Consider the following 53,185-nt stretch of genomic DNA (forward strand, 5'->3'; position numbering starts at 1 on the left):
GCGGATCCTGGCGCGGTACCCGTCGCATCTGGGGCGGGCGACGCAAGGTCCGCGAGGCGCTCTACATCGCCGCGCTCAATGCCTCACGCCGCATTCCTGCCCTCACCGCCATGCGCGACAGGATGCGCGCCAAGGGCAAATCACCCAAGACCATCCTCATCGCCGTCGCAAGACAACTTCTCGTCATCCTCAACGCCATGATCCGTAAACGACAGCCTATCACGCTCGCCTGACCGTCACAGTTGCCCCATAGAGAGCCTAACCATATCGTAAAAGTTCTGTGTCGAGAACATAAAAATTCGTTGGAAATGACTGGTGTAAAGGGGGAGGCTACTATCCCCGGGTCACATCTCCGCGCCGGCTACAGGCTTCCATTCCGCAGAGACGGATGAGTCCGGCTCCACGAGCCTGCGGGTGTCGCCTTCCATCCGCCAGCGCCGCGGATCGAGTCTTTCCAGTGCCCAGGCGGCTGCGCCGCGCACCACCGCGGCCGGGTCGTCGAGCAGCGCCAGCACCGGCGCGACTAACTGCGCACTGCCGCTGTTGCCGGCGGCGATCAGGCAGTTGCGCACCATCCGGTCGCGACCGATGCGCTTGATCGGCGAACCGGCGAACACCTCGCGGAAGCTCGCATCGTCCAGCGCCAGCAGGTCGGCGAGCTTGGGCACGGTAAGCTCGGCACGGGGATGGAAGGCGAGGTTCGCTTGGGCGGCCGCCGCGAACTTGTTCCAGGGACACACCGCCAGGCAATCGTCGCAACCATAGATGCGGTTGCCGATCCCTTTGCGGAGTTCGCGGGGGATGGGCCCCTTGTTCTCGATTGTCAGGTACGAGATGCAGCGGCGCGCATCGATGCGATAGGGGCCGGGGAAGGCGCCCGTGGGGCAGGCGGTCTGGCAGGCATCGCAACTCCCGCAACCACCGCTGCTTGGGCCATCGGATGTCAGGTCCAGCGTGGTGTAGATCGCGCCGAGGAACAGCCAGCTGCCGTGGCTGCGGCTGACCAGGTTGGTGTGCTTGCCCTGCCAGCCCAGCCCCGCGGCTTCCGAGAGAGGCTTCTCCATAACCGGCGCGGTATCGACGAACACCTTCACTTCGGCGCCGGGCGCCTCGGCGACCAGCCAGCGGGCGAGCTCCTTCAGCCGCCGCTTGACCACGTCATGATAGTCGGCGCCCTGCGCATAGACCGAGATGCGGCCGACCTCGCCTTCGCTGGCAAGTGCCAGCGGATCGGCGGCCGGGGCATAGCTCATGCCCAGCGCGATCACCGAGCGTACCTCGGGCCACAGGCCCTTGGGGCTGCCACGCTGCTCGGCGCGCTCCTCCATCCACAGCATGTCGCCGTGCGCGCCTTCGTCCAGCCATTGTCGCAGCCGCTCGGCGGTGCGCGGCGCGGCGTCTGCGTGCGCGATGCCGCATGCCGCAAAGCCGATCTCTGCCGCCTTCGCCTTCAGCTGTTCTTCGAGGGACTTGTCTTGCCGCACGCGCACCCGCTACCACGTTGTGATTGCAAGGGGGAGGCATCGTGCAGCAACTCGCCGTCAGTGCCTCTGGGCTGGTCAAGCGTTTCGGTGAGCGGCGTGCCGTCGATGGCGTCGGCATTGCGGTGCCCAAGGGGCTCATCTATGGCGTGCTCGGCCCCAATGGTGCGGGCAAGACCACCACGCTGCGCATGCTGCTCGGCATCATCGAGCCGGACGAGGGGGAGCGCACCCTGCTTGGCAGCAGCCACCCACGGGATATGAGCGACCATGTCGGGTATCTGCCCGAAGAGCGCGGCCTCTATCCCAACATGAAGTGCCGGGAAGCGATCGCCTTCATGGGTGCGCTGCGCGGCCTGCCCTGGGCGATCGGTCGCAAGCGGGCGGGGGCGCTCCTTGAAAGCGCCGGCCTCGCCCATGCCGCCGATGACAAGATCCGCAAGCTTTCGAAAGGCATGGCGCAACTGGTCCAGCTGCTCGGATCGGTGGTCCACGAGCCCGAACTGCTGGTGCTCGACGAACCCTTTTCGGGGCTCGACCCGGTCAACCAGGAGCGACTGGAGCTGCTGATCCGCGGCCAGCGCGACCGGGGTGCGACGATCCTCTTCTCCACCCATGTCATGGCGCATGCCGAGCGACTGTGCGAGCGCATCTCGGTAATCGCTGGTGGCAAGGTGCGGTTCGAGGGCACGGTCGACGAGGCACGCGCGCTGCTGCCGCTGCGGGCGCGCTACACGCCGCATCATAATGCCGATGCGATTGGCGCGATGCTGCCCGCCGATGCAGTGCGCGCGGGGGGGAGCTGGCGGTTCACGGTACCGGAGGGCGGCATCGAGGCACTGCTCGTCCGTTTGATCGACGCGGGCCACGGCATCGCCGGCCTGTCCATCGAGCGGCCGGGCCTGCACGACGCCTTTGTGCGCATCGTCGGTGCCGAGGCGCTGGCGGATCAACCGGAGGTCATCGCATGATGCCGCGTTTCCTTCGCCAGGCGTTCACCATCGCCCGCCGCGACCTCACCGCGACGGTAATGACGCCCACCTTCCTGCTCTTCCTGCTGAGCCCGTTGCTGATGATCGGGTTCGGCGTGATCGGTGGCCTGAGCGGGCAGGCGGCGAGCAGTGCCGGCGAAGCGCGCCAGTGGATTGTCGCAATCGCACCCGCTGGCCAGCAGGAGGCGCTGCGCGCAGCCGATCGCGAGTTGCGCAGCGTGTTCAGTCGGGACTCGGCCCGACCTCGCCTGCGGCTCGATACACTCGGAGGCGATCCCGCAGAGCAGGCGCGTGCGCTTTTTGATTCGGAGGCGATCGAGGCCGCGGCCGTGCTCTACGGTCCGCTGGACCATCCGACGGTGCTGCGGCGTTCGGGCGACGAGGCTGAGGGGCGCTATCTCGCGGCGCTCGCTGCGCAGGCGCTGCGGGCCGAGCACGCGCCGGGCATCGGCAGTACCCCGCGCTTCGAGACCATTGCCGTGGAAGCGCCAACGGTCAGCGGGCGGGGGCAGGCGGCGTACTTCTCCACCTTCGCGATCTTTCTCGTCACGCTGATGCTCTCCGGCCAGGCAGTGGGCGCGATGGCGGAGGAGCGGTCGAACAAGGTGATCGAGATCCTTGCCGCGGCGGTGCCGCTGGAAAGCGTGTTCTTCGGCAAGCTGCTTGGTGCCTTTGGCTCGGCGTTGCTCTTCGTTGCCTTCTGGGGAACGCTGGTCGCCAATCTGCCGAAGCTGATGCCGCCGGCCATGGCGGGCGCGCTGTCCGATTTGAGCGTGGCGGTCGGGCCGATCTTCCCGTTGCTGCTGATCGGCTATTTCGTGATGGCCTATCTGCTGCAGAGCGCGGTGTTTCTCGGCGTCGGCGCACTCGCCTCCACCCAGCGCGAGATCCAGATGCTGTCGCTGCCGATCACCATCTTCCAGTTCGCGATGTTCGGCACGTCTTCCTATGCGGCCGGCAATCCTGCAAGCTGGGTCGCCACCATAGCGGAGATCGTGCCGTTCAGCTCGCCTATGGCGATGGCGGCACGCGCGGCGAACTCCCCGGAGCTGTGGCCGCACGCGTTCGCTTTTGCCTGGCAGGCGTTGTGGGTGGCGATTACGTTGACGATCGCGGCGCGGTTGTTCCGGCGCGGCGTGCTGAAGTCGGGAACGCCAAAGCGAGGCAAGAAGGCAGTAGCCTGACGATGGACGTTCCCCTCCCGCGTGGGGAGGGGCCGGAACCTAACAGCGCTTCTAGCACGTCGATCCCTCCGCTGCCCCTCGCGCAAGCGGGAGGGGCGGAATTGAATTCAATGCGCCGCGTCATCGATCGCGTTGCCGGCGCGATCGACGCCGTTCGCCAGCGCATCACCGGTATCGTCCGCGCCTTCGCGGATCGCGCGGCCGGCGGCGTCGGCGCGGTTCTCGATCCGATCGCCCAGCCGGTCGGCCGCATTGGCCAGCGAGTCGCCGGTACGATCGAGCGAATTGTCGACGCGGTCTTCGGTGCTCGGCGAGCAGGCGGCGAGGCCGAGTGCCAGCGCGGGAAGCAGAACGGACAGAGTCTTCGACATATGGTCTCCTGGGTGTCTAGCCAGCGGGCGCACACGCGCGTAGAGGGCCGCCATGCAAGACCGCATCGCCCTCGCCTCGGATCACGCCGCCTACGTAATGAAGGCAGAACTCGCCGATTGGTTGCGCGCAGCCGGTCATGACGTGCTCGATCTGGGCACCAACGGACCCGAGAGCGTCGACTATCCGGACTATGGCTACCGGCTCGGCAAGGCGATCGAGACCGGCGAGGCGACCTTCGGCATCGCGCTGTGCGGATCGGGGATCGGCATCTCGATCGCGGTCAACCGCAACCCCGCCGCCCGCTGTGCGCTCGTATCCGAGCCGCTTTCCGCCGGCCTTGCGCGCGAGCATAACGATGCCAATGTCATCGCGCTCGGCGCGCGGATGATCGGCATCGAGATGGCCAAGGCCTGCATCACCCAGTTTCTCGAAACGGCTTTCCTCGGCGATCGGCACGTCCGTCGCGTGGACAAGCTGAGCAACCCCGAAAGGAGCCCCGCATGAGCACCAATCCCGTTACGGCAGGCCTTCAGCCGGATGGCTTCTTCACCAAAAGCCTGAGCGACGTCGATCCGGCGGTCTTCGCCGGCGTCGAGCACGAGCTCGCCCGCGAGCAGCATCAGATCGAACTGATCGCCAGCGAGAACATCGTCTCCAAGGCGGTGCTCGAGGCGCAGGGCTCGGTGTTCACCAACAAGTACGCCGAGGGCTATCCCGGCAAGCGCTATTACCAGGGCTGCCACCCGTCCGACGAGGTCGAGCAGCTGGCGATCGATCGCGCCAAGCAGCTGTTCGACTGCGGCTTCGCCAACGTCCAGCCGCACTCGGGCGCGCAGGCCAATGGCGCGGTGATGCTCGCGCTGACCAAGCCGGGCGATACCATCCTCGGTCTCAGCCTCGATGCCGGCGGCCACCTGACCCACGGCGCGCGCGCGGCGATGAGCGGCAAGTGGTTCAACGCGGTCCAGTATGGCGTGCGCCCCGACGATCACCTGATCGACTATGACCAGGTCGCGGCGCTCGCCCGCGAGCACAAGCCCAAGCTGATCATCACCGGCGGATCGGCCTATCCGCGCCACATCGATTTCGCCCGCTTCCGCGCGATCGCGGATGAAGTGGGCGCGATGTTCATGGTGGATATGGCGCACTTCGCCGGTCTCGTCGCCGGCGGCGTGCACCCGACCCCGTTCGGCCACGCGCATGTGGTCACCACCACCACGCACAAGACGCTGCGCGGTCCGCGCGGCGGCATGATCCTCACCAATGACGAGGCGATCGCCAAGAAGATCAACTCGGCGGTGTTCCCGGGCCTGCAGGGCGGTCCGCTGATGCACGTCATTGCCGCCAAGGCGGTCGCGTTCGGCGAGGCGCTGCGCCCCGAGTTCAAGAGCTATGCCGCAGCGGTCGTCGAGAACGCCAAGGTGCTGGCGGCGACGCTCAAGGAGCGTGGTGCCAACCTCGTCTCGGGCGGCACCGACACGCATCTGGCGCTGGTCGACCTCACCCCGCTCGGCGTGACCGGCAAGGACGCCGACGAGGCGCTGGAACGCGCGGCGATCACCTGCAACAAGAACGGCATCCCCAACGATCCGCTGCCGCCGATGAAGACCAGCGGTATCCGCGTCGGCTCGCCGGCGGGCACCACCCGCGGCTTCGGCCCGGCCGAGTTCCGCGAGATCGGCAATATGGTCGCCGACGTGCTTGAGGGCCTGCGCGCAAAGGGCGAGGCGGGCGACGCCGCAGTCGAGGCCGATGTGAAGGCTCGCGTCCGCGCGCTGTGCGAACGTTTCCCGATCTACGGCGGCTAAGTGCGCTGCCCCTTCTGTTCCAATGAAGCCAGCCAGGTAAAGGATAGCCGCCCCACCGACGATGGGGCGGCGATCCGGCGGCGCCGGCAATGCGAGGCGTGCGGGGCGCGCTTCACCACCTTCGAGCGCATCCAGCTGCGCGACCTGACGGTCGTGAAAAGCGGGGACCGGCGCGAGCCGTTCGAGCGCGAGAAGCTGATGCGCTCGGTCTCCACCGCCTGCCGCAAGCGGCCTATCCAGCCCGCGCAGATCGAGCGGCTGGTCTCGGGCATCCAACGACAATTGGAAACGACCGGCGAGAGCGAAATCCCCTCCCAGCGCATCGGCGAGCTGGTGATGGAAGCGCTCAAGGGCCTCGATTCGGTGGCCTATATCCGCTTCGCCAGCGTGTATAAGGACTTCCGCGAGGCGAAGGATTTCGAGGAATTCGCCGGTAACGTCAGCGAGGTCGGCAAAAGTTGAATTCCCCCGTGATCGTGCTCGTCCGCCCGCAATTGGGCGAGAATATCGGCAAGGCCGCGCGCGCCATGCTCAACTTCGGGCTGACCGAGATGCGCCTGGTTTCCCCCCGCGACGGCTGGCCGAATCCCTCGGCTGGCCCCGCGGCGAGCGGTGCCGACATCGTGCTGGAAAAGGCGCAGGTGTTCAGGAGCGTCGCCGATGCGGTCGCGGATTGCGCGCAGGTCTACGCCACCACGGTGCGCAAGCGCGGGGTGACCAAGCCGGTGGTGACGCCCGAGGTCGCCGCGCGCGAGATCCATGGTGCCCCCACCCGCAGCGCGATCCTGTTCGGGCCGGAGCGCTCGGGGCTGGAAACCGACGATGTGGCGCTTGCCCGTACGATCATCACCGTGCCGATCAATCCCGAGTTCGGTTCGCTGAACCTGGCGCAGGCGGTGATCCTGGTCGCCTATGAATGGTCGAAGCATGTCGGGCTGGAGAGCCCACCGCTGGTCGACCTGGAGCCGCCGGCGCCGCAGGAGGAACTGGACGGGATGATCGGCCAGCTCGACGCAATGCTGGACGAATCGGGCTATTATTTCCCGCCGGACCGGGTGCCGTCGACCAAGCGCACGTTGCGCACGCTGCTCACCAAGCCGCGCTGGTCGAGCCAGGAACTGCGCACGCTGCGCGGGGTGCTCTCCGCGCTCGACGGCAGGAAGCGCCACCGGGCGGAGTAACGGCCTGCCGCCAGCAGTCCGCCCGCAACCTGACCATCGTCATTCCGGCGAAAGCCGGAATCCATTGGGGTCGCCGGCGGGGCTTTTGCTGTGGCGTAGTGGCGAATGGATCCCGGCTTTCGCCGGGATGACGGCTTGAAGTAGAGCGAACAGCTCCCATTCCACGCCGGGAAGGGGAGCATATCTCAAGCCTCAGCGGCGCGGCGGGCCCTTGCGGAAGCCGCCGGGTTTGCCGTTGGCATTGCTGCGGTTCGGCGGACCGCGACGCACGGGGCCATCGGCACGCGCGCCGGGCTGCGGCGCTTCGGTCGAGCGCTCGATGCGGATGCCGTCGTCGTCGTCGCCCGCGGTGCGCGCGAACTTGTCGACCGCCGCCGCGAACTTCGCCGCCAGCGGCGCCGGGATCTGGAAGTGCGTCTCGTTCGCCGCGATGCGAATCGCGCCGACTTCGTTGCGGGTGATATGCCCGCGACGGCAGATCAGCGGCAGGATCCAGCGCGGGTCGGCGTTCTGGCGACGGCCGATGTCCATGCGGAACCAGACAGTGTCGTCGAAGCCGGGGCGGTGACGCTCCTGCTGCGCGGCGCGGCGGGCTTCCGGCGTCGCCTCGATCAGCTCTTCCGGCTCGGGCAGCTGCGAGCGGTGGGCACGGACCAGCGCGGCGGCGATCTCGGCCGGGGTCTTCTCGGCGAGCAGACGCTCGGCCAGCGCCACGTCTTCCTCGTCCGTCTCGATCGGCTGGAGCAACGCGGCGATCAGACGTTCGCGATCCGCCGCGCGGATCTGCTCGGGCGTCGGTGCGTCGATCCACTCCGCCGGGATGCGCGCGCCGTGCAGCATCTGCTCGACGCGGCGGCGGCGCGGATAGGGGACGATGAGGACGGCGGTGCCCTTCTTGCCCGCGCGGCCGGTACGGCCCGAACGGTGCTGGAGCGTCTCCGCATCGCGCGGCAGCTCCACGTGCACCACCAGCGTCAGCGTCGGCAGGTCGATCCCGCGGGCGGCGACGTCGGTGGCGACGCAGACGCGCGCGCGACGATCGCGCAGTGCCTGCAGCGCATGGTTGCGCTCGGACTGCGAATGCTCTCCGGACAGCGCCACGGCGGCGAAGCCGCGCTCCATCAGGCTGGCATGGAGATGGCGGACATTGTCGCGCGTCGCGCAGAACAGGATTGCCGTCTCCGCCTCGTGCAGGCGCAGCAGGTTGATCACGACATGCTCGATGTCCGCTGGCGCAACGGTCACCGCCTGATAGCTGATGTCGCCATGCCCGCGATCGTCGCTCTTGGTGGTGATCTGGAAGGCGTTGCGCTGGTAGCGCTTGGCCAGCGCCACGATCGGGCGCGGCATCGTCGCCGAGAAGAGCAGCGTGCGGCGGCCTTCCGGCGTCGCGTCGAGGATCGCTTCCAGCTCCTCGCGGAAGCCCATGTCGAGCATCTCGTCGGCCTCGTCGAGCACCGCGACGCGCAGGCTGGACAGGTCGAGCGCGCCGCGCTCGAGATGGTCGCGCAGACGGCCCGGCGTGCCGACGACGATGTGCGCGCCGTGATTCAGCGTGCGACGCTCCTTCGAGGCGTCCATGCCGCCGACGCAGGTGGCGATGCGCGCACCCGCCGGGCTGTACAGCCAGATCAGCTCGCGGCTGACCTGCAGCGCCAGCTCGCGCGTCGGCGCGATGATCAGGGCGAGCGGCGCACCGGCGGGCGGCAGCATCTCTTCGCCGGCGAGTAGTTCGGGCGCCATGGCGAGGCCGAAGGCGACCGTCTTGCCAGACCCGGTCTGGGCGGAAACGATGAGGTCGCGGCCCGCGGCCTGGTCTTCCAGGACGGCGGATTGGACCGGGGTCAGCGTGGAATAGCCACGCTGTTCCAGCGCCTCGGCGAGGCGCGTCGGGAGATTTGAAATAGACATTGAGACCCTAAAAATGGGGCTACGCGCGGCGCACCGCAAGCCCATACGACAGTGGCAGGCGCGCCCCTCTATCCTCGCGCGCGATCGATAAGCCAGACAGCGAGCGAGAGGGCGAACCCCACCGCAAGCCCGGCCAGCAGCCCCGCCGTCGCTTGTCCGCGTAAGGCTCCGGCCACTGCGCCGACGAGAATGCTCGCCGTCAACAGGAAGCCGCCGGCCATCGGCGAACGCGAAGAGGTGGACTGCATGCGGCCCTTTGCCACGAATCCGCGCGTCGCGCCAGCCTCACCCATGGTTTCCCGATCGTTCACCAGCATCGTCCACCGGAGCGGAGGGAAATCGGCGTATCAGGCTGGCACGGGCCGGGAGCTCACCGTGTGCTGGAGTTGCAATGGACGTCTATCCCTATCTGGGCGATCGGGACGAAGTGAACGACGCCGCCGATCTGATTCGGCGCTTCGGCGAAGCTGCCTGCGGGGAGGCGGCTGCACGCGCCGATGCCAGCCGCGACCTCGGCAATGTCGTGCACTTCTGCCGCTGGCGCCAGATCGAGCGGCTGGTGCTGCTTCTGTCGGTAAAAAAGGTGCTAGGTACCGTGCATTGAGGTTGCGCTGAGGGCAGAAACCTAAAAGCGTTCCTGCCCCGCCACATGGAGGATATGGTTGGCCGCCGGAGCCAAGCCCACCATCCCCGCGTTCCATCCTCGCACCCCTATCGCGAGGTACGCTTGACCACTCCCCAGATTCTGTCGCTCGTCGTGCTCGCGGGCATGATGCTGCTCTTCGTGTGGGGAAAGCTGCGCTACGATATAGTGGCGGTGCTGGCGCTGCTCGCCGCGTTGGCAGTGGGGGTGGTGAAGCCCAAGGAGGCATTCACCGGCTTTTCGGACGATATCGTCATCATCGTTGCCTCGGCGCTGGTGCTCTCCGCCGCCGTGCAGCGCTCGGGCGTGATCGAGCGGGCGATGCTGCTCCTCCAGCGGCGGGTGACGCGGGTGCGTTCGCAACTGCTGCTGCTGAGCGCCAGCGTCGGCTTCGCCTCGGCGCTGGTCAAGAATATCGGCGCGCTGGCGATGATGATGCCGGTTGCCTTCCAGATGGCCAAGCGCTCCAAGGCCTCGCCCGCCACCTTCCTGATGCCGATGTCGTTCGCCTCGCTGCTCGGCGGGCTGATCACACTGATCGGCACCTCGCCCAACATCATCGTCAGCCGCGTGCGCGAGGAGATGATGGGCAAGCCCTTCGGCATGTTCGACTATGCGCCGGTGGGACTGGGGCTTACGCTGGTCGGCCTGGTCTTCCTGCGCTTCGCCTATCGCTTGATCCCCCGCGGCCGCCGCGCCGCGCCGACGCTGGGCGAGGCGATGGACATCGAGGATTACGTCACCGAAGCCGCCATACCCGAGGGCTCGGCGGCGGTGGGTGAGACGGTCGCCGAATTTCGCGAGCGGCACGATCATGCCGTGGCGGTCACCACCATCCTGCGCGGCGGCATCCGCAGCATGCCCTTTCCGGACAACCGGCTCTGCGCCGACGACGTGCTGATCCTCACCGGCGCGCCGGACGAGCTGGAGCGCGTGATCGCCACCGATGCGCTGGTGCTGGAAGGACAGGATCGTGCCCGGCCCGACGGCAGCACCGGCGAGGTCGGGGTGGTCGAGGCGGTGATCGGCACCGATTCCAGCCTGATCGGTCGCACCGCCGGACGGCTGGGGCTGCACGAGCGGTTCGGCGTCAATCTGATCGCCGTGTCGCGCCAGGGCGAGCGGCTGTCCGCCCGGCTCGGCGACATCGAGCTGCGCGCGGGCGACGTGATCGTGCTGCAGGGGCCGCTCGACCTGCTGTTCGAGCGGCTGGGCGAACTCGGCTGCCTGCCGCTCGCCCAGCGCGAGCTGCGGCTTGGCAGCGCGCGCAAGGGGCTGTTGCCGCTCGCGATCTTGGGCGTGGCGATGGCGGCGACGGCAACTGGCTATGTTCCGGTGGCGGTCGCGTTCTTCGCGGCGGCGGGTCTGACCATCCTGCTCGGCGCGCTGCCGGTGCGCGAGGCGTACGCGCATATCGAATGGCCGATCCTGGTGATGCTCGGCGCGCTGATCCCGGTCAGCGATTCGCTCCGCACCACCGGCGCCAGCAAGGTAATCGGCGACAATCTCGGCCATATCGCCGCGACCCTGCCGCCCTGGGGTGCGGTCGCGATGATCCTGGCGGCCGCGATGGCGGTGACGCCGTTCCTCAACAACGCCGCGACGGTGCTGGTGATGGCGCCGATCGCCGCCACCTTCGCGGGCGAGCTCGGCTATCGGCCCGAGGCATTCCTGATGGCGACCGCCGTGGGCGCGGGCTGCGACTTCCTCACGCCGATCGGCCACCAGTGCAACACGTTGGTGATGGGGCCGGGCGGCTACAGGTTCGGCGATTATGCGCGGCTGGGTGCGCCCCTGTCGCTGCTCGTCTTGATCGTCGGTACGCTACTGATCATGGCCGTCTGGCCGGTGCATTGAGGATATAAGGAATGGCGATGGAGCAGATGATTCGGTTCGAGCAGATCGGTGGCCCCGAGGTGCTGCAATGGGTCGAGGTCGACCTGCCCGAGCCCGGCCCCGGCGAGGTGCGCCTGCGGACGCAAGCCGCGGGGCTCAACTTCATCGATGTGTACCACCGCACCGGCGTCTATCCGGCGCAGATGCCCTCGGGCATCGGCGTGGAGGGCGCGGGCGTGATCGAGGCGGTGGGCGAGGGCGTTACCGGCTTCGCGGTCGACGACCGCGCGGCGACCTTCGGGCCGGCGCTCGGGTCCTACGCCACGGCGCGCAACCTGAAGGCCGAGACGCTGTTCAAACTGCCCGAGCAGATCAGCAGCGAGACCGCGGCGGCGGTGCTGCTCAAGGGCTGCACGGTGGAGTTCATGGTCGAGCGCGCCGCCAAGGTGCAGCCGGGCTGGACCGTGCTGGTCCACAGCGCGGCGGGCGGCGTCGGCCAGATCGCGGTCGGCTGGCTCAAGGGCATCGGCGCGACGGTGATCGGCACGGTCGGCCACGAGGCCAAGGTGGAGAAGGCCAAGGCGGTCGGCTGCGACCATGTGCTGCTCTCGCGCGGGCAGGAGGATGTCGCGGCGCGGGTGCGCGAGATCACCGGCGGCGCAGGCGTTCCGGTGGTTTTCGACGGAATCGGCAAGGCTACCTGGGAAGCGTCGCTCGGGTCTGCGGCACGGCGCGGGCTGATCCTCAGCTATGGCAATGCCAGCGGTTCCGTAGAGGGCGTGAAGCTTGCCACGCTCAACCAGCATGGTTCGCTGTTCGTTACCCGACCCAAGCTGTTCGATTATTACGTCACGCCGGAGGAGCGGCGGGCCGGCGCGGCGCGCCTGTTCGAGATGCTGGGGAAGGGCGCGGTGAAGCCGGAGATCGGCCAGCGCTTCGCCCTGCGGGATGCCGCGGAAGCGCACCGCGCCATCGAGGGTGGACAGACGACCGGATCGACGATCCTGCTTCCTTGAGGAGGCTTAGCGTCCGCGGCTCGCACACCCCTTCCGCTTGCGGGAGGGGTGCTTGGTGGTCGAGGCTACTTCCGCTTGCTCAGCGCCGCGACGCAGCTCGCCTGGTCGAGCGGACTGCCGTTGCGCTGACGCGCGTCCACCCAGGTGACGGTTGCCGCGCCATTCCCGTGTTCCGGCGGATACAGATAGGCGTCGAGCACGCAGATAGGCCCTACGAATTGGAGCTTGCGGCCCTTGCCTTCGGTCACGTCGAGCCGCGGCTGGCCGAAGCGGGTGAGCAATTGCGTGGCATTAAGGCCGCGGATCGGTGCGAGGTTCGCCGGCTGCTCCGGCACCGGTACCCGCCCGGGTACCGGCAGCGGCCCCGCCGGGCGTGCATCGGGAACTGTCCCGGAACAGGCGGCGAGCAATAGCGCCAGCAGCGGCCCCGATGGCTTGGCAAGACGGACAGCGTTCAAACGGGTTTCCCTTGGTTGCACTCTTTGCGGCCTCTCTCTACGGCGACGCCAATTCAATTGGAGCCCCAAACTTGACCAACCCCAGCTACGACGTGGTCGCGATCGGCAATGCCATCGTCGACATTCTCGCCCAGGCCGACGACGCCTTCATCGAATCGATCGGCGTACCGAAGGGCTCGATGCAGCTGATGTTCTCGCCCGAAGAGGCGGATGCGCTCTACGCCAAGATGGGCCCGGGCCGCGAGGTCTCCGGGGGCTCGGCGGCGAACACTGTCGCGGGCATCGCGGCGCTCGGCGGCAAAGCCGCGTTCATCGGCCAGGTGGCCGACGACCAGATCGGTGCGGTGTTCGCGCATGACATCCGCGCGGCCGGCGTGCATTTCGATACGGCGGTACGCGCCGGTCAGCCGACCTCCGCGCGCTGCCTGATCTTCGTGACGCCGGACGGCCAGCGTACGATGAACACCTTCCTCGGTGCCTCGCAGTTCCTGCCGGCAGCCGCGCTCGACGAGCAGCTGATCGCCAATGGCGCGATCCTGTACCTCGAAGGCTATCTGTGGGATCCGGAAGAGCCCCGCGCCGCGATGCGCAAGGCGATCGAGATCGCCCGTGCCGCCGGTCGCAAGGTGGCCTTCACCCTCTCCGACGTGTTCTGCATCTCGCGCCACGGCGACGATTTCCGCAAGCTGATCGAGGACGGGCTGATCGACATCCTGTTCGCCAACGAGGCAGAGCTGCTCGCTTTGTGCGCGCATGAGGATTTCGAAGCGGCGGTGCAGCACATCCATGGCAAGGTGCCGCTACTCGTCGTCACGCGTAGCGAGAAGGGGGCGATGGCCCTCCAGGGCGACGAGCGGATCGAAGTTCCCGCCGAACCGATCAGCGCGCTGGTCGACACCACGGGCGCGGGCGACATGTTCGCCGCCGGCTTCCTGCACGGCCAGGCGCAGGGCAAGGGGCTGAAGGAATCGCTCCAGCTCGGTGCGATCTGCGCGGCGGAGATCATCCAGCATTATGGTGCCCGCGCCGAGAAGGACCTGAAGGCGCTCGCCGCTGCCAAGATCGGCTGATCGCCACAGCGACCCAAAGCAGAAGGGCCGGAGGATCGCTCCTCCGGCCCTTTCTTTTTGTGCCGCTGATCCGAAGATCAGGCGTCCTTGTAGCCCGGCGTGTGGGCGTCGCCGATCGGCGGCACCGGCTGGGGCGGGGCGTCCGCATCGGCTTCCGGCACGTCGACCAGCCCGCGACCGACATGGCTGCGCGAACGGCTATAGGCGTAATAGACCACCAGGCCGACCGCCGCCCATCCGAAGAACAGCGCGATCGTCGGGCCCGAGAGACTGACGAAAAGGTAGAGACAGCCCGCGATTGCGATCGGCGCGGTCACCATGATCGCCGGGGTGCGGAACGGGCGGTGGCGGCTCGGATCGGTCCTGCGCAGCACCAGCACCGCGATCGACACCGCCGCGAAGGCGAACAGCGTGCCCGAGTTCGACACGTCGGCCAGCAGGCCCACCGGGAAGAACGCCGCAAACAGCGACACGAAGACGCCGGTCAGGATGGTGATGACGTGCGGGGTGTGGAATTTCGGGTGCACGCGCGAGAAGAACTCGGGCAGCAGGCCGTCGCGGCTCATCACGAAGAAGATGCGGGTCTGGCCGAACATCATCATCAGGATGACCGAGGGCAGGGCGATGATCGCCGCGGCACCTACCAGCCAGCCGAGGAACGGATGGCCGATCGAGCGCAGCGTCCATGCCAGCGCTTCCTTCGAGCAGACCACCGCCTGTTCGGTGAGCGCCGAGCATGCCTGCGACAGCGCGGGCGTGCCGGGCGAGAGCACTTCGCCGGCCGGACCATGCACCGGTTGCGCGCCGACGGTGCCGATCACGCCGGCAGCGACGAGCATGTAGAAAATGGTGCAGATCGCGAGGCTGCCGATCAGGCCGATCGGCATGTTGCGCTGCGGGTTTTTGGTTTCTTCGGCGGCGGTCGAGACCGCATCGAAGCCGACATAGGCGAAGAAGATCGAGGCGGCGGCGCCCGAGATGCCGGCGAAGCCGAGCGGGGCGAACGGTGTGAACTGTCCGGTCTTCAGCACCGGCAGGGTGACGACCACGAACATTGCCAGCGCGAGGATCTTGATGCCGACCAGCACCGCGTTGACCGAGGCGCTTTCCTTGGTGCCCTTGACCAGCAGCGCGGTGACGATCGCTGCGACGGCCATCGCGGGCAGGTTGATCATGCCGCCGTCGAACGGCCCGCGGATCAGCTGCAGCGGCACTTCGATGCCGAAATTATGCTGGATGAAGCCCATCATATAGCCGGACCAGCCGACCGATACGGCGCCGGCCGCAATGGCATATTCGAGGATCAGCGCCCAGCCGACCATCCAGGCGACCAGCTCGCCCATCACGGCGTAGCTGTAGGTATAGGCAGAGCCCGAGACCGGCACCATCGCTGCCATCTCGGCATAACAGAGCGCCGCAACCGCGCAGACGAAGCCGGCGATAACGAACGAGATCATCATGCCCGGTCCAGCCTTCTGCGCCGCCTCCGCGGTAAGCACGAAGATGCCGGTGCCGATCACCGCGCCGATGCCGAGCATGGTCAGCTGGAAGGCGCCCAGCGAGCGGTGGAGCGATTTCTTTTCGGCTGTAGCTAGAATGGCATCGAGAGGCTTTACGCGCCCGAATATCATTGCTTGATCCCCATATGCGGCGAGCGTTGCGCCGCCCCCAAATTGGTAAAGGCGCGAGCCTAGTCGCAAACGCGCCTCGCGCAATCCCTTACGGCGTGCCGACGTGAAACAATGTTGCGTCCCGGCGCAATTACCGCGCGAGCATGGGCCCGAGCGGGCGGCCTGCGAAGATATGGACGTGCAGGTGCGGCACTTCCTGGCCGGCATGGACTCCGGTGTTGGCGAGCAGCCGGTAGCCGGGCTCGACGAACCCGGCGTCGCGCGCGACCTTGCCCACGGCGCGGATGAAGCCGGCGATCTCGGCGTCGGACGCGCGCGCCGAGAAATCGTCCCAGCTGACATAGGCGCCCTTGGGGATCACCAGGATATGGTGCGGCGCCTGGGGCGCGATGTCGTGGAAGGCGAGGGCGTGGTCGTCCTCATAGACCGTCTTCGCCGGAATCTCGCCGCGCAGGATCTTCGCGAAGATGTTCTGGTCGTCATAGGGCTTGGTCGGGTCGATCGGCATTGGTGGCTCCTTCAGCGCCATCCCTTATCGCAGGGTTCGGCAGCCACCAATCCTCCCCCGCCAGGGGGAGGGGGCGCCGAAGGCGACGAAGGGGGAGGGCAGCGATCAACCAGCGTTATGCGTCCTCCCCCTCCGTCAGGCTGCGCCTGACACCTCCCCCTGCGGGGGAGGATTGCGATTTCACGCCCCCCGCGCCGCCTTTTCGGCAATCCCGGACACGCCCTCGCGCCGCGCCAACTCCGTGCGGACGTCGTTGAGGCTCAGCCCCATGTCGGCGAGCAGCACGAGCAGGTGGAAGAGCAGGTCTGCCGATTCCTTCACCAGCTCCTGGCGATCGTCCTGGATGGCGGCGATCACCGCTTCGGTAGCTTCCTCGCCCAGTTTCTGCGCGATCTTGGCGCGGCCGCGGGCGGTGAGCTTGGCGACGTAACTGGTCGCAGGGTCGCCCAGGCGGCGGTCGCGGATCGTCTGTTCGAGCGTGTCGAGAAGGTCGGCCATGGCCTCCGGCTGCGGGAGGCGTGCGGCGCTGTCAATCCTGGGGCGCGGGATTGCGGTGCTTCCCCTATAGTAGTTGCGAGCGATTCGCGGCAGCAGGACGGGATGACGATGGTGCAGGAACGCGAATCGAAGACGGTGCCGGGCGGCTCGCGCCTGTCGCGACCCTTGTGGCTAGTGCTGGGCTTCGTGTTCGTCGGCCTCGGCTTCATCGGCGCGCTGCTGCCGCTGATGCCGACGACGATCTTCCTGATCCTCGCTGCCGGCTGCTTCGCCCGCTCCTCGCCGCGGCTCGAGGCATGGCTGCTCGGCCATCCGCGATTCGGGCCGACGCTGCTGGCGTGGCGCGAACAGGGCGCGATCCCGCGCAAGGGCAAGGCAATGGCGTGTGCGGGCATGGCGCTTGGCTACGGCCTGTTCACCTGGGGCGCACGGCCGGGGCCGTGGCTGGCGGTCGGCGTGGCGGCGGCGATGCTGGGGTGCGCATGGTATGTGCTGAGCAGACCGACGGCGGTGTAGCGCGACGCGACGCTTGGCGCCGGCGCTGCCGATATCAGGCCGGCCTGCCTTCGGTAAGCTCGACGATTTCGAACGCGTAGGACGCCCAGCCGCGTTGCCTGGCGGCCTCGGCCAGCGCCGTGCTCTTGCCGGCGGCTTCCTTCGGCGACTTGCTGTGCCCCCAGAAGACCTCGGTCTTGCCGTTCTCCAGCACGGCCACGATCCGCCAGAAATGCGTGAACGGCGCGGCGGTGGGGCCGATCGTCTTCACCCATCCGTCGGCCATGGTAGCGGTCAGGTAGCGCTTCTTCCTCGCCATGCAGAGCCGATACCGGTCAATCTTGCAGCGGTCACGGCTTTATGCAGTGGCCGCTTGGCACGTCTGGGCATGGCGCTGTAGCGGATAAGCCTTGCTTACCCCCGAACCGGAATCCCCGGCGCCAGCGTCGCCGAGGCATGGCCGTCGCGGATGCCCGCCACCCGATCGTCGAGCCCGCCGACGCCGACCGACGGCTACCGGATTCTGGCACCCGTGCCGCAAATCGGCGAGCCGCAGGGGGAGGAACAGGTCAAGCCGTGATCGCCGGGGCAATAGCGCAGTGTTCAATTCCCACAGCGTGCGCGTTCAGGAGGCGTATCCAGAAAACATCCGAATGGGATGTAAGTATAACCGAAATAATGATAAAATGTTTAATTGCTGTTGCCGGGTAATTGTAAAATGTTAAAATAATTCGCCGACATTTAGATATTGGGAGAAAATAAATGAACATCATCAGGAGAGTATGTCTGTCAGTGGCTGTCATATTGCCGATCTCGGTGATCGGCGCGCCTGCTGCGGAAGCTCAGACATTGAACGGGAGTGCGGGTCGCGTATGTGGCGTGACCGTTAGCGGCGCAGCTGTTGGCTATAAAGGCGTCGCATTCACCAACGTAACCATCGATCTGGTTACGACGTCCGGACAATCGATACGCTTGGCGACCAATGTCGTGGTCGAGAACGGGAAGTATAGCTGGGCTGGTATCGTGCCCGGGCTCGCGGCGGTTCCTGCGGGATCTAAGATAAAGCTGACCACCAACCGCCAATATAGCACGACGATCGACGCGCCCACATGCCAGTCCTGACGGGCTGACTCGCGTCGATGGCCTCGGAGCATGGGCCGCGCCCGGGCGCGGCTGCGGCTATGCCTTGTCCCTCGGTGTCCGTGTGGGAATCCCCGCCGCTGCCAGCGTGGCATGCGCCTCGGCGATGGTGGCCTGGCCGAAGTGGAAGATCGACGCTGCCAGCACGGCCGAGGCATGGCCGTCGCGGATACCCGCGACGAGATCGTCCAGCCCGCCGACGCCGCCCGATGCGACCACCGGCACTGTCACCTGGTCGGCGATGGTGCGGATCAGCTCCAGGTCATAGCCGTCGCGGGTGCCGTCGCGGTCCATCGAAGTGACGAGCAGCTCGCCCGCGCCCAATTCGGCTAGGCGCAGCGCGTGTTCGACCGCATCGATGCCGGTTTCGCGGCGACCGCCATGGGTGAATACTTCCCATCGCCCGTCGCTCGTCCGCCGCGCGTCAACCGAGGCGACGACGCACTGGCTGCCCATGCGGTCGGCGATTTCGGCGACCACTTCCGGCCGCGAGACCGCCGCGCTGTTCACCGCGACCTTGTCCGCGCCGGCCAGCAGCAGCGCGCGGGCGTCCTCGACGTTGCGCACGCCGCCGCCGACGGTGAGCGGCATGAAGCACACCTCGGCGGTGCGGCGCACCACGTCGAGGATCGTGCCGCGCGCCTCGTGGCTGGCGGTGATGTCGAGGAAGCAGAGTTCGTCGGCACCCGCCGCGTCATAGGCGCGGGCCTGCTCGACAGGATCGCCCGCGTCGCGCAGCTCGACGAAGTTGACGCCCTTGACGACGCGGCCGTTCGCGACGTCGAGGCAGGGGATTACGCGGGCGCGGACGGTCATCGCCCGGCCTCGATCGCCTCGGCGAGGTCGAGCCGGCCGTCATAGAGCGCGCGGCCCGAGATCACGCCCTCGATGCCGTCTTCGACATGCTTACGCAGTGCATGGATGTCGTGGATGTCGGTGACGCCGCCGCTGGCGATCACCGGGATCGAGACGGCGCGGGCGAGTGCCACGGTCGCCTCGACATTGCACCCCTTGAGCAGCCCGTCGCGGCCGACATCGGTGAAGAGCAGCGCGGCGACGCCAGCATCCTCGAAGCGACGGGCGAGATCGACCACGCGTACGTTCGACACATCGGCCCAGCCATGCGTGGCGACCATGCCGTCGCGCGCATCGACCGCGACGACGATCTGGCCGGGGTGCGCGCGGGCTGCTTCGCGGACGAGGTCCGGATTCTCCAGCGCGGCGGTCCCGATCACGACGCGGGTGACGCCGATGTCGAGCCAGCGCGAAATCGATTCGCGATTCCGGATGCCACCGCCGAGCTGCACCTTGGCAGGCGTCTTGGCGAGGATGTTGGCGACCGCGAGGCCGTTGACCGATTCGCCCGCGAAGGCGCCGTCTAGGTCGACGACGTGCAGCCACTCGGCGCCCGCCTCGGCGAACAGCGCGGCCTGCGCGGCGGGGTCGTCGCCATAGACGGTGGCGCGGGTCATGTCGCCTTCGGCGAGACGGACGACCTGGCCGGCCTTGAGATCGATGGCGGGGAAAATGTGCAGGGTCATTGGTTCGTCCATGTCGGCGTGCCGTACGCGTTCCCCTCCCGCTTGCGGGAGGGGCTAGGGGAGGGGATGGAACCTCGCGGCGCTTCTACCACGTCAGTCCCTCCCCCGACCCCTCCCGCAAAAGGGAGGGGAGCGAAAGTCGGAAGCGTGCGCTCACGGCCTCCACGCCAGGAACCGCTCCAGCAGCGCGATCCCGTAGCGCTGGCTCTTTTCCGGGTGGAACTGCAGGCCGACGATATTGTCGCGGCCGATCGCCGCGGTCACCGGGCCGCCATGGTCGGTGGTGGCGAGTACCGCGTCGCCGTCAAAGGCGAAGCTGTGTAGAAAATAGGCCTCGCCGCGTTCGATCAGCGGGTGGTCGGCCACGGGCACCACATCATTCCAGCCCATGTGCGGCACGCGCAGCTCCGGCGAAGCGGGTAGCTGGCGGACGGTACCCGGAATCCAGCCGAGCCCGGCATGGCTGCCGAGCTCTTCCCCGGTGGTCGCCAGCAACTGCATGCCCACGCACACGCCGAGGAACGGCACCGCGTCGCGGAGCACGCGCGTCTCCAGCGCCTCGATCATGCCGGGCAATGCGCGCAGGCCCGAGGCGCAGGCACCGAACGCGCCGACGCCGGGCAGCACCACCCGGTCCGCGCCAAGCACCACGGCCGGGTCCGCCGTAACCGCGATGTCGGCAGCACCCGCAGCCTTCAGCGCGTTGTGCACCGAGTGGAGGTTGCCCGCGCCGTAATCGATCAGCGCGACGGTCACTGGCCTAGCGCCTCCAGCCCCGGCGCGAGGATACCCGGCGAGACTTCGATGAATTCATAGTCAGCAGCACCGGCCGTCGCGAAGGGATCGCCCGCCGCCCAGGCCCGCACCTCGTCGAGCGACCCGCGCGCCATGAAGAAGCCGCCGGTCACCGGCACCTTGCGGCCGGCGACCATCAGGCGGCCATCGGCGACAGCCTGCTTCAGCCAGTCGACATGCGCGGGGCGCAGTTCGTCGATCTGGGCAATGTCCACCTTGTAGGTCAGCAGCACGAGGATCATCACAGCACTCCCTTGGTCGACGGGACGGTGTCCGCCTTGCGCGGATCAATCTCCACCGCCTCGCGCAACGCGCGGGCCAGGCCCTTGAACGCGGCTTCGGCGATATGGTGGTTGTTGCTGCCGTACAGCGTCTCGACGTGCAGCGTCAGCCCTGCGGTCTGGGCGAAGCTGTGGAACCAGTGCTCGAACATCTCGGTGTCCATCTCGCCGAGCTTCTTCTGCGAGAATTCGGTCTTCCACACGAGATAGGGTCGGCCGGAAATGTCCACCGCGACGCGGGTCAGTGTCTCGTCCATCGGCGAGAGCGCATCGGCGTAGCGGCGGATGCCCTTCTTGTCGCCCAGCGCCTTGGCGATGGCTTCGCCGATCGCGAGGCCGGTATCCTCCACCGTGTGGTGCTGATCGATATGGAGGTCGCCCACCGTCTTCACATCCATGTCGATCAGCGAGTGCCGGCTCAGCTGTTCGAGCATGTGATCGAAGAATCCGATGCCCGTATGGATGCTATAGACGCCGGAGCCGTCGAGGTTGACGGTGACGTCGATCGAGGTTTCGCTGGTCTTCCGGCTGATCGTCGCGGTGCGCATGAAGGTGCACATAACGCGACAAGCGCTGCATGCAATCTTGACCCCAACATTTCAGCCGCTACCCAAGGGAGCATGAACGGCACCGTGCCCGATAGTTTGATTCCGTATGACGAGATCGTGCAGGAAGCCCTGCGCGCCGTGGTGGGCCGTGTGCTCGGATCGGTGGCGCAGTCGGGCAGCCTGCCGGGCGCGCATCATTTCTACATCACCTTCAAGACGCAGGCGCCCGGGGTCGACATCCCGCAGCGGCTGATGGAGCGGTTCCCGGACGAGATGACCATCGTCCTCCAGCACCGCTACTGGGACCTGACGGTGGACGACCGGAAATTCTCGGTGGGGCTCAGCTTCAACCAGATCCCGTCGATCCTGACGATCCCGTTCGCGGCGATCACCGGCTTCCACGATCCGGCGGTGAATTTCGAGTTGCGCTTCCAGGCGACCGAAGGTCCCGACGGCCCCGAGCCGCACGAGCATGACGATGCCGAAAATGACGGCGACGGCCCGGTGGCCAAGCCCGCCGAGGATGGCTCGAACGTCGTGTCGGTGGACTTCAAGCGGAAGAAGTAAGCCCGAAAGGCGGAATCAAAGAGCGTATCCTCCCCCGCCAGGGGGAGGTGGCGCGCGCAGCGCGACGGAGGGGGAGGATGCCAGAACCTCTCGGACCGTCGTGCTTCCTCCCCCTCCGAGCCGCTACGCGGCCCACCTCCCCCTGGCGGGGGAGGATACGCTATCTACTGCGCTCCCCTAAAGCAGCCCCTTCGCCCTTAGGCTGGCATGGCCTTCGCTGCCGATGATGATGTGGTCGTGCACCTGGATGCCGAGCGGCTTGCCGGCGTCGACGATCTTGCGCGTCACGTCGATATCGGCGCGGCTGGGGCTCGGGTCGCCCGAGGGATGATTGTGGACCATGCCTCGCTCTATTTTAAGGCATTGATTCTTATGCAATAAATTGAAATCCGACAAAGAGAGGTGCCGGGGATTGGGAGCGGTTGATTATGCTCAAACGTGACGATCACGCCTGATCACCGCCGTGCTCGCCGACTCCCCTGGATGCACGGCACTGTACCTTATTCTTTTCATCCCACGCATCAAGCTCGTCGAGAGGATAGAGCACGGCCTTGCCAATTTTGACGAAGGACGGGCCGAGACGCATCGCGCGCCAATTTCGAAGTGTCCCAACGGAAATGCCGCCCCTATAGCGTTCAGCCACCTCGTCAGGCGTAAGGAATTTGCTATCTAGCACTACCGCCTCCTTCGGCAGCACAACCAAGGCTGTGTCGCCGTGTCTTGAGTTGATCATTGCGGTAGTCTGTCGAGGATGGCTTCGAGTTTATGTTTATGCGCCCGGGACCGATGCCTCACGCTTCCGCACGGACATACATGCTGCGCCATTCACCGCCGCGAAAGACGTTCCACGCGGGTGTCGGAGAAACGGATACCATAGAGGCCACATAGGCGGGGTTGGCCGCGCTAGCTTTCGCCGCCGGCGCTAGGTGCCGGGCAGGTGCTGCGCCACGGATATGTGGGTGATCTCGGTTGCGAAGTTGTGCGTGTTTTGCGGACGAGGAGAGACACGACTCCCTCAAAAAGTGGTTTGTCTACCATATCCACAGGTTTAGAGCTGGCTCGGGAAAACTGGACAGGTTGGATAAGTGGAGTTTCTGCCTGATGGCGGCATGATGGCCGCGACAGGAGAGACCATGGCGAAACGACCGCGGCGGAACCACACACCGGCCTTCAAGGCGAAAGTGGCCCTTGCAGCTGTCAAGGGCGAGAAGACGATCGTCGAGCTGGCACAGCAGTTCGACGTGCATCCGAACCAGATCACGCAATGGCGTAATCAGCTTCTCGAGGGGGCTGCGGGCGTGTTCGACGGCGAGGCGAAGGTCGCAGCGCCGGCTCCGGCGGTCGACGTGAAGACGCTGCATGCGAAGATCGGGGAGCTGACGCTGGAGAATGATTTTTTGTCCGGCGCGCTCGGGAAGGCCGGCCTTCTGAGCGTAAAGCGATGATCGACCGTCATCACAACCTGCCGCTCAGCCGGCAGGCGAAGGCTCTGGGGATCAGCCGGGGCAGCGTCTACTATCTGCCCCGCGCGGTTCCGGCTGCCGATCTGGCCTTGATGCGCCGGATTGACGCCCTGCACCTAGAGTATCCATTCGCCGGCAGCCGCATGTTGCAGGGCCTTCTCAATGCCGAGGGTCATGTCGCCGGGCGCCTGCACGTCGCCACGCTGATGAAGCGCATGGGGATCGAGGCGCTCTATCGCAGGCCGAGGACCTCGAAACGGGCGCCGGGGCACGCGATCTTCCCCTACCTGCTGCGCAAGCTGCCGGTGACGCGTCCCAATCAGGTATGGGCGATGGATATCACCTACATCCCGATGGCGCGGGGCTTCGTCTATCTCGCCGCCGTCGTCGACTGGTTCAGCCGCAAGGTTCTGGCCTGGCGGCTCTCGATCACGATGGACACCGCCTTCTGCATCGAGGCCGTCGAGGACGCCATGGCCCGCTTCGGCAAGCCGGAGATCTTCAATACCGACCAGGGCTCGCAGTTCACCAGCTGCGAGTTTACCGGCCTGCTGATCGCAGCCGACATCAGGATCAGCATGGACGGCAAGGGCGCCTGGCGCGACAACGTCTTCGTCGAGCGCCTCTGGAAGTCGGTCAAATACGAGGAGGTCTACCTGCGTGCCTATGCCAGCGTGTCGGAGGCACGCGCCTCGATCGGCCGGTATCTCGACTTCTATAACAGCCGGAGGCCTCATCAAGGGCTGGCCCGGCAGAGGCCCGACCAGGCTTACTTCAACGCGCTGCCGCCAATCCCGGCGGCGGCATAACCGAGGCGGAAACTCACTTAGCGACAGCACCGAAACTGTTCAGATCAACCGAGCCAGCTCTCCCTAGTCCTCGAGCTGCTCCTGTTACAAACCACGTCTTGGTCATAACCGTTCCTTTTAACCTGTTGCGTGTCAAACGCCGGTGTTGCGTATGCTCCTCTTTCGCGGACTTGCGCTCGTCCGCGTTTGCGACCCGTTGGGCAGCGTTTCCCGCGGCGACTCTGCCACTGCTCAAATGAGATCACGCAGTTCCTTAAAGAACGCCGCGATATTCTCTTCGTGACGTTTGTAGTACGTCCACGGGCCAATGCGTTGTGAGGTAACCAGCTTGGCCCGCTGCAAGGCGGTGAGGTAAAGCGATATCGTCGACTGCGACAAACCCGCTTGCTCCTGAATGATGCTTACACAGACCCCAACCTCTTCCGGATCGACCTCCTGCTCAGGATAATTCTTATGGGGGTCCTTGAGCTTCGCCAGGATTGCCAACCGGGCGGGATTGTCGAGGGCCTTGAGTGCTTCACTTATATCGATGCTCATGATCTACCACATAGCGACTTTTCTCAATATTACAATATCTCGCTACGAAGTGCAATGCACCATCAATGCTTTCACGCATCGCCCCCGCGGAAAGTGGTGGTTCCGAAGACAGAGGCGACGCCATCGACGCCGACCTTATCTACGATCCAATATCCACCTCCGCAGGGACAGCGACGATGATGACCCCGGAGAGCGCGCGATCAGTACCAGGATGGCTTAGGGCCATCTGTGCCGGGCTTGTCGACGCCCAGAGAACCGCGCACGTCGCGAGACGAATCCTTCGCGAGTTTCACGACGAGATCGGCGACGCTCTTCCGCGAAACTTCCGTGCCCTTGAACGGCTCACCCTTCTGCGTGAGTTCGTAGTTCACCTCGTCGCGGTCGGTCAGCCACGCCGGCCGAATGATCGTGTAGTCGAGCTTCGATCCCTCGATGACACGGGCCGCCGCGCTGTACGGCTCCAGGTACCCCCCGTCGAGCATCTGGTGATTCCATTTGCCGAAGGCGCCGGGCACCTCGTCGTAGATGCCGAGTGTCGAGATCCAGATGAGGCGCCGGACACCGGCAGCCTCAAGCGCCGCCGCGACGGATTTCGCTTGGTCCTCGATGTCGTCGCCCCCCAGATTTGCGTAGACGACGTCCTGCCCTTGAGCGACTTCCTGCAAATGCCGCGTATCCGTGACATCGCCTTCGATGACCGTGACGCGATCGCTCTCCTGCTGCTTCAGCCGGCTTGACCGCCTCAGGTAAAGAGTCAGTTCGACTCCTTCTTCCTCAAGGAACTGATGGATCGCGTGCCGCGCGATCTTGCCCGCCGCGCCTAGAATGAGAACTTTAGTCATAATAAGTCTCCTTTCCTAAACATCTCCACCATCGGAGAATTTCGTTGAAATGCTATCGGCCGCGGCGATGCCACATGACATGAGGCTTGCCGCGACCGATGATTGCTTGTGCCTCACGACGTATGCGCGCCGAAGCGCGGGACGACGTGGGACCCAAGCTCCTCGACCACTTCGGCAGCCGGGCGGCGGCCATATTTCAGGTTGAGGATCACGTGATCGACGCCGATCGCCTCAAGGGCCTCCAAGAGTTTCATGAGATAGTCTCTCCCTAGCTTGAACCCTAAATGGATCGGCGTCGGAGGCATGGACGGCTGTGCGTCGAGATCGATGTACAGAGATTGGAGGAATGGCTTGTAGACATCTCCAACTTCGGCAGAGACCGCCTTCCGCCAGCTCTCCACGATTCCTTGCTGCGCCTGGGGCGGCCGTGGATAGTTCATCCAGCCGGAGCTCTCCCGCGCGATCCAATCGACGGATTGCCGACTGTTTCCCGTTACGAAGAACGGAACCTCGGTCGTGGTGGGCTTCGGGATCAGGTCAGCATTCGCCAGCAGACCGCGCGTCCATTGCAGCGGCTCGAAGCTTGTGCGCTGCGCTCGGCGTATGATGTCCAGGTTCTCGCGGAAGATCTCGCCCCGTTCATCGGGGTCGACGCCGAATGCGGGAAACTCGACGGGGCGGTCGCCGGTCGCGACACCGAGGAGCAGGCGGCCGCCACTCAGTTGATCAACGCTCGCAGCTGCCTTGGCCGTATGAAGTGGATGGCGCAGGGGAATTGCGATCGACGCCGTGCCAAGCGCCACCTTCGACGTCTGACCGGCAATGAAGCCGAGATACACCCAGGGATCGAAGATCTGTCCAACGTCGCCGAACGTAGGATCGCGCAATGGCACGTCACGAAACCAAAGCGTCGAGAACCCAAGGTCTTCGGCGCGCTGCGCCAAGGAAACCTGGTTCAGCATCGTCGGCATATCGCCCTGAAACGCCTCGATCGGGAAGAACAGCCCTAGGCTCAAACGGCCAGCCTTGAAGGTGTACTGAAACCCTCGATGCCGTAAATAAGGAATTGTGCTTGGCTTATACATCGTCAGGTTCTTTCTTTAGCGTTTCGCAGGCCGCTATCCGTCAAATCAGGGATTCAAGGCTCGCGAGATACGATGAGATGTTTTCCTCGTTGCGTTTGTAGTAGGTCCAAGATCCGATGCGTTTTGACGTGATCAATTGAGCGCGCTCCAGCGCCGCCAAATAATGGGACACCGTCGACTGCGAGAGCCCCGTCCGTTCCTGAATTGCACTGACAGGCACGCCAACCTCCTCGGGATCGACCTCCTGCTCTGGAAAATTTCTACGCGGGTCCTTTAGCCATCCGAGGATGGCGAGACGGGTTGGATTATCGAGCGCCTTCAGTGCGTCGCGGATATTCGTGCTCATCGGTTCCGCGCGATCTCTTCTCAGCGTCGAAGGCTCAGGTTCGAGCCGCGTCCGCTCGTCTGGACGCAGCTCCGACCACCTACTGCTGATAGTTGCGGTAGTCGGTGTATCCCTTGGCCGAGCCCCCATACATGGTCGCCGGGTCCACCGGATTGAGCGGCCAGTTGTTCGCGATACGGCGCGGCAAATCCGGGTTCGCGATGAACGGCCTGCCGAAGGCGATCAGGTCCCCCCAGCCGGCTTCTATGGCACGCGTGCCGCGCTCTGCCGTGTACCTGCCCGCATAGAGGATGCTGCCGCTGAAGGTCTTCCGCACATCGGTGCGGAAGGCCTCGGGAAATTCCGGCGCGTGGTCCCAGTCGGCCTCTGCCAGCGAGACGTAGGCGATCCCGATATCTTCGAGTATCTTTATCGCCTCGATATACGTTCCATGGGGATCGTCCTCGACCAGGCCGATGTAGACGCGATCTTCCTCGGTGCTCTCGAACAGCGGCGCAAACCGCACGCCGAGCCGATCTTTGCCGACGACGTCCGCAACCGCCTGCGTCACTTCACGCAGGAACCGCAGCCGGTTTTCCAGCGAGCCACCATATTCATCGTCGCGCTGATTGGTGTGGGCGGAAATGAACTGGTTGACGAGGTAGCCGTTCGCAGAGTGGATCTCTGCGCCATCGAAGCCGGCATCGAGCGCGTTTCGCGCGGCTTGAGCGTAGAGCTGCACCAGCTCCCTAACCTCCGCCGTGGTCAGCGCACGTGGCGCCGACGGTAGTGCGAGCGCTCCTTTGCCCGGTCCCGTTTCGATGAAGACCTTGACGTTGTCCGCCGGGATCGCCGAGGGCGCGACCGGAGCGGCTCCTCCCGGCTGCAGCGACGTGTGTGAAACCCGCCCGACATGCCACAGCTGCGCGAAGATGATTCCCCCTTCGGCGTGTACGGCTTCCGTCACCTTCCGCCATCCCTCGACCTGCTCCCGGCTATGGATGCCGGGGGTCCAGGCATAACCCTGGCCTCTAGGCTCGATTTGCGTGCCTTCCGACACCATAAAGCCGGCGCCCGCTCGCTGGCGGTAGTAGGCGGCCATGAGATCGTTCGGCACGTTCCCCGGCTGCGAGCTGCGGGAACGCGTGAGCGGCGGCAGGACTATGCGGTTTTTCAGCGTGTAAGGCCCAAGGTGCGCGGCCTGAAACAGAACAGCGTTTTCCACTTTCGTACTCCTAAATATCTAGAAATTTCGAATAGATGAGGCAAAGCCTCACCCCGCGCTGGCCTGCCTCAGAAGACCCCGAACGGAGCCTCATTCAGGCTGACGTAGATGTTCTTCTTCTGGGTGTAGGCATCGAGCATCGACTTATGCGTCTCACGACCGATGCCCGACTTCTTGTACCCGCCGAAGGGCGCGTGAGCCGGAATGTCGTGATAGGTGTTGACCCACATCCGTCCGGTCTCGACTGCGCGCGCTACGCGGATGGCGCGATTGATGTCTTGCGTCCAGACGCCGCCGGCAAGGCCATAGTCCGACGCGTTAGCCAGCGAGATGACCTCATCTTCGTCCTTGAATGGCAGCACGCAAACGACTGGCCCGAAGATCTCTTCCTGAGCGACGCGCATGTCATTGCGCACATCGACGATGATCGTCGGCTCGATAAAGAAGCCCGCGTCGTACTCGCCGCCCGTCAGACGATGTCCGCCCGTCAGGATGCGCGCTCCTTCTTCTGTCGCGAGCTTGATATAGCCCATGATGCGGTCGGTCTGCGTCTGACTGACCTGCGCGCCCATCTGGGTATTTTCGTCGAGGGGGTTGCCGACCCGGACCTTCTCGAACCGTTCCTTGAGTTCGCCGACGAAGCGATCATAGATCGATTCATGCACGAAGAGCCGCGAGCCGGACTCGCAGACTTCCCCCTGGTTCCACAGGATGGCCAGCGCCGCTGCCTCGACCGCTCTTTCCCAGTTGGCATCGGGAAAGACGATGTTGGCGGACTTGCCGCCCAGTTCAAGGGTTGCGGGGATAATCTTCTTGGCAGCGGCGGTCGCGACGACTTCGCCGACGCGGGTCGAACCGGTGAAGGCCAGCTTTCCAATCCGCGGATGATCGAGAATAGCCTGCCCGACCTCGCCGCCGGTACCAGTGACGACATTGACCACGCCCGCAGGAAGGACCTGCGCAAAGATTTTAGCGAGTTCCAGGATCGTGACCGGCGTCATCTCGGACGGCTTGATCACCACAGTATTGCCGGCCGCGATCGCCGGAGCGATCTTCCACGCCGCCATAAGCAGCGGGAAATTCCAGGGAATGACCTGCCCGACGACACCGATCGGCTCGCTGAGCGTCAGGCTCATCGTCTTGTCGTCCAACATCGCCGCTTCGTCAGAATGGCTGCGGATCACACCTGCGAAGTAGCGAAAATGGTCGATCGCCAGAGGCACATCGACGTTGGCTTCGCGGATCGGCTTGCCGACATCCATGCTCTCGAGAACGGCGAAGCGCTCGGCGTCAGCCTCCAACAGCTCTGCGATCTTCAGCAACGCGTTCGAGCGCTCGATCGCAGATGTTTTGCGCCAGGTCTGAAAGGCCCGGTGAGCGGCCTGCACGGCGCGGTCTACATCCGCAGCGGTGCCGTGAGGCGTCCGCGTCAGAACGGCACCGGTGGCCGGATTGATACTGTCGTTGGTTCGGCCGCTTTCACTGTCAACCCACTGGTTGTCGATGAAATGGCCATAGCTGCTGTCCGGAGCGTAGCTCGGGGTCGTCTCATTGCGCATCAGCATTGTCAGTCTCCTTCTTTCTGGGTGACAAACTCACCCTAACCTAATATCGAGATATGTCAATATCGCTATTTCGAGATTTCGCTATTTCTCGTTCGGGTTACTGCGGCGCCGAGTTCAGATTGGAGATCCGGTCGAAACACCACGACGAGGTGCCGCATGAATTCCAGAGGCCGAGCGGCGCAGAATGCGGCCCTGACAGGCTAATCATCGTGCTCGACTTCAACGACCAACCGCCCGCGCACTCTCCCGGCGAGAATATCTTCGCCGGCATCGATCACCTCGCTGAGAGGGATGGTGGTTGTGATTTCGGCGAGCGTCGCGTGGTCAAGATCCCTGGAAAGCCGACCCCATGCCTCAAGCCGGCGTGGCTTCGGACACATCACCGAGTCGATCCCGAGAAGCGCGACGCCACGCAGAATGAAGGGAGCTACGGAAGCAGGTAGATCCATCCCCTGCGCCAAGCCACAGGCCGTTACGGCGCCACCATATTTCGTCATAGAGAGGACGTTGGCGAGCGTGTGTGAACCGACCGCGTCGACCCCCGCTATCCAGCGTTCCTTTCCCAGCGGCCGGCCTGAACCGGACAATTCGCTACGGTCGATGATTTCAGTCGCGCCGAGGCCTCTGAGGTAGTTGGCCTCGTCCGCGCGTCCCGTCGAGGCGATGACGCGCCAGCCGGCTTTGGCAAGCAACGCGATTGCCACGGAGCCTACGCCGCCCGCTGCGCCCGTGACGATGACGGGACCGTCGTCCGGCTTCAGCCCGTACCTCTCCAGCGCCAGGACGCTCAGCATGGCTGTGAAGCCTGCGGTGCCGATCGCCATGGCGTCGGCAGGCGTCATGCCTGCGGGCAGAGGTACCAGCCATTCGCCTTTGACCCTGCTCTTTTGGGAAAAGGCACCAAAATGGGTTTCGCCGATACCCCAGCCGGTGAGGATCACCTGATCTCCAGGGCGAAAATCAGGGTTGCTTGAGGCTTCGACGACACCAGCGAGGTCAACCCCGGGGATCATCGGGAAGCGTCGTACCAAAGGTCCCTTTCCTGTCAGCGCGAGACCATCCTTGTAGTTGAGGGTCGAATGCGTCACCCGAACTGTGACGTCGCCTTCCATCAAGTCCGCGTCACTGATGTCCTTCAGAGAGACGGTTTGCTTACCGTCGTTTTTCTCAATCACGATCGCCTTGAACGTGCTCATGTCGCTTCTCCGTTTAATTAGACCGATCGTCTATAAATGCACAAAAAAATAGTCCTAGGCTCGGGTCATTGCGAAAAAGCCGTTCGCAAAGGTCCTGAGCGCATCAGCGTTGCGTTCAAGCTTCGCGCGCAACACCGCGCCTTCCCAGCCTATCCAAAAGAATGCCGCCAGTTCATTGACGTCGTGGTTTGTACCAATTTCGCCTTCCGCCTGCGCGGCGCGCAAACAAGCTGCCGTCCGATGCTGCCAATCAACGAACACGTCGCTCAGTTGCTGTCGGTAGGATTCGGGCAATGCGCCCATCTCCTGACCTAAATTCCCAACGAGACAGCCCCGGGAAAATGCGAAGCGGGCCATGGCGTCTTCAGCATCGCGCGTGAACGCCTCAAGGCGTTGCAAGTGCGGTCGCTCACTATCGGCGAAGAATCGTTCAAGCCTACGCGCAAAGTACTTCCCATAGCGGTCGATCAACTCAGCGCCGAACGCCTCCTTGCTATCGAAATAGTGATAAAATGATCCCTTGGGCACTCCCACTGCCTTCAGGATCTCGTCGATCCCCGTTGCCGAGAAGCCTTTTTCTGTCAGAGCAACTAACCCCGCACGCACCAATGACTCACGGGTTTCACTGAAACCCATAGTAGCTTTTGGAGGACGCCCACGGCGTCGGGGTGTGATGGCAACGTTCATGTGATTTAATTAGACCGATCGGCTACTAAATGCAAGCTGATTCTGAAGCGATGGTTCGCGGGACGCTTTCGCTGGGGTGCACCAGTTGGTCTGGAAGCCCGACGGTCAGCCCGAGTGCTATTTCAGTTGCCACGCTGCCCTGAGCATTTTGTCATGCTCCTCGGCCCAGATGCACAACTCCACGAGCGGCTCCGCAATGCTTTTGCCCAACGGGGTGAATGAATACTCTACCATCGGCGGAACGACGGGATACACCTTCCGACACACTAGTTGGTCATTTTCAAGATTACGCAGAACTTGCGTCAGCATTTTCGGAGAGATCCCTTTGATCTGCCTTTGAAGTTCTGTGTATCGCTTGGTCCCCTGGACCAGTGAGTACATGACAAGCAGGGTCCATTTATTGCTGATGCGCCCCGCATTCGACATTGAACACGTCGATGCTCTGAATCGCCGAGACCGCGCGCGCCCAACTAGGCTCTCTCAAAGGGGCGGAGGCCGGACTGGCGTCCAAGGGCGAGGCGGATGAAGGGTTTTGCTCTCTCTCAGTCGTTCTTTCGGTCATCTCAATTCCTACCATTCGGTGCCTATTGCACCAAACAGTGCATACTTCCATTTGGGTAGTCTAGTGCGTATCGGTAGTGTCGCATGCGCCGTTCGCCGCGACCGTTCTCGATGCAGGCGGACTCGGTAAACGCGGGACGCTGGCCAAACGTAGCCTGTCGTTCTCGGCGGTCCGTCGCGTGCGCTTGAACAAGATTGTGAAGATGAGACGGTCCCAGCTTCGGATGATGAGCATCAAAACAAGATGCTTAGTTTCAAGGGTCCGGATAATCGAAAAGACGAGCAGCACTTCCGGAATGACTGATCTCTCCCTTGATCTCCGATTCATGAAATATGCGACCCTCGCGGCGGAACATGGCAGTTTTCGACGTGTAGCGAAAACTCTCGAGGTTTCGCAGTCGACGGTCAGCCGCCGCGTGCTTCTCCTGGAAAGGAGGCTAGGTGTGCAATTGTTCGAACGCCGCAGGACAGGGGTAGTGTTGACGCCTGCCGGCCGTCGCTTCATCGAACAAGCTTCCGATGGAGTCGAGCGACTCCACAAGGCAATCGAAGGATTGAAGCGCGATCGCCAGGGCGAGTCCGGCGAGCTCCGTGTCGGGATCATGGCGTCCCTCGCCTTCGGATTTCTCGGAGATCTCCTCGCCGAATTTCATCGAAGATATCCGCTGATTGACCTCAAGCTCGAAGAGGGTAGTTCGCAAGGTATTGGCGCGGCAGTCGCGAGAGGGCGCCTGGACGTCGGTTTCATCCTTGGCGAACCGTCAATGCCTGACTGTGAGACCATGCCGCTTTGGGATGAAACGCTGTACGTTGCGATGCCCGAACATCACCCACGCTCGACAGGCGCGGCGTTTGACCTATGGGCGTTGCGCGAGGAGGCCTTCCTAGTTGCAGCCGGCGTAGCGGGGCCGGATCTTCAAAATTACTTAGTCCGCCATCTATCCAGCCCAGGATTCTTTCCGACGGTTTCGGTCCAGGGCGTCGGCCGCGAAAATCTCCTGAACATGGTGGCGAAAGGCTTTGGCATCACATTGACGACGGTATCGACGCTAGGAACCACCTACCCGGGTGTCCAATTCCGTCCACTGATTGGGCCGGACACCATTGCGACATGGAGCGTCGTAAAGCGGAAAAAGGATACCAATCCCGCGCTCTCAACTTTGCTGAGGCTCGCGCGGGAAATGCGATCCCGCGACCCGAAGGCCGGACGTTGCTCTGTCCCACATCAGCCAACGACGTGATATTTAACCCGGCTTTGCTGACGCTATGAACGCACATCGTCGCGCTTTGACTGACCCGCAGAAGCGGTGACTCGCCGCTGGCGAGCGAACTCGCGATCCGTCGCGATAAATCGCGACAGCATGGGGACTATCAACCGGGCGGGATCACGAACCTCTTCGCCTTGCTGCCGGCTTAGGATCGCCGCGTAGGTGGTGAGGTCTCGGTGCAATGACGCAGGAAGCTCCACCGTAACTTTCACTGGCTTCTCATCGACGAGTGCTTCCAGTTTCAGCTTGGTCATTACGTGCCTCCGTACGGTTCGAGTACCAAGTCGCGCGTGACGATGACGCGCACAGGAAACCCCGGCCTAATCGTCAGCGTCGGAGCGATGTTAAGCTGACGGCGTACGATCTGCTGGCCGGCGTCATTGATCGTGTCCTGCCCGCCGTTGCGGATCGCGCTGATAAGTCGGTCGTCGTCGTTTGTGGCCAGCTCCGCGCCGACGCTGAGCAAGGTCGAGAGCCCTGCTGCTTTCGCCAGATCCCACCAGTGATAGTCGACGCCGTCCTGGAGGCCGGCGAATCCTTCAGCGTCAGCGCCTGGCTGGCGCTCGAGCACGATAGAGCGTCCATTCGGGAAGATAAGCCGGTTCCAGACCAGAAGTACGCGGCTCTGGCCGAACTGCACATTGTTGTCGTACTGGCCGATGACACGCGTGCCCTGCGGCACGAGCAGGATGCGGCCGGTCGGACTGTTATAGATGTTTTCGGTGACCTGCGCGGTGATCTGGCCCGGCAAATCTGAGCGAATACCGGTAATCAGCGCGGCCGAAATAACGGCTCCTGCCTGAAGGATGTTCGGTGAAGCTGGCGCGGCGACCCTATCCGGCGCAACGGTTCTGCGATCGGCTGCCGCGTTGAGAAAGGCGTTCTGGCGATCTTGCGCCGAAGGTGTTGATGGCGGCGGCGCAAGTCCGAGGCCGGCCAGGTCCGGCGCTGGCGGCGGTGTGATGGCGGGGGCCGTAGCGGTCGCACCGCCGCGCGTCTCAGTTCCAGAGAACAGTCGGCTGGTTCGTGCTGTCTCGATCTCCTGAAGGCGGCGCTGTTCCTCCGGACTGATGCCGGGGTTCGGGGTGACGACATTTGGGGTCGGTACAGGTTGGCCGCGCTCCTGGGCCCCGACGATTGGCCGACCCAGATCGCCCGGCAGGGGCGGACCCAAGCGCGGCACGCCGCTGTAGTCACGTGGCAAGCCAGCCAGACCGTCCGCGGTGGAGCGGTTTTCGGTCGAGTAAAGCTCTTCGTTAGACCGGCCTCCATCGCGGGTCTGAAGGGCGTAGATCAGAGCGCCGCCGAGCCCAACGCTGGCCACCAGACCCACGCTCGCGAGCACCTTGCGCGACAGCCGGGTCACGCGCGGCGGATCGGCGCGCAAGCGCATCGTCGGGGCGCTGACCGGCTCCCCGGTCAAGGGTTGCGCGTCGTCTTCGGGCACTTCGTCATTCCGGGGCGGGTTCTCGCTCACGAGGTTGGCCTCCCGTCAGTACGGGTGATGCGGACACGCCGCTGACGATCACCCGCGCCGAAGCGCAACTCGGCGGCGGCGAAAAGCCGGTCAACGATCATGTGGTGGCCGCGAACCCGGTAGTTCACCAGTTCGGAGGTGTTACCCTCGGGGCCGACGACGAAGAGCGGCGGCATCTCGCCCTGACCGATGCCGCGCGGAAATTCGATGAAGACTTGGCGGCCGTCATCAAAGGCGCGCAGCGGCCGCCATGGGGCACGGTCGCCCTCGATGGCGTAGCGGAAGTTGACGTTAGCGAGGTCGACCCCGCTTGCCACCGGCTGGGCGGCTTGCGCCTCGGCATTCTGCCGGCGCAGAGCGATAAGCTGGTCCTGCGGATACTGCCAGGAGACTGAGGCCATGTAGGTCCGCTCGGTCGAGCGAAGCTCCATGTGGTAGGTGCGCAGGTTGGTGTTGATGACGAGGTTCGTCATCAGTTCGGCGCGCGTGGGTTTCACGAGGATATGGATCTGGCGGGTTGCGCCCGATCCGCTCTCGGTGTCGCCGATAATCCAGCGAACGGTGTCGCCCGCGGCAACGGGACCGGAGCCGACGAGCTGCTCGCCCGGCTGCAGCGCGATGTCGGTGATCTGGCCGACGGCAGTATAGACTTGGTAGAGCGCTCCTTGCGTGAACGGATAGACCTGCATCGAGTTGATGAAGCCGTCGCGCACCGGCTGGATGCGAGCGGCGGCGTTGGCTTGGTTCACTCTTGCCGTGGGATCGGCAGGCTCCGGCGTGCGCCGGGACGGCTCGACGCGTTGCAACTGGCCTGGCAGCGGAAGTGGCCGCGGCAGCTCGACCACGGTGACGGGCGCGGGTGGATCGACGGTCTGCACCGCTGGCGCTGCGTTATCGTAGGAGATTTCCGGCGGCGGATTGGTGGTAGCGCAGCCGGCGAGCGCGGACGTCGCCAGCAGCATAAACGGCAATACGCATCTGCGCAGAGCCGGGGATACGATGATGCGCGGAGCCGGGTTTCCGGCTTTACGGAAAGACGGTTTCATTGCCCAAGCTCCCGTGACCAGTTGATGGCGTTGACATAGATGCCGAGCGGGTTCGCCCTCAGTCGGTCGGCATTGCGCGGAATCTGCACCACGATCGTCAGGATCGCGGTCCAGCGCGTTGTCTCGGCGAGCTGGCCATTCTCATAGCGGCGCTCGACCCAGGCGACGCGGAAGCTGTCGGGCGAAGCTCGGATGACACTGGAGACGTCGACAGCGATCTGCTGGCGGCCGACCTTCGCGAACGGGTCGTTCGACCGGGCATAGTCGTTGAGAGCCATGGCCCCGCGATCGGTTGTGAAGTCGTAGGCGCGCAGCCAATTCTGGCGGACGATGATCGCGTCGGCCGGAATCGAGCGGACCTGCTCGATGAACCGCGCGAGGTGGAAGGCAATTTGCGGATCGGTCGGCCGATAGTCGGCGACGGCAGGCGCCACGGCCTGGGCTTGGCCAAGTCGATCGACCTGCACCACCCAGGGCACGATCGTCCCCCGCGCCGACTGCACGACGAGCGCGGTGGCGAAGCCGGCGGACAGGATCAGCGAACCGAACGCCATCGTTCGCCAGTTCTTGGCCTGCACGCGCGAGGCGCCGATGCGTTCATCCCAGACCTGGGCGGCGCGCTGATAGGGCGTCTCCGGCTCGGAAACTTTGCCGTAGTGGGTGGTTGGTCGTTTGAACATCAGCGATCGCCTTCGGAAAGATTGACGGAAGAGCCGCCGCCATGGGCGTCGCCTGAGCGGACGGCATGGGCCGTGGCCTGGACGGCATGGGTCATGTGCTGCGAGCGGCGCATCCGCTGCGCCCAGGCCGGCGGGCCGCCGGCGTTCGCGGAACCGGCGGCAGCGGCGCCGTCACCGGCCGCGTCGCCGCCGATCGAGCCCGCAGTGGAAGTGCCGCCCGTCGCCTCGAACGCGGCCTTGCCGCCAGCGTTAAAGCTGGAGCGCATGCTTTCGGCGGCGCGCGATGCGGCACGGCGCAGTGGCGAGACGGCCGCACTGCCGCCGGCGCGGGCAACGCCGCCGAGCCCGGATGCGACGCCAGCCGCGCCGGACTGGCCGGCTGCGCCGAGGCTGTAGGCGGTGGATGCGCCGCCAGCGATCGCAGCGCCGCCGCGAGCGGCGGCGGCGGCTCCACCGGCCAACGCAGCACCACCCGATGCGGCGGCGCCGACAGCACCGGCGCCTAGCGCGACCATGCCTCCTGCGGCGATGCCGGTCCCGACCGCAGCGCCGGCGCTGAGCTGCGGGCCGCCGGACACGAGACCACTGGCGATGCCGGGACCGAAGATGCCGAGGCCAAGCAGCGACAGCGCTGCGAGCACAATCGCCATCGCTTCGTCGATGGTGGGGGTTGCCCCGCCGAAACCGGAGGTGAACTCGGAGAAGAGGGTCGAGCCGATGCCGATGATGACGGCGAGGACCAAAACCTTGATGCCGGAAGAGATGACGTTGCCGAGTACGCGTTCGGCCATGAAGGCCGATTTGCCGAACAGGCCGAAGGGGATCAGCACGAAGCCAGCCAGCGTCGTCAGCTTGAATTCGACGAGCGTGACGAAGAGTTGGATGGCGAGGATGAAGAAGGCGAGCAACACCAGCGCCCAGGCGAGGAACATGCAGGCGATCTGGATGAAGTTCTCGAAGAACGACCAATAGCCCATGAGGCCGGAGATGGATTCAAGGAGCGGACGTCCGGCATCGAGGCCGGTCTGGGCCACCTTGCCGGGCCGCAGCAGGTCGGCGGTCGTGAAGCTGGTCCCGCTGGCTTTCAGGCCGAGCCCGGCGAAACTTTCGAAGATGATCCGGGCGAGGTTGTTCCAGTTGCCGATGATGTAGGCAAAGACGCCGACGAACAGCGTCTTCTTCACCAGGCGGGCCATGATGTCGTCGTCGGCGCCCCAGCTCCAGAAGAGTGCGGCCAGCGTCACGTCGATGACGATCAAGGTGGTGGCGATGAAGGCGACTTCGCCGCTGAGCAACCCGAATCCGCTGTCGATGTAGCGGGTGAAGACCTCGAGGAAATGGTCGATGACGCCAGTGCCGCCCATGATGCTATCTCGCCTCGTCGAGCTGCGGCGGCGCGATCGGCGCGGCGGGCTCCAAGCCCGGCTGATCGGTGCGGCCCGGTTGGGGCGTGGCGTCGTTTCGCGGCGCTGGCGGCATGTCCGGCAGTCGCTCGGCAGGACGCGCGCCGGGGGCGAGGAAGCGGTTGCGGTTCTCCGCCCAGGCCCGCAGGCAGGCCGGATCGCGGGGCCCCGCTTCGCCGAGGGCCCGGCAGCGGATCAACTCGTCGCGCAGCGGATCAGCCTGCGCCTGAGTGGTCCGGCCGGACGGCCAGACCTCGGACGCTTCCTCTTTCCGGCTCATCTCGATCGCGGTCGCGGTGATCGCGACCGCGACGAACACGACGGCGCCAAGCCGGGCGAGCATCTTGCCGTCCATGGCCGCGCCCTCAGTTGCCGTTCGGGAACATGCGGGCGTTGCCCGGCTGGTAGCCGCTGCCCGGCGTCAGGAACCGGCGACGCTGCTCGCGACCTTGCTCGGCCGCAGCCGCGCGCTCGGCCTCGGTCAGGCTCTGTGCGCGACCGTTTGCGGCGACCACAGCCGTCAGGTCCGCGAGCTGCTGCGCTTGCAGGGCGAGAAGCTGGTTGCCCGCCTGTGTCGCCTGCAGCGCGCCGGTGGCGCCCTGGCTCTGGCCGACCAGCGCCGACATCTGGGTCCGGTTCGTGTCGATGTTGCCGACGACGCCGGCCTGAACGCGCATGGCGTCCTGCAAGCCTCCGACCGTATTCTGCCAGCGCTCGCGCGCGCCCGCCACGAGCGCCTGATCGGAGGCCGACATCGACGCGTTGCCATAGGTTGTCTGAAACGCGCGGTCGATCTGCTGGACGTTGAGGGCGATGCCTTGCGCCTGTTGCAGAAGCTGCTGCGTGCGCTGGACGGACTGCTGAAGCTGCTGGAGGGAGGAGTAAGGCAGGCTCGCCAGATTACGGGCCTGATTGATCAGCATCGTGGCTTCGTTCTGAAGCTGGGTGATCTGCTGATTGACCTGCTGCAGCGTGCGCGCCGCCGTCAGGACATTCTGCGCATAGTTGGTCGGATCATAGACGATCCACTGTGCGGCAGCGGGGGCGCTAAGGATCGGGGACAGCGCGATCGGCGCGCCAAGCATCGCGGCTGCCATGCGCAGCGCGCGCGAGCGTGATTGAACGGAACGGGTCATGGGCGTGCCTCCGGTTCAGTTTGGGGTGACATTGGTGAGGTCGGCGATGAGGTCTGCTGCCCAGCCGAGCCGGTTTTCGGCGAGCCACTCGGCAAGGAAGCCGTCGGTGCCGCTACGGGCGTGAACCTCGGCGATGAGCGCCTGGTGCTGCTTCGACGATGCGGCGCAGAGCGCCAGCGCGACGTCCGACAGGCCTAGCTCGAACAGCCGGTTGCCGCGCCGGGACTGGCAGTAGTAATCGCGTTTGGGCATCGCCCGCGCGAGGATCTCGATCTGGCGATCGTTGAGGCCGAACCGCCGATAGATGGCGGTGATCTGCGGCTCGATTGCGCGTTCGTTCGGGAGGAGGATGCGGGTTTGGCAGCTCTCGATGATGGCCGGCGCGATCGCAGAGCCGTCGATGTCGGAGAGCGATTGGGTTGCGAAGATGACGCTGGCGTTCTTCTTGCGCAGCGTCTTCAGCCATTCGCGGAGCTGGCCGGCGAAGCCCTCGTCGTCGAGCGCGAGCCAGCCTTCGTCGACGATCAGCAGCGTCGGGCGCCCGTCGAGCCGGTCCTCGATGCGATGGAAAAGATAGGCGAGCACGGCGGCCGCAGCACCGGTGCCGATCAGTCCTTCGGTTTCGAAGACCTGAATATTGGCTTCGCCCAGATGCTCGGCCTCGGCATCGAGCAGCCGGCCATAGGGACCGCCAACGCAATAAGGTCGCAGCGCCTGTTTCAGGTCGTTGGACTGGAGGAGGACGGACAGACCCGTCAGCGTGCGCTCGGCGACCGGCGCCGAGGCCAGCGAAGTCAGCGACGACCAGAGATGTTCCTTCACCTCGGGCGTAACGGGGACACTCTCCCGCATGAGGATGGCGACCAGCCAGTCGGCGGCCCAGGCGCGTTCGGCGACATCGTCGATGCGCGCGAGCGGCTGAAGCGACACGCTGTCGTCTGAGCCCTCGGTGAGGCCGCCGCCGAGATCGTGCCAGTCGCCACGCATTGCGAGAGCCGCCGCGCGGATCGATCCGCCGAAGTCGAAGGCGAAGACTTGGCTTTGCGGATAGCGCCGGAACTGCAGCGCCATCAACGCCAGCAGCACGGATTTGCCGGCGCCGGTGGGGCCGACGATCAGCGTATGGCCGACATCGCCGACATGGATGGAAAGCCGGAACGGGGTCGAGCCTTCGGTTCTGCCGTAAAGCAGTGGGGGTGCATCGAAGTGCTCGTCCCGTTCCGGTCCCGCCCACACCGCCGAAAGCGGGATCATGTGGGCGAGATTCAATGTGTTGATCGGCGGTTGCCGGACATTGGCGTAGACATGGCCGGGCAGCGAGCCGAGCCATGCATCCACAGCGTTGATCGTTTCGGGCATGGCGGTGAAGTCGCGGCCCTGGATGACCTTCTCGACCATCCGCAGCTTCTCGGCCGCGATGCGCGGATCGTCGTCCCAGACAGTGATCGTCGCGGTCACATAGGCTTGGCCGGCATAATCGGCGCCCAGCTCCTGCAGCGCCATGTCGGCATCGGCGGCCTTGTTGGCCGCATCGGTGTCGACCAGCGCCGACGCCTCGTTGGTCATCACCTCCTTGAGGATGGCAGCGATCGACTTGCGCTTGGCGAACCATTGCCGCCTGATCTTGGTCAGCAGCTTGGTCGCATCGGTCTTGTCGAGCAGCACGGCACGCGTCGACCAGCGATAGGGAAAGGCCAGCCGGTTCAGCTCGTCGAGGATGCCGGGCGTGGTCGCGGTCGGGAAGCCGACAATAGTGAGGATGCGGACATGCGCATCGCCCAGGCGCGGCTCCAGCCCGCCGGTGAGCGGCTGATCGGCGAGCAGCGCGTCGAGATACATCGGCGTCTCGGGGACGCGGACGCGGTGACGCTTGGTCGAGACGGTCGAGTGCAGATAGGTCAGCGTCTCGCCGTCATCGAGCCAGCCGCATTCCGGCATGAAGGCGTCGACGAGTTGAAGAATGCGATCGGTGCGGTCGGCGAAGCCGCGCAGGATCTCGTGCGCATCGACGCCGGCGTGATCACGGCCCTCGTAGAGCCAGGTCTCGGCCCGTGCGGCGTCCTCGGCCGGCGGCAGATAAAGGAAGGTGAGGAAGTAGCTGGACTCGAAATGCGCGCCGGCCTCTTCGAAATCTGCCTTGCGTTCCGCGTCGACCAGGCCGGATGCGCTGTCGGCGAACATGCTGGCCGGATAGGTCGCGGCGCCATGGCGCTGCGCTTCGACGAAGATGGCCCAGCCGGAGCCGAGGCGACGGAAGGCGTTGTTGAGCCGGCCGGCGACGGCGACCAGCTCGGCCGGCACGGCGCTGTCGAGGTCGGGACCGCGGAAGCGCGCGGTGCGCTGCAGGCTGCCGTCCTTGTTCAGCACGATGCCTTCGCCGACCAGCGCCACCCAGGGCAGGAAGTCGGCGAGCCGCGTATTGCGGTTGCGATATTCGGCGAGGTTCATCATCGGCGTCGCTCCTCAGACCGACAGGTGGCCGGGGATGCGCAGATGCTTGCGCACAACGTCGACGAACTGCGGATCGCGCTTGGCAGCCCAGACGGCCGCGAAATGCCCGACAGCCCAGAGGCCGAGGCCGACCAGCCAGAGGCGCAGGCCCAGGCCGAGCGCGGCCGCCAGCGTGCCGTTGAGGATGGCGAGCGAGCGCGGAGCGCCGCCGAGCAGGATATGCTCGGTCAGCGCCCGATGGACCGGGACCGAGAAGCCCGGCAGCTCGCCGCCATGGTCCGCGCCGTCGGCCATCAGACGAGCGCTCCGCCGCCGAACGAGAAGAACGACAGGAAGAAGCTCGACGCGGCGAAGGCGATCGACAGGCCGAAGACGATCTGGATCAGACGACGCGCGCCGCCCGAGGTGTCGCCGAAGGCGAGCGTCAGGCCGGTGATGATGATGATCATCACCGCGATGATCTTGGCGACCGGCCCCTCGATCGATTCGAGGATCGATTGCAGCGGTGCCTCCCAGGGCATCGACGAGCCGGAGGCGTGGGCGGCCGGCGCGAGCGCCAGCGTGAGAAAAATGACGGACACCGCCGTGGCGATATGGCGGCGGATGCGCAAAGCATGCTGGATCATGACGGGTCTCCTGTGAGGGGCTGGCTTGCGGGGGTGACGCGGTAGTCGCCGTCGGGGCCGAGACCCTCGATGCGGGCGAGTTCGGCGAGCCGGCGCGAGGCGCCGCGGCCGGAGAGCACGGCGACGAGATCGATCGTTTCGGCGATCAGCGCGCGCGGGACGGTGACGACGGCTTCCTGGATGAGCTGCTCCATGCGACGCAGCGCGCCGATGGCGGTGCCGGCGTGGATGGTGCCGACGCCTCCCGGGTGGCCGGTGCCCCAGGCCTTCAACAGATCGAGCGCCTCGGCGCCGCGCACCTCTCCAATCGGGATGCGGTCGGGGCGCAGGCGAAGCGAAGAGCGAACCAGATCGGAGAGCGAGGCGACGCCGTCCTTGGTCCGCATCGCGACGAGGTTCGGCGCGGCGCATTGCAGCTCGCGCGTATCCTCGATCAGCACGACGCGGTCGGAGGTCTTCGAGACCTCGGCTAGCAGCGCGTTGGTAAGCGTGGTCTTGCCTGTCGACGTCCCGCCGGCGACCAGGATGTTGCGACGGTCGGCGACGGCCTGGCGCAGAGTCTCGGCCTGACCGGCCGCCATGATCCCGGCGGCGACATAATCGTCGAGCGTGAAGACGGCGACGGCGGGCTTGCGGATCGCGAAGGCCGGCGCGGACACCACGGGAGGCAACAGCCCCTCGAACCGCTCTCCCGTCTCGGGCAGCTCGGCCGAGACACGCGGGGCGCCGGGATGAACCTCGGCGCCGACATGATGGGCGACCAGACGGATGATCCGCTCGCCGTCCGACGGCGACAGCAGCTCACCCGTGTCGGAAAGCCCTTCGGAAAGCCGGTCGACCCAGAGCCGCCCATCGGGGTTGAGCATCACCTCGACGATCGCGGGGTCTTCCAGAAACCGGGCGATCGCCGGCCCGAGGGCCGTGCGCAGCATGCGCGCGCCGCGAAGGATCGCCTCCGATTTCTGGTGAGTGGCCGCCACGTCGTCCCCGTTCTCTTGCGGGACCGCGACATGCGGCCCTGGATCGGGGATGAGTAGAAGAGGCAGAAATCATGGCCTGACAACAACCATAATGTGGTCGTCGTACTGTGGCGTACAAATACAGGGAAACGGCGGAACGCCGGAATACTTGAAGTGGACGTGGCCGTGATTAATCCGCATCGTGCGCGGGCGCGATGTCCTCCGATATCTCTTGCCTGAGCTTCGGTCCGTGAGCGAGTCGCCGGCCGAGCGCGGTGACGAACGCCTCGTAGCGCTCGCCGGCTTTGGCGCGCGCCGCAGCCTGGGCCGGCTCGGGCAGCGGCGGGTTCGTCGTCAGCCAGAAGCGGATGAACACGGCCAGCGTTTCGACGGCGATCCCAAGGTCGCGCTCCATCCGCGCCATTCGCCGGTCGATCTGGTCGAGCCGCTTCGTTGTCGCAGCCTCCTGCCGCTCGGCGGCGTCAGGCGACAGGAAGGAGGCGATGCCGGCTTCCGCGATCAGCGAGAGGGATTGATCGCGCCGGGCGGCGTGTGCGGCGAGCGCCTTCATGACGTCCGGTTCGAGATAGACAGATAGGCGCTGCTTCTTGGGAGGCTTTACCATGGTTCCTCCTAAAGCTCGATGCCGTCGCCGGGATCGAGCGACGCCTGGCGCGCCACTTGGCGCATGGTCTGATTCATGCGCGAGAGACGTGCGGCATCCTCATCGGCGTCGTCGCGGGGATCGATCTCGAACTCGTTTTCGATGGGTAGCTTAGGCTCGACGGGTTTCGAGCGGCTCAGTTCTGGCTGGTGCCGGCGTTCGGAGTCGGTCGTATCCTCATCCTCCGAGCCGCTGCCGCCGGTAGCTGTCGCCACCGCCGGCGTCACCGGAAGGGGCAGCGTGCTCCAGTCGTCCGGTCGGGCCGTTGTCGGCTTGACGAGGTCCGGCGGTGTTACGATGCGTTCCTGAAACCGGCGATCCTCGTAATATCGTGCCTTCTTCGCGCGGATCGGCGGGGTGCCCGCCACCATGACGATTTCGTCGGATGGCGGAAGCTGCATGATTTCGCCGGGCGTCATCAGTTGCCGGGCTGTTTCCGAGCGCGAGACCATCATGTGGCCGAGCCAGGGCGACAGGCGGTGACCCGCATAGTTCTTCATCGCGCGCATCTCGGTCGCGGTGCCAAGCGCGTCCGAGACGCGCTTGGCGGTCCGTTCGTCATTGGTCGCGAAGCTGACGCGCACATGGCAATTATCGAGGATCGAATTATTTGGCCCATAGGCCTTCTCGATCTGGTTCAGCGACTGGGCGATGAGGAAGGCTTTGAGGCCGTAACCCGCCATGAAGGCGAGTGCGCTCTCGAAGAAGTCGAGACGACCGAGGGCCGGAAATTCGTCGAGCATGAGGAGCAGCCGGTGGCGGTTGCCCTTCGCCTGCAGGTCCTCGGTCAGCCGGCGGCCGACCTGATTGAGGATGAGACGGATCAGTGGTTTGGTGCGGTTGATGTCCGAGGGCGGCACGACGAGGTAGAGCGTGGTCGGATGCTTACCGCCGACGATATCCACGATGCGCCAGTCGCAGCGGCGTGTGACTTCGGCGACGACGGGATCACGATAGAGGCCGAGGAATGACATCGCGGTCGACAACACGCCCGACCGCTCGTTGTCGGATTTGTTCAGCAGCTCGCGCGCGGCGCTGGCGATCACCGGATGCGGTCCAGCCTCGCCGAGATGGGCTGTCTTCATCATGGCGGCGAGAGTCGACTCGATCGGCCGCTTCGGATCGGAGAGGAAGGCGGCGACGCCGGCGAGCGTCTTATCGGCCTCGGCATAGAGGACGTGCAGGATCGCGCCGACCAGCAATGCGTGGCTGGTTTTTTCCCAGTGGTTCCGTTTCTCCAGCGAGCCCTCCGGATCGACCAGGATGTCGGCGATGTTCTGGACGTCGCGGACCTCCCATTCGCCGCGGCGCACCTCGAGCAGCGGATTGTAGGCCGCGGATTTCGTATTGGTGGGATCGAACAGCAACACGCGACCATGACGCGCGCGGAAGCCGGCGGTGAGCGTCCAGTTCTCCCCTTTGATGTCGTGGACGATCGCAGACCCCGGCCAGGTCAGCAGCGACGGCACGACCAGGCCGACGCCCTTGCCGGACCGCGTGGGCGCAAAGCAAAGCACATGCTCGGGACCGTCGTGGCGGAGATAGTCATGATCGAACTTCCCCAGGACGACGCCATCCGCGCCAAGCAGCCCGGCGGCGCGCACTTCGCCGGCGACGGCCCATCTGGCGGAGCCGAAGGTCTCGGCGTTCTTCGCCTCGCGCGCCCGCCAGACCGACATACCGATGGCGACGGCGATGGAGATGAAGCCACCGGACGCCGCGATATAGGCGCCCTCGATGAAGATCGGTGGGGCATAGGCATCGTAGAAGTACCACCACCAGAAGAAGGCGGGCGGATAGTAGATCGGCCAGCCGGCCAGCTCGAACCAAGGGAGGCCGAGCTGCGGCTGAAAGCCGAGCCGATAGGCCGTCCACTGCGTCGCCACCCAGGTTGTCATCAGCACGATGAGGAAGACGGTGAGGATCTGGCCCCAGAGGATTTTGGTCGCCGACATGGCGGGCACTCCTTTCTTGATTGGGCTACATGCCGAGGCCGCGGTTGCGGCCGAAGCTCCAGTCGACGCCACCGGCGCCGCGCGACACGCCGGAGACGTGCTGACCGACTTGGCGTTCGAGGGATGGCGACCAGGGCACGAGCTGGAAGCCGAGACCGTCGTCGATCATGGCGAAGCGGCCCGACGCGAGCGCGAAGCGCTGGCGATAGGTGCCCGCCACATACTCGCCCGTTCCGGCCTTCGAGAATTGTCGGCCAGTCTCGGCCGCGAGCTTTTGACCAAGGGCCTCCACCTCGCGCTGCCGCAGGGTGTCGATCAGCCCGGGCGAGAAGCTGACGCCACGCGTCTGCCGCTCGGCAAGGCCCTGGCCAACGAGATGCTCGGCCCGCCTGTCCATCGCGTGGCGGACCTCCGCGCCGAAGCCGCCACCACCGAGCGCGACGGGATCGCGGGCGATCGCCTGCCGGTCGAGCCAGGTGGCCCCGGTCGCGTGAACCTGCCGCTCGATGTCGAGATCGGAGCGGATGGCGAGCGCGACCCGCCTGCGTCCCTGCGCGTCGTCGAATTTGCGCAGCTCGACGATCGAGCCCGGCGCGCTGTCGCCAGCCGCGTCGAGGTCGGGCAGCTTGATGTGGTGGGTCCGTCCGTCGGTGCCATCGACCACGGCGTAGGCTGTGCCCTTCAGCTCGTCGTCGAGACCGCGATCGACCAGGCGGCCGACGACGGGATCGTCGAGGCTTTCGCCGGCGAGCACATAGCTTGCCGCGCCGCGCTCGATGCCGCGCTCGGTCAGGCCGCGATGGATGCGCTTGATGATGTCGCCACGCTCGCCCAGCTCGCGCAACGTCGCCTCGGCATTCTCGGCCACGACCCATTGGCCCGGGCCGACCTGATCGGCGAGGCCGAGCGTCTCCAGCTTCCGCAGGCGGCCGACCTTCATCGCGTGGAATTCGTCAGGCTGGTGGTCGGGGTGCGGGGCGAGATCGACGACGCCGGTGCGATGGCTGTCGCGGGCAAGTTGGCGGTCAAGATTGGTCCAGCGCTCGGCGTCGATCTGGCGTTCCAGATTGCGGCGGATCTCGTGATCGGTGCGCGGCCCCAGCTCCTGGGTGACGAGATCCTGCGCGCGGGCGCGCATGCCTTCCTTGATATAATCGCGAGAGATGACGAGGTCCTGGCCATCGTCGGTCCGACCCCGCAGGATGATGTGGACGTGCGGATTGTCGGTGTTCCAGTGATCGACACCGAGCCAGTCGAGCTTGGTGCCGAGGTCCTTTTCCATCTGCCCCATCAGGTCGCGGGCGAAGGTCTTGAGGTCGGACATCTCGGTCGCGTCCTCGGGCGAGACGATGAAGCGGAAGTGGTGGCGATCTTCTTGGGTCCGCTCGGCGAAGGCCTTCGGATCGGCATCTTCTGTCTCCGGCCCGAACAGCCGGGCCTTCTCCCCATCCCGTGTGACACCCTCGCGCCGGAGATAGCTGAGATGGGCAGCGAGTGGCACCGAACGAGCGGTGTGCCGGACGACGCGCGTCTTGATGACGACGTTGCGCGATCGGCTGGTGAGCAACCGGTTGGCCTGCACGGTCGCGCGCTGCCCGCGCCCGAAACGCGAGCGGTTGCCCGAGCTGATCTGGCCGGATCGCGAGACCCGCCCGCCGGCGCGCTGGGCGGCCGCCAGCGCCTGGGCGATGAAGGGCCGGGCCTGCTGGGCGCGAGTGGAGCGGATACGGCCAGGCCGGATGCGGAAATCGTCCTCGCCGCTCATGGCCGAGGCTCTGCACATCGCGCAATCGCGCGGAAATCCTTGGCGAAATGCCGAATGCGCAGGCTGCGCCGGTCAGGCGCACCTCGCGCAGATGCGCCATAAGTATCTGAAAACACACGACCGCACCAAGCAGCACATCGCGCGCTTTTATCTCGCCATCGTACGGTTGTGTTGCCTCCTCCTCCTCCTCGGACCGCCATCCTTCCGCCAGAGCACGCTATTCCACGACATGCTGCGAACACCGTCATCGTGGCCCCCCATCGCCGTTTCGGGCGACAAACAGGCCTGCGGATTGCGGAGCGATGGCTGTGGCATCGCGCACCGGAGTTGCAGCCGGAGCCTCGTTCGAAGTGCGGTCGCCGGGTGTCGGAGCGGCGGTTGCGGCGCGCTCGGACTGCACGATGAAGAGTGGCGCGCGTGTCCAGGCGTTGGGATCGGCCGCCGCGACCGTGACGGGAGCAAGGGCGTCTGCGCCGCCGATAACGGGCGCGAGCGCGGCGACATAGGCGCGGGTTTCGGCCGGTAAAGGCCGGCCCGCGAGATACTCTTCGTAGCGGCCGGGACCAGCATTGTAGGCCGCAAGGAAGCCCGGCGAACCATAGCGGTCGTGCATCTCGCGGAGATAAGCCGCGCCCGCCAGAATGTTGTCGCGTGGATCGTAGGGATTCGCGCCGAGGCGGTGACGGGCGCGCAGATCGGTCCAGGTGGCGGGCATGATCTGCATCAGGCCCATCGCGCCGGCCGAAGAGATCGCTCGCACGTCACCGGCGCTTTCGACGCGCATGACGGCGCGTATCCAGTACTCGGGAACGCCGAACCGTTGCGCGGCCTCGGTGATGAATATGGCGTAGGGATCGACGCGAGAGGGGCGCTCGGCCGACACGGTCTGCGCATCCGCGGTGACGCAGAGCGGCGCGGAAAGCAGAAGGCCGGAAAGGAGAAGGAGTGCTGTGCGCCGGGCGGTGTTTGACCACCCGGCGACAGCTTTGGGGAGCGGGACCGACATCGTTCAGTCCCGCTCGGCGCGCTTGGGCGGACGGTTCCAGTGCAAGCCCCATGCGGACTTGTCGTCGGCCGACTGGAAGAGGTTGGCGCGGATCGGATGACCGAAGGTCGGATCGTCGATCTGCAGCGAGACGTAGTCGCCGGCCTTCTCGCCGGTGCGCTTCCACCCTGCACCGATCTCCGCGCCGGTTTCGTTGTTCATGCTGTCGAGAACATGGACACGGAAGTCCGGCGCGTTCTCGGCATCGGACGGTTCGGCCGGAACGATGATGATGTCCTGGTGCAATGAAAGCGTCGTCAGGTGGCCGATGAAGCCGTCATTTTCGCGCGAGAATTGACCGATAACGGGCATGGGTGGTCTCCTTCGGATTGCGGTGGCCAAGGTCATGGGCGTGCCGTCACCGCGTCGGCGCGCGCCAGACGAAGCGGTCATCGCCGTCCTCGTCGGTGTAGAGGGGCGTGGCCCGGCCGATGACCGAGCTGGCGGGGAGCGGGCCGAAGTAACGGCCGTCGAGGCTGTCGCGGACCTGCCAGTTCATCAGGAACAGCTCGTCGTCGGCGATGACGCGGCACCCCTGCCAGATCGGCAGTTCGCGGCCCCGCCGGTCGCGGTCGAGCGCATCGCCGATGGCTTGGCCATCGACGGTGATCGTGTGGCCGCTTCGGCACACGCGTTGGCCGGGCAGGCCCGCGACCCGCTTCAGCAGCGGCACGCCGCGCGGCAGATATCCGCCGTCGGCAAGGAATGTGGCGATCGGCTCCGGCGCCGCCACGGCGACGAGGTCGGTCGCTTCCAGTCTGTCGCTGGCGCTGATCGCATAGAGGCCGATCGGCGTGCTCGCGGATGCATTCCAGATCAGCTTCGGCGCGAAAGACACGATCGACAGGATGCCCATCAGCATCACCGCGAAGTACGTCGTCATGACGTATCCAAAGCGGCTCATGGCATGATCCTCCGGCGCAGAAGGAAGGCACGATGCTGCTGCGCGTCGTAGGCGCGCGGGGCTTCACCGGCCGTCAGACGGTTGTGGACGTGCCGCCAGTGATCGGGCGAAACGTCGATCGCGCCGATGCCCCGCGCCTCGATGGCATCGATGAGTTGGAGGACGCGCTCGACCTTCGGCCAGCCGTCGGCGCGCAACAGGATGTCGCCGCCGGGGCGCACGAATGGCAGGGTCTGGCAGCGCTCGCCCGCAGCGACGGCGCGCACGATGTCGAGGCGCGAAAGTGCGGTGCCGTAGTCGTTGGAGGTCCAGCGAACGAAGGCGAAGACGCTGCCCGGCGCGAACGACACGACGCGCCGGCGGCGGTCGAGGATCTGTTCGGCAGTCTCGCGACCGAACCTGATCCAGAATTCAATTTTCTTCTCGACCCACGTCAACTCGACATGGGTCAGTGCATCTGCCGCAGGCGCGTACGGCAAGCCGCTGCGCAGCGACGTGTCGGCGACACCGATCATCGCGGCTCTCCTTCGCTGGTGGGGAACTCGCGCTCGAACAGGGCGCGCAGCATGTCGGCGACGGTCTGGCCGCGCTGGAAGGCGGCAATCTTGATCCGGCCGCGCATGTCGGCGGTGACGTCGATCGTCAGCCTGGCGGTAAACTCGGCGGCGGGGTCCGTGCGCGGCGACGGACGGTCCGGCGCCTTGATCCAGCTTTCCGGATCGGCCGGTCGGGACGCGAAACTGCGCTTCGAGGACCGCTCGCTCATGCCCCGATTTCCATCACTTCGGCGGCCAAGGCCGCGATCTCCCGCGCGGCGGGCGATGTCTCGTCCTGCTCGGCCGCGAGCCGTCCGGTCTGCACGACATCGGCGAAAGCGATGCGCTGACCGATGGTGGTCAGGAGCGGCGGGGGATCGTGTTCCGCGAGCGTTTCTGCGGTTTCGCGGGCGAGGATCGTGCGGGCGGCACAGCGGTTGAGGACAAACCGCGCCTTGAGGTCCGGTCGATAGATCCGCGCCTCGCTAAGCAGCGTCAGCATCTCGGCCGACGCCCAGCCGTCGAGCGGTGACGGCTGCACCGGGATCAGTACAAGATCGGCGGCGAGCAGCGCCGAACGCATCAGGCCGGCGACACGCGGCGGTCCGTCGATGACGACATGATCGACGTCGCGCGCCAGCTCCGGCGCTTCGCGGTGGAGCGTGTCGCGGGCCAGGCCGACAACACCGAACAGCCGCTCCAATCCCTCCCGGCCGCGCTGCTGTGACCAGTCGAGCGCCGATCCCTGTGGGTCGGCGTCGATCAGCGTGACGCGCTGCCCATGCCGGGCCCATTCACCGGCGAGATGGAGGGCGAGCGTCGTCTTTCCGACGCCGCCCTTCTGGTTGAGCAGCGCGACGATCATGACGGTCTCCCGGCGATCGGGGACTCGTCCACAGCGGCCGAAAAACGCGTTTGCGTTAGAAAGATTCCGTAGGAATCTAGGTTAGATAAGTTACGGGGCTCGCAAGCTGCTGATTCAGCGCGAGGAATCGACGATTCCGGTCCCCGATAGCACGAGAGTCCGGTCCCCGATGGCACGATAGCGCCGGTCCCTGATAGCACGAGATGATTCACAGCTTATCCCCAGGTCGAGTTGTCGAGCGGCGACGGCGGCGCGGGATGCTGAGCGCGTCGGGATCGGTGGGTACGAAGGACAGGATTTCGGGGCCGCCGAGGCACTGCTCGATGGTCAGGCGATAGCCCGGCAGCGGCTGGCGGCGGACGATGTCACGCAGGTCGTAGGCGAAATGCTTGAGAGGTGAGAGACTGCCGGACTTCGCGTGCAGATGCGGGAAGTCGAAGCTCCAGCCGTATTCCTGCTTGCCACCATGCTTGCGAACGAGGCGGTAGAGCCAGCGCTCCAGACCGCCGGTCAGCCGGAAATAGTTGCGGTCGATCGTGAGGACGAGCGCATCATCGAGGACCGCGGCGTAGAACCAGTCGGGTACGATCAGTTCGAGCCCGAGCGGGCGGCCACGGTGATCTGCGCGTTCCTTCCACTCGTTGATCCAGGAGAAGCGGTGCATCCGCCGCTCGGTCGGCTGGCGGATCGAGGTCGCTATGGTGGTGGACTGGAGTCGGTCGAGCGCGGCCTTAAGGCGGTCGTAGTCGCGCAGCGACACGCCGCGGCCGATGAAGTTCAAAATTTCATAGGGCGTCGTCGCCATCAGACGCGACGGGCGCAAGCCGACGTCACGCGCTTCGACGATCTGCGAGGCCGCCCAGATCAGGACGTCCGCGTCCCAGATCGTCGCCATGCCGTGCTCGGGCACGGCTTCTACACGGATTTTCACCGAACCCGCCTTGAAGTCGATCGGCGCCAGGCGCTTCGACTTGGCAAGCGAGAAGAACGGATAGGCCATGAGGTCCTGCGCGTCGCGCGGCGCGAGATCGCCGGGCAGCGCCCGGAACAGATCGAGCTGCGCGCGCTCGCCGGGGTGATAAGGGCGGGACGACATGGCGGCCGTCTCAGCGCGGGAAGCGGCCGCCAGCGGTGGCGGGCGCGGCTTGGCGCTTGGCCGGCAGCACGGTGCCGCCGCGCGGGTCGGAGGTCGAGGTGACGAGTCCCCGATCGGCCCAGCTTTGCAGGTCGTCGACGGAGTAGACGACGCGACCGCCGAGTTTGCGGTAGGTCGGGCCGGTGCCGTAGGTCCGGTGCTTTTCGAGGGTGCGTTCGGAGAGGCCGAGAAAGCGGGCCGCCTCCTGCGTTCTCAGGTAGCGTGGCGGTAGATTGGCGGCTTTTTCGGCCATGGTCGAACTCCGTGGTCTCGCGGGCGGCCGCTGCGGATGAGCGGCGGGTTGCGAGCACGGTGGCGCGAAGACGGCGCCTCGGGCAGAAACGAAGTTAGGAAGTTATTTTCGACACCGAAGACGTGTCAGCGATTGCGGCGCGGACGGCGCAGTAGGGTGCGGTAGCCGCCATGCACCAGTTTCATGCCGTCGCGGACGAGGCGGATGGTGGCTTCGCGGATCGGGCTTTCGACCCACGTCTTGGCGTCGTGCTTGTGCGCGGGGAAGAGTTGCTCGGCGACGGTGCGATAGGTGACGCCCGCGTGCCGGGCATCTACCGCGCGCAGCATCTCTCTCGCGCGCTCGCGCCTCTGTGGCGTCAGGCGCGGATCGGGCGGAACGCGCTTGCCGGATACCGCGTGCCAGAGGCGCTCGATCGCCGTCAGTCGGTCTGGGGTCAGTTCGTCGAACATGACGATCGCGCCGAGGGGCCGGGTATCATCGACATCGGCCAAGGCCACGTCGTAGAGTTCGCCCCGCAGAGCAATGCGGATCAGGCCAACATCGTGCTCGATGAGAGCGTGGGCGTGCAGATCGTCAACGCGGACGGTGAAGTCTCCCGCCGGTCTCGGTCCGGCGATGAATGGGAGCATCGTTGGATCGGTTTGCGGGGTCCAGAAGATCGGCTGGATGAGCGCCGAGTTGCGAGGGTCGGCGACGAAATCGCAACCCCCATTGTTCGGCGAACTCCTGGGCGACGTCCTCGGTTAATCGCCCGATGGAGACC

63 protein-coding genes and 2 pseudogenes (1 of these 65 cut by a window edge) are annotated in these 53,185 nt (G+C 65.5%); 16 read left to right on the forward strand and 49 right to left on the reverse strand.

Features of this window, described 5'->3' with window-relative positions:
• Window positions 1-233: pseudogene (locus A7X12_RS25955) on the forward strand (hypothetical protein); the annotation flags it as partial.
• Window positions 234-344: 111 nt separating this feature from the next.
• Here A7X12_RS25955 and queG read toward each other — a convergent pair.
• Window positions 345-1,484, reverse strand: a complete 1,140-nt coding sequence (gene queG, locus A7X12_RS12460; RefSeq protein ID WP_064311989.1) for a tRNA epoxyqueuosine(34) reductase QueG — start codon at window positions 1,482-1,484, stop codon at window positions 345-347.
• A gap of 41 nt (window positions 1,485-1,525) precedes the next feature.
• Between queG and A7X12_RS12465 the strand changes: the two genes are divergently transcribed.
• Window positions 1,526-2,452, forward strand: a complete 927-nt coding sequence (locus A7X12_RS12465) for an ABC transporter ATP-binding protein (protein ID WP_198162020.1) — start codon at window positions 1,526-1,528, stop codon at window positions 2,450-2,452.
• Window positions 2,449-3,657 carry an ABC transporter permease gene (locus A7X12_RS12470; protein ID WP_084445406.1) on the forward strand — a complete coding sequence of 403 codons (1,209 nt, stop codon included), beginning with the start codon at window positions 2,449-2,451 and terminating at the stop codon, window positions 3,655-3,657. Before A7X12_RS12465 ends, A7X12_RS12470 begins: the two co-directional genes overlap by 4 nt.
• A gap of 107 nt (window positions 3,658-3,764) precedes the next feature.
• Here the strand turns inward: A7X12_RS12470 and A7X12_RS12475 are convergent, their stop codons facing one another.
• On the reverse strand, window positions 3,765-4,028 hold the full coding sequence (locus tag A7X12_RS12475; RefSeq protein WP_064311932.1) for a hypothetical protein: 264 nt from the start codon (window positions 4,026-4,028) through the stop codon (window positions 3,765-3,767).
• 52 nt (window positions 4,029-4,080) lie between these two features.
• On the opposite strand from A7X12_RS12475, the gene rpiB reads away from it, so the two are divergent.
• Genes rpiB through A7X12_RS12495 form a run of 4 tightly spaced genes read left to right on the forward strand, consistent with a single transcriptional unit; the run spans window position 4,081 to window position 7,018 of the window.
• Window positions 4,081-4,533, forward strand: coding sequence for a ribose 5-phosphate isomerase B (rpiB, locus tag A7X12_RS12480; protein ID WP_064311933.1), 453 nt, complete (start codon window positions 4,081-4,083; stop codon window positions 4,531-4,533).
• Window positions 4,530-5,837 (forward strand): serine hydroxymethyltransferase, encoded by a 1,308-nt coding sequence (gene glyA / locus A7X12_RS12485; RefSeq protein ID WP_064311934.1) that lies wholly within the window; start codon window positions 4,530-4,532, stop codon window positions 5,835-5,837. The genes rpiB and glyA overlap by 4 nt, the downstream gene beginning before the upstream one ends.
• Window positions 5,838-6,299, forward strand: coding sequence for a transcriptional regulator NrdR (gene nrdR / locus A7X12_RS12490; RefSeq protein WP_064311935.1), 462 nt, complete (start codon window positions 5,838-5,840; stop codon window positions 6,297-6,299). It abuts the gene before it with no gap.
• A complete protein-coding gene (locus A7X12_RS12495) occupies window positions 6,296-7,018 on the forward strand; it encodes an RNA methyltransferase (RefSeq protein ID WP_064311936.1) in 723 nt (240 codons plus the stop codon). The genes nrdR and A7X12_RS12495 overlap by 4 nt, the downstream gene beginning before the upstream one ends.
• Before the next feature lie 192 nt (window positions 7,019-7,210).
• On the opposite strand, the gene A7X12_RS12500 is transcribed toward A7X12_RS12495, so the two are convergent.
• Complete coding sequence (locus A7X12_RS12500; protein ID WP_064311937.1) at window positions 7,211-8,929, reverse strand: DEAD/DEAH box helicase; 1,719 nt, start codon at window positions 8,927-8,929, stop codon at window positions 7,211-7,213.
• 68 nt (window positions 8,930-8,997) lie between these two features.
• Window positions 8,998-9,240, reverse strand: coding sequence for a hypothetical protein (locus A7X12_RS12505; protein ID WP_232318489.1), 243 nt, complete (start codon window positions 9,238-9,240; stop codon window positions 8,998-9,000).
• Window positions 9,241-9,320: 80 nt separating this feature from the next.
• Between A7X12_RS12505 and A7X12_RS12510 the strand changes: the two genes are divergently transcribed.
• From A7X12_RS12510 to A7X12_RS12520, 3 genes are all read left to right on the forward strand, one after another.
• Window positions 9,321-9,533 (forward strand): hypothetical protein, encoded by a 213-nt coding sequence (locus A7X12_RS12510; protein WP_064311938.1) that lies wholly within the window; start codon window positions 9,321-9,323, stop codon window positions 9,531-9,533.
• Between the two features lie 123 nt (window positions 9,534-9,656).
• Entirely contained in the window at window positions 9,657-11,429 is a 1,773-nt protein-coding gene (locus A7X12_RS12515; RefSeq protein ID WP_064311939.1) for an SLC13 family permease, read from the forward strand.
• 17 nt (window positions 11,430-11,446) lie between these two features.
• A complete protein-coding gene (locus A7X12_RS12520; RefSeq protein WP_064311992.1) occupies window positions 11,447-12,424 on the forward strand; it encodes a quinone oxidoreductase family protein in 978 nt (325 codons plus the stop codon).
• A gap of 65 nt (window positions 12,425-12,489) precedes the next feature.
• Here the strand turns inward: A7X12_RS12520 and A7X12_RS12525 are convergent, their stop codons facing one another.
• Window positions 12,490-12,882, reverse strand: a complete 393-nt coding sequence (locus A7X12_RS12525) for a hypothetical protein (protein WP_064311940.1) — start codon at window positions 12,880-12,882, stop codon at window positions 12,490-12,492.
• Window positions 12,883-12,953: 71 nt separating this feature from the next.
• Here A7X12_RS12525 and A7X12_RS12530 point away from each other — a divergent pair, with 71 nt between their 5' ends.
• Window positions 12,954-13,952, forward strand: coding sequence for an adenosine kinase (locus A7X12_RS12530; protein ID WP_064311941.1), 999 nt, complete (start codon window positions 12,954-12,956; stop codon window positions 13,950-13,952).
• Window positions 13,953-14,029: 77 nt separating this feature from the next.
• Here A7X12_RS12530 and A7X12_RS12535 read toward each other — a convergent pair whose 3' ends face one another.
• From A7X12_RS12535 to A7X12_RS12545, 3 genes are all read right to left on the reverse strand, one after another.
• Window positions 14,030-15,583: an amino acid permease gene (locus A7X12_RS12535; protein ID WP_064311942.1), complete on the reverse strand. Its 1,554-nt coding sequence runs from the start codon at window positions 15,581-15,583 to the stop codon at window positions 14,030-14,032.
• Window positions 15,584-15,713: 130 nt separating this feature from the next.
• Window positions 15,714-16,091, reverse strand: a complete 378-nt coding sequence (locus A7X12_RS12540; RefSeq protein WP_064311993.1) for a histidine triad nucleotide-binding protein — start codon at window positions 16,089-16,091, stop codon at window positions 15,714-15,716.
• A 180-nt stretch (window positions 16,092-16,271) separates the two neighbouring features.
• Window positions 16,272-16,589, reverse strand: a complete 318-nt coding sequence (locus A7X12_RS12545; protein ID WP_064311943.1) for a phosphoribosyl-ATP diphosphatase — start codon at window positions 16,587-16,589, stop codon at window positions 16,272-16,274.
• Between the two features lie 108 nt (window positions 16,590-16,697).
• Between A7X12_RS12545 and A7X12_RS12550 the strand changes: the two genes are divergently transcribed.
• Window positions 16,698-17,105, forward strand: a complete 408-nt coding sequence (locus tag A7X12_RS12550; protein ID WP_064311994.1) for a YbaN family protein — start codon at window positions 16,698-16,700, stop codon at window positions 17,103-17,105.
• A 34-nt stretch (window positions 17,106-17,139) separates the two neighbouring features.
• On the opposite strand, the gene A7X12_RS12555 is transcribed toward A7X12_RS12550, so the two are convergent.
• Window positions 17,140-17,403, reverse strand: a complete 264-nt coding sequence (locus A7X12_RS12555; RefSeq protein ID WP_064311944.1) for a hypothetical protein — start codon at window positions 17,401-17,403, stop codon at window positions 17,140-17,142.
• Between the two features lie 443 nt (window positions 17,404-17,846).
• Here A7X12_RS12555 and A7X12_RS25550 point away from each other — a divergent pair, with 443 nt between their 5' ends.
• Window positions 17,847-18,206, forward strand: a complete 360-nt coding sequence (locus A7X12_RS25550; RefSeq protein ID WP_157105588.1) for a hypothetical protein — start codon at window positions 17,847-17,849, stop codon at window positions 18,204-18,206.
• Window positions 18,207-18,263: 57 nt separating this feature from the next.
• On the opposite strand, the gene hisF is transcribed toward A7X12_RS25550, so the two are convergent.
• The 5 genes from hisF to hisB form a co-directional block, all read right to left on the reverse strand.
• The gene (gene hisF, locus A7X12_RS12560) at window positions 18,264-19,040 is read right to left on the reverse strand and encodes an imidazole glycerol phosphate synthase subunit HisF (RefSeq protein WP_064311945.1); all 777 of its coding nucleotides are present in this window, start codon (window positions 19,038-19,040) and stop codon (window positions 18,264-18,266) included.
• Complete coding sequence (gene hisA, locus A7X12_RS12565; protein WP_064311946.1) at window positions 19,037-19,765, reverse strand: 1-(5-phosphoribosyl)-5-[(5-phosphoribosylamino)methylideneamino]imidazole-4-carboxamide isomerase; 729 nt, start codon at window positions 19,763-19,765, stop codon at window positions 19,037-19,039. Before hisA ends, hisF begins: the two co-directional genes overlap by 4 nt.
• 153 nt (window positions 19,766-19,918) lie before the next feature.
• On the reverse strand, window positions 19,919-20,521 hold the full coding sequence (hisH, locus tag A7X12_RS12570; RefSeq protein ID WP_064311947.1) for an imidazole glycerol phosphate synthase subunit HisH: 603 nt from the start codon (window positions 20,519-20,521) through the stop codon (window positions 19,919-19,921).
• A complete protein-coding gene (locus A7X12_RS12575; RefSeq protein ID WP_064311948.1) occupies window positions 20,518-20,802 on the reverse strand; it encodes a YciI family protein in 285 nt (94 codons plus the stop codon). The genes hisH and A7X12_RS12575 overlap by 4 nt, the downstream gene beginning before the upstream one ends.
• Window positions 20,802-21,389: an imidazoleglycerol-phosphate dehydratase HisB gene (gene hisB, locus A7X12_RS12580; protein ID WP_064311995.1), complete on the reverse strand. Its 588-nt coding sequence runs from the start codon at window positions 21,387-21,389 to the stop codon at window positions 20,802-20,804. Before hisB ends, A7X12_RS12575 begins: the two co-directional genes overlap by 1 nt.
• A gap of 72 nt (window positions 21,390-21,461) precedes the next feature.
• Between hisB and A7X12_RS12585 the strand changes: the two genes are divergently transcribed.
• Window positions 21,462-21,956 (forward strand): SspB family protein, encoded by a 495-nt coding sequence (locus A7X12_RS12585; protein WP_064311949.1) that lies wholly within the window; start codon window positions 21,462-21,464, stop codon window positions 21,954-21,956.
• Between the two features lie 177 nt (window positions 21,957-22,133).
• Here A7X12_RS12585 and A7X12_RS25110 read toward each other — a convergent pair.
• Window positions 22,134-22,298 (reverse strand): annotated as a pseudogene (locus A7X12_RS25110) (JAB domain-containing protein); the annotation flags it as partial.
• 103 nt (window positions 22,299-22,401) lie between these two features.
• Window positions 22,402-22,689 carry a helix-turn-helix transcriptional regulator gene (locus A7X12_RS12590; protein WP_232318490.1) on the reverse strand — a complete coding sequence of 96 codons (288 nt, stop codon included), beginning with the start codon at window positions 22,687-22,689 and terminating at the stop codon, window positions 22,402-22,404.
• 400 nt (window positions 22,690-23,089) lie between these two features.
• Here A7X12_RS12590 and A7X12_RS12600 point away from each other — a divergent pair.
• Window positions 23,090-24,228, forward strand: a protein-coding gene (locus A7X12_RS12600; RefSeq protein WP_157105589.1) for an IS3 family transposase whose coding sequence is annotated in 2 segments (ribosomal slippage) — window positions 23,090-23,348 and window positions 23,348-24,228 — 1,140 coding nt in all. Because the reading frame shifts where the segments join, the coding sequence is not laid out codon by codon here.
• A 231-nt stretch (window positions 24,229-24,459) separates the two neighbouring features.
• Here A7X12_RS12600 and A7X12_RS12605 read toward each other — a convergent pair.
• The 9 genes from A7X12_RS12605 to A7X12_RS12645 all read right to left on the reverse strand — a co-directional run bounded on the left by A7X12_RS12605 (window position 24,460) and on the right by A7X12_RS12645 (window position 32,116).
• The gene (locus A7X12_RS12605; protein WP_064311951.1) at window positions 24,460-24,765 is read right to left on the reverse strand and encodes an ArsR/SmtB family transcription factor; all 306 of its coding nucleotides are present in this window, start codon (window positions 24,763-24,765) and stop codon (window positions 24,460-24,462) included.
• Window positions 24,766-24,965: 200 nt separating this feature from the next.
• Entirely contained in the window at window positions 24,966-25,607 is a 642-nt protein-coding gene (locus A7X12_RS12610; RefSeq protein ID WP_064311952.1) for an SDR family oxidoreductase, read from the reverse strand.
• 113 nt (window positions 25,608-25,720) lie between these two features.
• Complete coding sequence (locus A7X12_RS12615; RefSeq protein ID WP_064311953.1) at window positions 25,721-26,692, reverse strand: LLM class oxidoreductase; 972 nt, start codon at window positions 26,690-26,692, stop codon at window positions 25,721-25,723.
• Between the two features lie 40 nt (window positions 26,693-26,732).
• The gene (locus A7X12_RS12620; RefSeq protein ID WP_064311954.1) at window positions 26,733-27,038 is read right to left on the reverse strand and encodes an ArsR/SmtB family transcription factor; all 306 of its coding nucleotides are present in this window, start codon (window positions 27,036-27,038) and stop codon (window positions 26,733-26,735) included.
• Window positions 27,039-27,117: 79 nt separating this feature from the next.
• Window positions 27,118-28,242 carry an alkene reductase gene (locus A7X12_RS12625; RefSeq protein WP_064311955.1) on the reverse strand — a complete coding sequence of 375 codons (1,125 nt, stop codon included), beginning with the start codon at window positions 28,240-28,242 and terminating at the stop codon, window positions 27,118-27,120.
• Window positions 28,243-28,310: 68 nt separating this feature from the next.
• The gene (locus A7X12_RS12630; RefSeq protein ID WP_064311956.1) at window positions 28,311-29,807 is read right to left on the reverse strand and encodes an aldehyde dehydrogenase family protein; all 1,497 of its coding nucleotides are present in this window, start codon (window positions 29,805-29,807) and stop codon (window positions 28,311-28,313) included.
• 200 nt (window positions 29,808-30,007) lie between these two features.
• Complete coding sequence (gene acuI / locus A7X12_RS12635; protein WP_064311957.1) at window positions 30,008-31,003, reverse strand: acrylyl-CoA reductase (NADPH); 996 nt, start codon at window positions 31,001-31,003, stop codon at window positions 30,008-30,010.
• 54 nt (window positions 31,004-31,057) lie between these two features.
• Entirely contained in the window at window positions 31,058-31,639 is a 582-nt protein-coding gene (gene acuR / locus A7X12_RS12640; protein WP_232318491.1) for an acrylate utilization transcriptional regulator AcuR, read from the reverse strand.
• Window positions 31,640-31,807: 168 nt separating this feature from the next.
• The gene (locus tag A7X12_RS12645) at window positions 31,808-32,116 is read right to left on the reverse strand and encodes a winged helix-turn-helix transcriptional regulator (protein ID WP_064311959.1); all 309 of its coding nucleotides are present in this window, start codon (window positions 32,114-32,116) and stop codon (window positions 31,808-31,810) included.
• A 431-nt stretch (window positions 32,117-32,547) separates the two neighbouring features.
• On the opposite strand from A7X12_RS12645, the gene A7X12_RS12650 reads away from it, so the two are divergent.
• On the forward strand, window positions 32,548-33,492 hold the full coding sequence (locus A7X12_RS12650) for a LysR family transcriptional regulator (protein ID WP_064311998.1): 945 nt from the start codon (window positions 32,548-32,550) through the stop codon (window positions 33,490-33,492).
• A gap of 23 nt (window positions 33,493-33,515) precedes the next feature.
• Here A7X12_RS12650 and A7X12_RS12655 read toward each other — a convergent pair whose 3' ends face one another.
• The 24 genes from A7X12_RS12655 to A7X12_RS26605 form a co-directional block, all read right to left on the reverse strand.
• Complete coding sequence (locus tag A7X12_RS12655) at window positions 33,516-33,773, reverse strand: DUF2274 domain-containing protein (RefSeq protein ID WP_064311960.1); 258 nt, start codon at window positions 33,771-33,773, stop codon at window positions 33,516-33,518.
• On the reverse strand, window positions 33,773-34,912 hold the full coding sequence (locus A7X12_RS12660; RefSeq protein ID WP_443029305.1) for a TrbI/VirB10 family protein: 1,140 nt from the start codon (window positions 34,910-34,912) through the stop codon (window positions 33,773-33,775). The genes A7X12_RS12655 and A7X12_RS12660 overlap by 1 nt, the downstream gene beginning before the upstream one ends.
• Window positions 34,913-34,992: 80 nt before the next feature.
• Complete coding sequence (gene trbG / locus A7X12_RS12665) at window positions 34,993-36,042, reverse strand: P-type conjugative transfer protein TrbG (protein ID WP_064311962.1); 1,050 nt, start codon at window positions 36,040-36,042, stop codon at window positions 34,993-34,995.
• Window positions 36,039-36,722, reverse strand: a complete 684-nt coding sequence (trbF, locus tag A7X12_RS12670; RefSeq protein ID WP_064311963.1) for a conjugal transfer protein TrbF — start codon at window positions 36,720-36,722, stop codon at window positions 36,039-36,041. Before trbF ends, trbG begins: the two co-directional genes overlap by 4 nt.
• Entirely contained in the window at window positions 36,722-38,086 is a 1,365-nt protein-coding gene (gene trbL, locus A7X12_RS12675) for a P-type conjugative transfer protein TrbL (RefSeq protein ID WP_064311964.1), read from the reverse strand. The genes trbF and trbL overlap by 1 nt, the downstream gene beginning before the upstream one ends.
• Before the next feature lie 4 nt (window positions 38,087-38,090).
• Window positions 38,091-38,480: a putative entry exclusion protein TrbK-alt gene (trbK-alt, locus tag A7X12_RS12680; RefSeq protein ID WP_064311965.1), complete on the reverse strand. Its 390-nt coding sequence runs from the start codon at window positions 38,478-38,480 to the stop codon at window positions 38,091-38,093.
• Window positions 38,481-38,490: 10 nt separating this feature from the next.
• Window positions 38,491-39,261 (reverse strand): P-type conjugative transfer protein TrbJ, encoded by a 771-nt coding sequence (gene trbJ / locus A7X12_RS12685; RefSeq protein ID WP_064311966.1) that lies wholly within the window; start codon window positions 39,259-39,261, stop codon window positions 38,491-38,493.
• 15 nt (window positions 39,262-39,276) lie between these two features.
• The gene (gene trbE / locus A7X12_RS12690) at window positions 39,277-41,712 is read right to left on the reverse strand and encodes a conjugal transfer protein TrbE (RefSeq protein WP_064311967.1); all 2,436 of its coding nucleotides are present in this window, start codon (window positions 41,710-41,712) and stop codon (window positions 39,277-39,279) included.
• 12 nt (window positions 41,713-41,724) lie between these two features.
• Window positions 41,725-42,006: a VirB3 family type IV secretion system protein gene (locus tag A7X12_RS12695; protein ID WP_008827607.1), complete on the reverse strand. Its 282-nt coding sequence runs from the start codon at window positions 42,004-42,006 to the stop codon at window positions 41,725-41,727.
• Window positions 42,006-42,338 (reverse strand): TrbC/VirB2 family protein, encoded by a 333-nt coding sequence (locus A7X12_RS12700; protein WP_064311968.1) that lies wholly within the window; start codon window positions 42,336-42,338, stop codon window positions 42,006-42,008. Before A7X12_RS12700 ends, A7X12_RS12695 begins: the two co-directional genes overlap by 1 nt.
• Complete coding sequence (gene trbB, locus A7X12_RS12705; protein ID WP_064311969.1) at window positions 42,335-43,318, reverse strand: P-type conjugative transfer ATPase TrbB; 984 nt, start codon at window positions 43,316-43,318, stop codon at window positions 42,335-42,337. The genes A7X12_RS12700 and trbB overlap by 4 nt, the downstream gene beginning before the upstream one ends.
• 169 nt (window positions 43,319-43,487) lie before the next feature.
• Window positions 43,488-43,922 (reverse strand): hypothetical protein, encoded by a 435-nt coding sequence (locus tag A7X12_RS12710; protein WP_064311970.1) that lies wholly within the window; start codon window positions 43,920-43,922, stop codon window positions 43,488-43,490.
• Between the two features lie 8 nt (window positions 43,923-43,930).
• A complete protein-coding gene (locus tag A7X12_RS12715; RefSeq protein ID WP_064311971.1) occupies window positions 43,931-45,916 on the reverse strand; it encodes a conjugal transfer protein TraG in 1,986 nt (661 codons plus the stop codon).
• Window positions 45,917-45,941: 25 nt separating this feature from the next.
• Entirely contained in the window at window positions 45,942-47,681 is a 1,740-nt protein-coding gene (locus A7X12_RS12720; RefSeq protein ID WP_064311972.1) for a relaxase/mobilization nuclease domain-containing protein, read from the reverse strand.
• 244 nt (window positions 47,682-47,925) lie between these two features.
• Window positions 47,926-48,687, reverse strand: a complete 762-nt coding sequence (locus A7X12_RS12725; RefSeq protein WP_064311973.1) for a lytic transglycosylase domain-containing protein — start codon at window positions 48,685-48,687, stop codon at window positions 47,926-47,928.
• A 3-nt stretch (window positions 48,688-48,690) separates the two neighbouring features.
• Window positions 48,691-49,038 (reverse strand): DUF736 domain-containing protein, encoded by a 348-nt coding sequence (locus A7X12_RS12730; protein WP_064311974.1) that lies wholly within the window; start codon window positions 49,036-49,038, stop codon window positions 48,691-48,693.
• Between the two features lie 46 nt (window positions 49,039-49,084).
• Window positions 49,085-49,630 carry a S26 family signal peptidase gene (locus A7X12_RS12735; protein ID WP_064311975.1) on the reverse strand — a complete coding sequence of 182 codons (546 nt, stop codon included), beginning with the start codon at window positions 49,628-49,630 and terminating at the stop codon, window positions 49,085-49,087.
• Complete coding sequence (locus A7X12_RS12740) at window positions 49,627-50,145, reverse strand: DUF2840 domain-containing protein (protein WP_064311976.1); 519 nt, start codon at window positions 50,143-50,145, stop codon at window positions 49,627-49,629. The genes A7X12_RS12735 and A7X12_RS12740 overlap by 4 nt, the downstream gene beginning before the upstream one ends.
• Window positions 50,142-50,396 carry a ribbon-helix-helix protein gene (locus A7X12_RS12745; protein WP_064311977.1) on the reverse strand — a complete coding sequence of 85 codons (255 nt, stop codon included), beginning with the start codon at window positions 50,394-50,396 and terminating at the stop codon, window positions 50,142-50,144. Before A7X12_RS12745 ends, A7X12_RS12740 begins: the two co-directional genes overlap by 4 nt.
• Window positions 50,393-51,031 carry a ParA family partition ATPase gene (gene parA / locus A7X12_RS12750; protein WP_064311978.1) on the reverse strand — a complete coding sequence of 213 codons (639 nt, stop codon included), beginning with the start codon at window positions 51,029-51,031 and terminating at the stop codon, window positions 50,393-50,395. The genes A7X12_RS12745 and parA overlap by 4 nt, the downstream gene beginning before the upstream one ends.
• A gap of 208 nt (window positions 51,032-51,239) precedes the next feature.
• Window positions 51,240-52,127: a replication initiator protein A gene (locus A7X12_RS12755; protein WP_064311979.1), complete on the reverse strand. Its 888-nt coding sequence runs from the start codon at window positions 52,125-52,127 to the stop codon at window positions 51,240-51,242.
• Between the two features lie 10 nt (window positions 52,128-52,137).
• On the reverse strand, window positions 52,138-52,419 hold the full coding sequence (locus A7X12_RS12760) for a helix-turn-helix transcriptional regulator (RefSeq protein WP_064311980.1): 282 nt from the start codon (window positions 52,417-52,419) through the stop codon (window positions 52,138-52,140).
• A 125-nt stretch (window positions 52,420-52,544) separates the two neighbouring features.
• Window positions 52,545-53,051, reverse strand: coding sequence for a DUF2285 domain-containing protein (locus tag A7X12_RS12765; RefSeq protein ID WP_064311981.1), 507 nt, complete (start codon window positions 53,049-53,051; stop codon window positions 52,545-52,547).
• Window positions 52,996-53,185 carry the 3' portion of a transcriptional regulator domain-containing protein gene (locus A7X12_RS26605; protein ID WP_269747818.1) on the reverse strand. It continues 125 nt past the right edge of the window, so only the last 190 of its 315 coding nucleotides appear in the window; the start codon falls outside the window, past its right edge; the stop codon is at window positions 52,996-52,998. Before A7X12_RS26605 ends, A7X12_RS12765 begins: the two co-directional genes overlap by 56 nt.

The organism is Sphingomonas sp. TDK1 (assembly GCF_001650735.1).
Lineage (GTDB): Bacteria > Pseudomonadota > Alphaproteobacteria > Sphingomonadales > Sphingomonadaceae > Sphingomonas.

What these genes read in the sequence shown, in the direction of transcription:
- A7X12_RS12470 (WP_084445406.1), top strand. Translation starts at nt 2,449, where the DNA reads ATGATGCCGCGTTTCCTTCGCCAGGCGTTCACCATCGCCCGCCGCGAC.
- A7X12_RS12475 (WP_064311932.1), bottom strand. Translation starts at nt 4,028, where the DNA reads ATGTCGAAGACTCTGTCCGTTCTGCTTCCCGCGCTGGCACTCGGCCTC.
- rpiB (WP_064311933.1), top strand. Translation starts at nt 4,081, where the DNA reads ATGCAAGACCGCATCGCCCTCGCCTCGGATCACGCCGCCTACGTAATG.
- glyA (WP_064311934.1), top strand. Translation starts at nt 4,530, where the DNA reads ATGAGCACCAATCCCGTTACGGCAGGCCTTCAGCCGGATGGCTTCTTC.
- A7X12_RS12500 (WP_064311937.1), bottom strand. Translation starts at nt 8,929, where the DNA reads ATGTCTATTTCAAATCTCCCGACGCGCCTCGCCGAGGCGCTGGAACAG.
- A7X12_RS12510 (WP_064311938.1), top strand. Translation starts at nt 9,321, where the DNA reads ATGGACGTCTATCCCTATCTGGGCGATCGGGACGAAGTGAACGACGCC.
- A7X12_RS12520 (WP_064311992.1), top strand. Translation starts at nt 11,447, where the DNA reads ATGGAGCAGATGATTCGGTTCGAGCAGATCGGTGGCCCCGAGGTGCTG.
- A7X12_RS12535 (WP_064311942.1), bottom strand. Translation starts at nt 15,583, where the DNA reads ATGATATTCGGGCGCGTAAAGCCTCTCGATGCCATTCTAGCTACAGCC.
- A7X12_RS12540 (WP_064311993.1), bottom strand. Translation starts at nt 16,091, where the DNA reads ATGCCGATCGACCCGACCAAGCCCTATGACGACCAGAACATCTTCGCG.
- A7X12_RS12545 (WP_064311943.1), bottom strand. Translation starts at nt 16,589, where the DNA reads ATGGCCGACCTTCTCGACACGCTCGAACAGACGATCCGCGACCGCCGC.
- A7X12_RS12550 (WP_064311994.1), top strand. Translation starts at nt 16,698, where the DNA reads ATGGTGCAGGAACGCGAATCGAAGACGGTGCCGGGCGGCTCGCGCCTG.
- A7X12_RS12555 (WP_064311944.1), bottom strand. Translation starts at nt 17,403, where the DNA reads ATGGCGAGGAAGAAGCGCTACCTGACCGCTACCATGGCCGACGGATGG.
- A7X12_RS25550 (WP_157105588.1), top strand. Translation starts at nt 17,847, where the DNA reads ATGAACATCATCAGGAGAGTATGTCTGTCAGTGGCTGTCATATTGCCG.
- hisF (WP_064311945.1), bottom strand. Translation starts at nt 19,040, where the DNA reads ATGACCGTCCGCGCCCGCGTAATCCCCTGCCTCGACGTCGCGAACGGC.
- hisA (WP_064311946.1), bottom strand. Translation starts at nt 19,765, where the DNA reads ATGACCCTGCACATTTTCCCCGCCATCGATCTCAAGGCCGGCCAGGTC.
- A7X12_RS12575 (WP_064311948.1), bottom strand. Translation starts at nt 20,802, where the DNA reads ATGATCCTCGTGCTGCTGACCTACAAGGTGGACATTGCCCAGATCGAC.
- hisB (WP_064311995.1), bottom strand. Translation starts at nt 21,389, where the DNA reads ATGCGCACCGCGACGATCAGCCGGAAGACCAGCGAAACCTCGATCGAC.
- A7X12_RS12585 (WP_064311949.1), top strand. Translation starts at nt 21,462, where the DNA reads ATGAACGGCACCGTGCCCGATAGTTTGATTCCGTATGACGAGATCGTG.
- A7X12_RS12590 (WP_232318490.1), bottom strand. Translation starts at nt 22,689, where the DNA reads ATGATCAACTCAAGACACGGCGACACAGCCTTGGTTGTGCTGCCGAAG.
- A7X12_RS12605 (WP_064311951.1), bottom strand. Translation starts at nt 24,765, where the DNA reads ATGAGCATCGATATAAGTGAAGCACTCAAGGCCCTCGACAATCCCGCC.
- A7X12_RS12610 (WP_064311952.1), bottom strand. Translation starts at nt 25,607, where the DNA reads ATGACTAAAGTTCTCATTCTAGGCGCGGCGGGCAAGATCGCGCGGCAC.
- A7X12_RS12615 (WP_064311953.1), bottom strand. Translation starts at nt 26,692, where the DNA reads ATGTATAAGCCAAGCACAATTCCTTATTTACGGCATCGAGGGTTTCAG.
- A7X12_RS12620 (WP_064311954.1), bottom strand. Translation starts at nt 27,038, where the DNA reads ATGAGCACGAATATCCGCGACGCACTGAAGGCGCTCGATAATCCAACC.
- A7X12_RS12630 (WP_064311956.1), bottom strand. Translation starts at nt 29,807, where the DNA reads ATGCTGATGCGCAATGAGACGACCCCGAGCTACGCTCCGGACAGCAGC.
- acuI (WP_064311957.1), bottom strand. Translation starts at nt 31,003, where the DNA reads ATGAGCACGTTCAAGGCGATCGTGATTGAGAAAAACGACGGTAAGCAA.
- acuR (WP_232318491.1), bottom strand. Translation starts at nt 31,639, where the DNA reads ATGGGTTTCAGTGAAACCCGTGAGTCATTGGTGCGTGCGGGGTTAGTT.
- A7X12_RS12645 (WP_064311959.1), bottom strand. Translation starts at nt 32,116, where the DNA reads ATGTCGAATGCGGGGCGCATCAGCAATAAATGGACCCTGCTTGTCATG.
- A7X12_RS12650 (WP_064311998.1), top strand. Translation starts at nt 32,548, where the DNA reads ATGACTGATCTCTCCCTTGATCTCCGATTCATGAAATATGCGACCCTC.
- A7X12_RS12655 (WP_064311960.1), bottom strand. Translation starts at nt 33,773, where the DNA reads ATGACCAAGCTGAAACTGGAAGCACTCGTCGATGAGAAGCCAGTGAAA.
- A7X12_RS12660 (WP_443029305.1), bottom strand. Translation starts at nt 34,912, where the DNA reads ATGCGCTTGCGCGCCGATCCGCCGCGCGTGACCCGGCTGTCGCGCAAG.
- trbG (WP_064311962.1), bottom strand. Translation starts at nt 36,042, where the DNA reads ATGAAACCGTCTTTCCGTAAAGCCGGAAACCCGGCTCCGCGCATCATC.
- trbF (WP_064311963.1), bottom strand. Translation starts at nt 36,722, where the DNA reads ATGTTCAAACGACCAACCACCCACTACGGCAAAGTTTCCGAGCCGGAG.
- trbL (WP_064311964.1), bottom strand. Translation starts at nt 38,086, where the DNA reads ATGGGCGGCACTGGCGTCATCGACCATTTCCTCGAGGTCTTCACCCGC.
- trbK-alt (WP_064311965.1), bottom strand. Translation starts at nt 38,480, where the DNA reads ATGGACGGCAAGATGCTCGCCCGGCTTGGCGCCGTCGTGTTCGTCGCG.
- trbJ (WP_064311966.1), bottom strand. Translation starts at nt 39,261, where the DNA reads ATGACCCGTTCCGTTCAATCACGCTCGCGCGCGCTGCGCATGGCAGCC.
- trbE (WP_064311967.1), bottom strand. Translation starts at nt 41,712, where the DNA reads ATGATGAACCTCGCCGAATATCGCAACCGCAATACGCGGCTCGCCGAC.
- A7X12_RS12695 (WP_008827607.1), bottom strand. Translation starts at nt 42,006, where the DNA reads ATGGCCGACGGCGCGGACCATGGCGGCGAGCTGCCGGGCTTCTCGGTC.
- A7X12_RS12700 (WP_064311968.1), bottom strand. Translation starts at nt 42,338, where the DNA reads ATGATCCAGCATGCTTTGCGCATCCGCCGCCATATCGCCACGGCGGTG.
- A7X12_RS12710 (WP_064311970.1), bottom strand. Translation starts at nt 43,922, where the DNA reads ATGGTAAAGCCTCCCAAGAAGCAGCGCCTATCTGTCTATCTCGAACCG.
- A7X12_RS12715 (WP_064311971.1), bottom strand. Translation starts at nt 45,916, where the DNA reads ATGTCGGCGACCAAAATCCTCTGGGGCCAGATCCTCACCGTCTTCCTC.
- A7X12_RS12720 (WP_064311972.1), bottom strand. Translation starts at nt 47,681, where the DNA reads ATGAGCGGCGAGGACGATTTCCGCATCCGGCCTGGCCGTATCCGCTCC.
- A7X12_RS12725 (WP_064311973.1), bottom strand. Translation starts at nt 48,687, where the DNA reads ATGTCGGTCCCGCTCCCCAAAGCTGTCGCCGGGTGGTCAAACACCGCC.
- A7X12_RS12730 (WP_064311974.1), bottom strand. Translation starts at nt 49,038, where the DNA reads ATGCCCGTTATCGGTCAATTCTCGCGCGAAAATGACGGCTTCATCGGC.
- A7X12_RS12735 (WP_064311975.1), bottom strand. Translation starts at nt 49,630, where the DNA reads ATGAGCCGCTTTGGATACGTCATGACGACGTACTTCGCGGTGATGCTG.
- A7X12_RS12740 (WP_064311976.1), bottom strand. Translation starts at nt 50,145, where the DNA reads ATGATCGGTGTCGCCGACACGTCGCTGCGCAGCGGCTTGCCGTACGCG.
- A7X12_RS12745 (WP_064311977.1), bottom strand. Translation starts at nt 50,396, where the DNA reads ATGAGCGAGCGGTCCTCGAAGCGCAGTTTCGCGTCCCGACCGGCCGAT.
- parA (WP_064311978.1), bottom strand. Translation starts at nt 51,031, where the DNA reads ATGATCGTCGCGCTGCTCAACCAGAAGGGCGGCGTCGGAAAGACGACG.
- A7X12_RS12755 (WP_064311979.1), bottom strand. Translation starts at nt 52,127, where the DNA reads ATGTCGTCCCGCCCTTATCACCCCGGCGAGCGCGCGCAGCTCGATCTG.
- A7X12_RS12760 (WP_064311980.1), bottom strand. Translation starts at nt 52,419, where the DNA reads ATGGCCGAAAAAGCCGCCAATCTACCGCCACGCTACCTGAGAACGCAG.
- A7X12_RS12765 (WP_064311981.1), bottom strand. Translation starts at nt 53,051, where the DNA reads ATGCTCCCATTCATCGCCGGACCGAGACCGGCGGGAGACTTCACCGTC.